The sequence below is a fragment of the Skermanella aerolata KACC 11604 genome, from assembly GCF_000936425.1.
Classification (GTDB): domain Bacteria; phylum Pseudomonadota; class Alphaproteobacteria; order Azospirillales; family Azospirillaceae; genus Skermanella; species Skermanella aerolata.
The window spans coordinates 1-57,671 of the sequence record NZ_AVFK01000026.1 but is presented as its reverse complement, the minus strand read 5'-3'; the positions used below and the strand labels follow the sequence as shown (position 1 = coordinate 57,671).

Genomic DNA, 57,671 nt, shown 5'->3' with positions numbered 1-57,671 from the left:
CCTCCCTCTCCTTGCGATGTCGGCAGTGTACCGGGTTGTATGCTCCATACTCAACATCGATCGTCACGCTATCCAGACAAGGCCGGCGGCGTTCGGAGGATGCTGGAGGCGGGGTAGACCACGCCTTTAGTTTAGGATGCCCATCAAAAGAATGAGTTTGCCTAAAAAGAGCAATAATTTATTCTCTAACGATGTAAAATAGTTCGTTCGAAAAGAACTATTTATCGAGGGTGGGGATAAATTGCCTGTGTCGAAACCTAACCGTGTTCGTGCTTCGTCTCCGGTTCCGTCCAAGGTCGAGTATAGCGAGGTCCGGCGGCGTGACGGCATCGGCACCCGCCTGTACGCCGCCTTCGCCGCGACCGCCGTCCTGACCGTCGCGGCCGGGCTGGCCGCCAACCTTTCGTTCGTTCAGATCGAGCGAAGCTTGGCGGATATGACCGATCATGGCGTTCTGGCCCTGGAAGCTTCTGCCGCATTGGAGGCTGGGGCGCTGCGGTTGACGGCGATCGCTCCGGAACTTCGTTCGGCTGCGGATTCCGCGACCAGGGCCACCGCCGCCGCCAGGGTCGACGTGGAGTTCGCGGCCGTGCGCACCGCACTCGACAAGCTGGAAACCATCGACACCATACCCGTCGCCAACTTCGATCAGGCGGCGCGGGAGATGCGCTCCGGACTGATCGACATCTCACGGAAGATGTCGGAGTTCGACCGGATGGAACTGCTGAGGCTGGCGATCATGGAAAACGTGAAGACCGTCCATCTGAACCTGCTCGACCGCACGGACGAAGCCGTGGCTGAAGGAGCGCGATCTTTGGAGCGCAGCACGGGACAGGTGGTCCGGGACAACGGCGTCGCCATCGACAAACTCGTCAACGGCGAGATCGCGGCGGTCCGGATATCGCTGGAGATGCTGTCCGACGTCAATATGGTGGGCGCTGTTCTGATCGAAGCGGTCAACGCTCAGGATGCCGGGCCGCTTCAGTCGCTCGCCAGGCGGTTCGACACTACCGCGAAACATCTGTCGTCCGGGCTCAGGCAGCTGCCTCAATCGACGGATCTTGAAGGCGCCATCTTCCTGGTGGATGCCTTGCTGGAGTACGGCCGTGGCGAGGACAACGTGTTCGCCACGCGCAGGAAGGAGCTGTCGAACACGGCCCCGGGCGATACCGAGCGCCGCAACGCCGCCAAGCGGCGCCAGGATGTGCTGCGCGACATGGCGGCGATCAGCGACCAGCTCGTGGCGCAGTTATCGCAGATTGCCGACGATGCATCGTTCAACCTGGTGACCGGCAGTTCACGGACGATCCTGCAAGGTGGCAAGCAGGTCGCCGGTCTTGTCGCCAACGAGGTCGCGACGCTCCGGTCGGCACTGGAACTGCGCGGCGAAGCGAACCTGCTGGTCGGGTTGATCGCGGCCGCCGCCAATGAAAGCGCCGTGGAGCGTCTGAAGGAGCAACGCGCCGCCTTCGAGAGCACCGCCGCGCGGATGGAAGCGCCGATGCTGGCGATGCCGGAGGATCTGCGTGGCGCGGCCCGGGAAATCGTCGCGATGGGGACCGGTGCGCAAGGCATCTTCGAGCTGAGAGCGGCGGAGATCGCGACGCTCGGGCGCGCGGCCGACATGGACGCCGCCGCACGGACCAAGGCCGTGGCCCTGGGGGCGGAAGTCGCCCGCATTTCGAACGCCGCCCGTTCCATGATGGACGTGTCGGTAGCGTCGGCGCGCGGCGCCATCGCCGCCTCCACCGCCGTCATGATCGTGCTGGGTCTGCTTGGCATCCTCGCGGTGCTGGCGATCGGCTGGTTCGTGGTGCGCTCCGGCATCGTGATCCGGCTGCGGCGGCTGACCGATGCCATGGCCGGGATCAGCGGCGGCGATCTGACCGTTCCGGTACCGACGGGCGGGCGTGACGAGATCGCCAGCATGGCGACGGCGCTTATCGTGTTCCGCGACAATGCGGTGGCGCTGGACCGGGAGCGCCGGCAGTCGGAAGGGCGGCGGGAACAGGCGGCATCCGAGCGGCGGGCGGCCATGCTCGATCTCGCCGCCCGGCTGGAAAAGCGGGTCGGCGACGTCGTTCATGCGGTGACTGGCTCGTCCGACCTGCTCCAGCGCGAAGCGGCCGACATGGCGGCCCGTACCCAGCAGACCCGCACGGAAGCCATGGCCGTCGCCGAGGCCAGCGAACAGGCGTCGCGGAATGTGGGGCAGGTGGCTGATGCCACCGAGGAACTTGCCGCTTCGACCGGCGAGATCGCCCGGCAGGTCCAGGCTTCCAGCGGTATCGCCGGGCAGGGGGTGGCGGCGGCCGAGCGGACCGACCAGACCGTCCGCAGCATGGCGGAGGCGGCGCACCGGATTGGCGAGGTGATCCAGGTGATCGAGAGCATCGCCGCCCAAACCAACCTGCTCGCCCTCAACGCGACGATCGAGGCCGCCCGCGCGGGAGAGGCCGGACGGGGGTTCGCCATCGTCGCGACCGAGGTCAAGTCGCTCGCCAGCCAGATGGCAAGGGCCACCGACGAGATCGCCCAGCAGATCGTGCAGATGCAGAACGTGGCCAGTTCCACCGTGGCGGAGATCGGGGAGATCACCGGCTTCATCAGGCGCATGAGCGAGGTGTCGTCCGGCATCGCCTCCGCCGTCGAGCAGCAGGACGCTACGACCCGCGACATCAGCGCCAACCTTCAGCAGGCCGGCATCTTCACATCCGGCGTCAACGCCAACCTCGCCGGCGTCAGTTCGGCGATAGACAGCGGCGGCCGGACAGCCCAACAGGTGCTTGAAACCGCCCGCGACCTCAGTCTTCAGGCCCGCCAACTGGCGAACGAGGTCGAGACCTTTTTGGCGGAGGTGCGGGCGGCGTGAAGGAGCGCGGAAGAGTTTGATCGGCGCTCCGGATGTGTTGGGCCACGGCCCAACCTACGAAACAGGAGCCCGTAGGTTGGGCTGTGGCCCAACAAACACGTTCCTCACACATCAACCATTCGGCCCTTGAGATAAAGCCTTAGACGAACAGCATCCGCCCGTCCGCGGGGGCGTCGTTCAGGAAGGTGACGACGCCGCCGGATACCACCGGCACGTCGGAGCGCAAGGCCGAGGCTTCCAGCCCGATCGCCTTCAGCGCCATCTCGCACACCATGACGGTGACGCCCAGGGCGACGCAGGCTTCCAGCAGCTCCTCGAATTCGGCAAGGCCGCTGCGGCCGAAATGGGCGTTGCGCTCCTGCGGCGACGATCCGTCGTCGGCGGGGTCGAGCTCGCGCCAGCCGTCGCCGGCCTTGAGCGCCAGCACGGCGCGGCCGGTGAAGAACAGCGTCGTCTTGCGGTTGGTCGCGGCGGCGGCGCTCGCCATGACCAAAGCGTAGTGGACGCGATCGAACCCTCCGGCGAAGACGACCAGGGACAGGCCGCTTTGGTCGATCATGCCGTCGCCTCGTGGGCGGAGAGGTCCGTGATGGACGGATGGCTGCCGCACAGGGGGCATTCCGGATCGGGTTTCACCTTCACCTTATGGAAGCTGGTGTTCAGCGCGTCGTACATCAGCAGGTTGCCGGACAGGCTTTCGCCGATGCTCAGGACTTCCTTGATGACTTCGATCGCCTGAACGGAGCCGACGGCGCCCGCCAGCGCTCCCAGCACGCCGGCTTCGGCACAGCTTGGAATCAGGCCGCGCGGCGGCGGTTCGCGGAAGATGCAGCGGTAGCAGGGATTGGGGCCGCCCAGATGAGACTTGAAGGTCGATAGCTGGCCGTCGAACCGCAGCATGGCGGCGGAAACCAGCGTCCGCTGACCGAGATGGCAGGCGTCGGCCAGCAGGAAGCGGGTGGCGAAGTTGTCGGTCCCGTCGGCGACGACGTCGTAGCCGGCGATCAGGCCCATGACGTTGCCGGCGGTCAACCGGGTCCGGTGGGTTTCCAGCCTAACTTCCGGGTTGATCGCCTTCAGCCGGGCCTCGGCGCTCGCGACCTTGGGCATGCCGATCGTGCCGGTGTCGTGGACGATCTGGCGCTGAAGGTTGGACAGATCGACCACGTCGTCGTCGATCACCCCGATCGTTCCGATGCCCGCCGCCGCCAGATAAAGCAGCAGCGGCGATCCAAGTCCTCCGGCGCCGACCACCAGCACGCGAGAGTTCAGCAGCTTTTCCTGACCGATGCCGCCAACCTCCGGAAGAATGATGTGGCGGGCGTAGCGTTCGACCTGGGCGTCCGTGAAATCCATCTGTTCTGACCTGAGTGCGCGGGAGGATGCTCCGCGACTGGAGTCCTCCCGCGGTATCCTGAGCTTATTCCAGCCCTTCGAACAAGGCGGTCGACAGATAGCGCTCGGCGAAGGAGGGAATGATCACGACGATCAATTTGCCCTCGTTCTCCGGCCGCTGGCCGACTTCGATCGCCGCCGCCAAGGCCGCACCCGACGAGATGCCGACCGCCAGACCTTCGACCCGTGCCGCCTTGCGGGCTGTTTCGAACGCGCGCTGGTTGGAGATCCGCAGCACCTCGTCGATCAGGTCGGACTTCAGCACGTCCGGCACGAAGCCGGCGCCGATGCCCTGGATCTTATGCGGGCCGGGCAGGCCGCCGGACAGGACGGGGCTGTCTTCCGGCTCCACAGCGATGACCTTGAAGCCGGGCTTGCGGGCCTTGATGACTTCGCCGACGCCGGTCAGCGTGCCGCCGGTGCCGACGCCGCTGATCAGGATATCGGCCTTGCCGTCGGTATCGCGCCAGATTTCCTCGGCGGTCGTCCGGCGATGGATTTCCGGGTTCGCGAGGTTCTTGAACTGCTGGGTGATGAAGGCGTCGGGGGTGGAGGCGACCAGCTCCTCCGCCTTGCGGATGGCGCCCTTCATGCCTTCGGACGCGGGGGTCAGTTCCAGTTCGGCACCCAGCAGCTTCAGCATCTTGCGGCGCTCGACCGACATGCTTTCCGGCATGGTCAGGATCAGCCGGTAGCCCTTGGCGGCGGCCACGAAGGCCAGTGCGATGCCGGTGTTGCCGGAGGTCGGCTCGACCAGGGTGGTCTTGCCCGGCTCGATCTTGCCTTCCAGTTCGGCGGCCTCGATCATGGCGAGGCCGATGCGGTCCTTGACGCTGGAAAGCGGGTTGAAGAACTCCAGTTTGCCGACGATGTCGGCCTTCACTCCGAACTCGGCCGCCAGACGACGCACGCGGACCAGCGGCGTGGCGCCGATGGTGTCCAGGATGCTGTCGTAGATCTTGCCGCGAAATTCGGGCACGCGCTCGGTAGTAGCCATCTTATTCCACCCTTTGGAACTGTGAAAATTTCAAAAGCACAGATAAAATGTAATCTATGCCCTCGACTGAGGGATTTAAATGCTGAAATCGATTTTGCTGTGTGATTCGCTCTCGATTCCGGCTTGGTTGGCGCGCAGGCACAGGTCCTCGACGGTGATCTCATCCAGGCGCGCCATGCAGTCATCCTGCAATTGCATCCAGATCGGCCGCACCACTTTCAAACCGAGAATGGACCCGGTTGGTTCCTCCACCGGATCGGACGCCGTCTCCATCGCGTGGACGACACGGACGATCTCGCCGATATTGATGCGTCGCCGCTCCCGCGCCAGCCGGTAGCCGCCGCGCGGACCGCGTACGCCCGCCAGGACGCCGGCGCGCACCAGTTGCTGGAGCACCTGTTCCAGGTAGCGCTTGGGGATGCCCTGCCGACGCGTGATCTCGCCGCTCTGCACCGGTTCGCTGCCGGCATTGTAGGCGATGTCGAGCACCGCCTCGATTGCGAACATCAGTTTCTTGGAGATGCGCAGCATCAGTTCCGTCCTTGAGAATCCGTGCGCGTTTCAGTGCCGGTCGAGCCGAAACCGCCTTCGCCGCGGATACTCCGCTCAAGGCTTTCGGCCAGGCTCCAGGCAACGCGGGTATAGGGGGCGACCACCATCTGGGCGACGCGCATGCCGCGTTCGACTGTGAAAGGCTGGTCGCCATGATTGATCAGGATGACGCCGACTTCGCCCCGGTAATCCGCGTCGATCGTGCCGGGGCTGTTGAGCACCCCGATGCCGTGGCGGAGCGCCAGACCGGACCGGGGGCGTATCTGGGCCTCGAATCCTGGAGGAAGCGCCAGCGCGACGCCGGTCGGTATCAGGGCTCTGGCGCCCGGCGCCAGCACGACCGGATCGGTGACGGCAGCCGCCAGATCCATGCCGGCGGCGTGATCGGTCGCGTAGCCGGGCAGCGACAGCCCATCGGCATGGGCCAGACGGACGATGGCGACTGTCAAATCGGGACGAGGATCGGTCGGGACTTCGATGCTGGACAAGATACGGGGGTCGCCACAGGTGATGGTTATGCGCTGTAGATAGCGCATATATCACACAATGTAATAGGAGAATGAGGCCGTACTTTGAAAAAAGGTCAGCCCGTTCCGACCAGATGCTCGGCTATCGCCATTGCCAGACGCTGGGCGACCTCCTCCTTCGACAACGGCGGCCAGTCCTCAAGCGTATCTCCACGCAGCAGGTGGACCGTGTTGTTCGTTCCACCAAAGGTCCCGCTGGACGGCGACACGTCGTTGGCGACGATCCAGTCGCAGCCCTTGCGCGCCAGCTTGGCGCGGGCATGGGCGACGACCTTCTCCGTCTCGGCGGCGAAGCCCACCACCAGGGCAGGACGGTTCCGCCCGGCCCGCGACAGGGTGGCGAGGATATCCGGGTTCTCGGCCAGTTCCAGGGCCGGCAGGCTGCCGCCTTCCTTCTTCAGCTTTTGGGACGCCGTGGCCTTGACCCGCCAGTCGGCGACCGCGGCGGCGCAGACGGCCACATCCACCGGCAGGGCGTCCTGACAGGCAGCCAGCATGTCGAGGGCGCTTTCGACCTGGACGATGGAGACGCCGGCGGGCACCGGCTCCTGCGTCGGTCCGCTGACCAAGGTCACCGCAGCGCCCAGCCGCGCCAGGGCGGCCGCGATGGCATGCCCCTGCTTGCCGGAAGAGCGGTTGGCGATGTAGCGGACGGGATCGATCGGCTCATGCGTCGGTCCGCTGGTGACCAGCGCCCGCCAGCCGCGCAGGGGGCCGAGCGCTTCCAGCCTATGGGTCGGCGACTCCGTCTTCTGGAAGAAACCCGCGATAGCGGCCAGGATCTCCATCGGCTCGCTCATCCGGCCGCTGCCGGTCTCGCCGCAGGCCATGTCGCCGACGCCAGGACCGATCCGGACGACGCCACGCTGTTCCAGCGTCGCGATGTTGGCGCGGGTCGCGGCGTGGGACCACATCATGATGTTCATGGCCGGCGCCACCATGACCGGCTTGTCGGTCGCCAGCAGGGCGGTGGTCGCCAGATCGTCGGTGATCCCCGCCGCCATCTTCGCCAGGATATTGGCGCTGGCGGGCGCCACCACGACGAGGTCCGCTTCCCGCGATAGCCGGATATGCCCCATCTCCGCTTCGTCGGTCAGCGACCACAGGTCGGTATAGACCTTCTCCTCCGACAGGGCGGCCACCGACAGCGGCGTCACGAACTTCGACCCGCCCTCCGTCAGGATGCATCGCACCTTGGCCCCGCGCTCCTTCAGCCGCCGGATCAGGTCGAGGCACTTATAGGCCGCGATCCCGCCGGAGATGATCAGCAGGATGCGCTTGCCGTCGAGGATGGGGAAATCGAACTTGGGATCGGACATGAGGATCAGCCGGGTGCCTGCGGGAAGGGTGTGCTCTGGCGCTAGCGCGCATCCTGCCACCGCCGCCCTCACGGGGGAAGTGACGACGGGCACATGCCGGCTTTCGCATTGCGGATTGCTTGCCGAAAGTTAGAGTACCGCAATCGACTCAAGTTTTACAGGCGAGCCATGCCGTACACAGTTTCACCTAATGGGAACCACCGGTCCAGGCGCTATCGGGTCAACCGGCGAAGCTGTGGCATGAAGTTGCTGCGGGTGTGGGTGCCTGATCCGTCGGCTCCCCGCTTTCGGGAAGAAGCCCGCCGTAAGGCAAATATACTTCGAGGTTGTCCTGAGCAGGAAGAAGCTCTCGATTTCATAGAAGAAAACTTTTGAATTTTCGTCATGCCAAGACCTGATCTTGGCATCTCCTTTCAGGAGATGAGGGGATGACATCTGGACTTCAGTTTGAAGTCCTTACGTACGCTTGCGCCAGGAGATGCCAAGATCAAGTCTTGGCATGACGGTAGAGTGGGAGGGGAATGCCAGCTTGACGCGCAGGGACGTCTTACGTTGGCGTCCATGGATCAAGCCCTGGTTTTCAAGTCCGTGTGCCCGACAAATCCAACCGCTCAGCCCACCGCCAGGACCAGCAGGGCCAGCACCGCCATGGTAGCTAGCCACATCGACCACATCATCCGCTGGCGGCGGCGAACGGTGCCGTCGAGGATTTCCCTCACCGTTTCGGAGTGCAGCCTGATGCCGCCTTCGACGATCATATTAGCGGCCGTCTCCGTCGCCTTCACGACCCTGGGCAGGGTACGCAGCGCGTTCATGACGCCTTCCAGCTCGTCCACCACGCGGGCTTCGGGACCGCGGTTTTCCCGCATCCAGTCCTCGATCAGCGGGCGCGCGAGTTCCCACATGTTGATGTCGGGGTTGAGCGCGCGGCCGACGCCTTCCGCCGTCAGCATGCTCTTCTGAAGCAGCAGAAGCTGCGGCTGGGTCTCCATCTCGAACTGTTCGGTCACCGCCAGAAGCTGCGCCAGCAGGCGGCCGATGGAGATCTCGTGCAGCGGCTTGTTCAACAGCGGCTCGCCGATGGCGCGGCAGGCCTGGGTGAAGTTCTCGATGTTTTGATGGGCCGGGACGTAGCCGGCCTGGAAGTGGACTTCCGCCACCCGGCGGTAGTCGCCGTTCAGGAAGCCCAGCAGCATGTCGGCCAGATAGTAGCGGGTGGCGCGGTCCAGCCGGCCCATGATCCCGAAATCGACCGGCGCTATGTTGCCGCTCTCGTTGACGAACAGGTTGCCGGGATGAAGGTCGGCGTGGAAGAAGCCGTCGCGGAAAACCTGGTTGAAGAACGACGATGAGGCCTGCGCCAGCACGTCGTCGGGGTCGAAGCCCGCCGCCCGGATGCGGTCGACCTCGTCCACCTTGATGCCCCGGATACGCTCCAGCGTCAGCACGCGCTGGCTGGTGCGGTCCCAGTCCACCCTGGGCACGTTGAAGGCGTCGTCGCCCCGGAAGTTGTCGGCAAGCTCAGAGGCGGCCGACGCCTCCATCCGCAGGTCCATCTCCATCCGCACGGTGTCGGCGAAGATCTGGACCACCTCGCCCGGACGCAGCCGCTTCAGCCTGGGCTGAACCGTCAGCGCCAGTTCCGACAGCCAGCGGAACAGGTCGAGGTCGCGGCGGAACGCCAGCTCGATCCCCGGACGCAGCACCTTGACCGCGACCTCGCGGGAGCGTGGGTCGTTCGGCTCTCCCCGTCCGTCATGGCCGCGCGCATAGTCGCCGCGCGGGTCGGCGCCGTCCGGGCGCTTGGCGATGATGGCGAAATGGACCTGGGCGATCGAGGCGGCGGCGATCGGCTTCTCGTCGAAGCTCTCGTAAAGCTCGTCGATCGGCCGGCCCAGTTCCGTCTCGATGATGCGGCGCGCCTCTTCGGCGGGGAAGGGGGGCAGCTTGTCCTGCAACTCGGCCAAGTCGGCGGCGATGGCCTCGCCCACCAGATCGGACCGGGTGGACAGGATCTGGCCGAGCTTGATGAAGCTGGGGCCGAGATCGCGGAGTGCGGCGGCCAGCCTCTGGCCGGGCCGCCCTGAAACGTTCTTGGCCGAGATCAGGCGGGCGAAGGACGCGACACCCGGCGCCACGTCCCGAAGTTCATGCGGAAAGAGCGCGTCGTGACGGCCGAGCGTGCGCATGATCACGATCAGGCGGGCAAGGTTGCGGATCGTGCGGATCATCGGGACTTTTGAACCGGTTCAGGAAAAGGGATCAGAGCCGCCAGCCGGAATGGATCGCGGCGACTCCGCCGGTCAGGTTGCGGTAGCGCACCTGACCGAACCCGGCCGCCTCGATTCGTCCGACCAGACTTTCCTGATCGGGGAATTGGCGGATGCTCTCGACCAGGTACTGGTACGCCTCCCGGTCGCCGGCCACCATCTGCCCCAGCCGGGGCAGGACGGTGAAGGAGTATTGATCATAGATGTCGCGCAGGACCGGCAGGACAACCCTGCTGAACTCCAGGCAGAAGAATCGCCCGCCCGGTTTCAGCACGCGGCGGGCTTCGGCCAGCGCCGCGTCGATTCGGGTCACGTTCCGCAGGCCGAAGGCGATGGTGTAGACATCGACCGACCGGCTCTTCAGCGGCACCTTCTCGGCATCGCCGACGATCCACTCGACGCCGTCCAGCACGCCCCGGTCGATGGCGCGGTCGCGCCCGACCAGGATCATCTGCTCGTTGATATCGCAAACGAAGGCATTGGCCCCGCCGCCCGCCGCATCCAGGAAACGGAACGAGATGTCGCCGGTGCCGCCGGCCACGTCGAGCAGCGTCATGCCCGGACGCGGCTTGATCATCTCGATCAGCGTGGATTTCCACAGCCGATGGATGCCGCCCGACATCAGGTCGTTCATCACGTCGTAGTTGGTCGCGACGCTGTCGAACACCTGACGCACCATCGGCGCCTTGGCGTTGGGATCGACCTCGCGGAAACCGAACCAGCGGGCTTCGGGCGCCTCGCCACGCTCGGACGCGGATGCTGTCGGGGGACGCGCGGCGCCGGGGGCGGGCGGAACGGACGGGTCGCGCGTCGGCGCGCTGGGGGATGCTTCATCGGCCATGCCCCGCACCATAGCGGCTGGAGCGTCCCCGTGCCAGTTGCCAGCGCTGCCTTTCCGCACGGATCGCCATGCGGCCCACGATGGCGTCCTTTTTGTCGCGCCCGCTCCAATCCCGCCTATGCGGTCCCGAACGCCGCGTCCTGCTCGCGCCGCAGGCGGACCAGGGCGCTGTCGGCGTCGAGATCGACGTCGGCGACCGTCAGCACCGCGCCCTTGGCGACCGGCCGCAGCACGCGCCGCCCCGCCGCGAGATAATACGGTACCGGCGCATCCGGTCGCAGGGAGGAACCCGGCAGAATCAGCGGATCGAAGGCAGGAACCGCGTGGCGGGCTGCCATCTCCATCACTTCGCCGGGAGCGAGGTCGCGATTCGCCCGCGCCGCCAGATCGACTCGCGGCTTCACGTCGGCGCCGCCGGAAGACTGCCCCTGGCGAACGGCGGACAGGACGGAAACCGGGGCTTCGACACCTAGAAGATGGATCGGATTGTGCAGCAGCAGATAGCGCCCGTCCTTGCTGGCGGGGATACCCTTGGAGGCCAGCAGCAGCCCCGTGGCGCGGTCGGGCGTTTCCACCACGACGAAGACCCCGCCGGCGAAGCTCAGCTCGTCCGGCCGGCGCAGGCAGGCGAAGACGTCGACCACTCCGGTCCGGCCCAGGATGCCGCCGTCTTCGGCGGGCCGGAAGACCGAGGGCAGTTCTACCGTCCGAACTACCGGCGCGTGGAGTTCGGGCCGGTCGGCGCCGAGCCCGCAGTGGTTCGCGACCACGGCCATCTCGCACAGGTCGGGCACCGTCCCGGTCTCCAGCCCGGCGACGAAGCGCTCGGCCAGCACCGCTTGCGGGTCGGCGTCGAACAGCCTGTCGTAGCCGGGCGCCTCGACCGTCCGGCCCCAGCAGGTCACCGTCTCCGCCACCGGGTCGAAGACGTAGTCCGACTCGCTGGCCTTGCCGGCGGCGATCACCGGCAGGCCGAGCATCCCGGCCCGCGCGATCAGCCCGATCAGCAGGGCCGGCTGGTCGCCGTCCACGGGAGTGTGGACCAGCCCTGCCGCCTTCGCGCGGTGCGCCAGCAGCGGGCCGATGGTCACTTCCGCTTCCTTGGTGACGAGCGCCAGATGATAGCCGCTGCCCAAAGCCTGCTCCGCCACTCGGGCGGCCGCTTCCGGCTGGCCGGTCGCTTCTACGACCGCATCCAGCGGCAAGTCGGCGATCAGCGCCAGATCGTCCACGACGGCGACCTGTCCCCGCTCCATCGCCGCGAGGATCGTCGCGCGGCCGGAGCAGAAGGCGATCTCGGCGGCCGGATAGCCGGCGCGCAGCAATGCCGCTTCCGAGCGGGCGGCGTCGCGGTCGCAGACCAGCCGCAGCCGGAGGTCCGGGATGCGCCTGACCTGCGCGGCGAAGGTTGCGCCGAACTCTCCGGCGCCGACCAGGGCGATGGATGCCGGCTTCGTTCCGGCGGGTGAGCGGGGATGCGTCGGGTACATGTTTCCTCCTCCCGTAAGGCTTATCGCCACAGGTTTCCGGCCGGACGAGCCGGCCTGATCGATTGTCGGGTGACTGTTTTTGTTAAGTCAGATCGAGTCGGCGACCCGGAGCCATGTCTCGGCCAGATGGTTGGACAAAGCCCTGGACAGCCTCGGCCCGTCGCGCGCCTCCAGCGCCGCGATCATTTCCTCGTGGTCGGCGACCGCTGCGTCCCAATGCTCCGGCTTCTCGTTGCCGATGAAGCGGATGCGCTTCAGCCTTGCCTGCAACTGGGTGTGGACCATGGACAGCGCCTCGTTGCCGGTGATCCGGATGAAGGCGGAGTGGATTTCCTGGTTCAGCTTGTAATAGGGCAGCCGGTTGCGGACCGCGTAGTAGCCCATCATGGCGTCGTGCAGGCGGCGGACCTCGCGGATGTCGCTGTCGGACGCATTCTCGCAGGCCAGCTTGCCCGCCAAGTCCTCCATGGCCGAGAGGACGACCAGCATGTCCTTGACGTCCTTGTGGGTCAGCTTGCGGACCAGCGCTCCCTTGCCTTGAACCAGATCGACCAGACCTTCGCGCGCCAGAACCTTCAGCGCCTCACGTAGCGGCGTCCTGGAGATGCCGAGCTGCTGCCCGAGCTGCCCTTCGTGGATGCGGGAGCCGGCGGCCAGCGTGCCTTCGATGATCATGTCGCGGACCCTGATCACGACGACGTCGTGCAGGGTAGGCCGGTCGATCCGGATGTCCTCGGCAACCACGGGAGTAACGTCCAAGGCTTCCGCCGCAGTCACATCCGCCTTCATGCCAACGCTCCCCCTCGATTTTGACCGCCACTATGCATGCGATCCCCCAACGCGTCAACGCGCTGAATTGTGAATGCAGCATTCAGGATGCTTGATGCAGGAGACGGATCGTGTTAGCGGTAAATGAGAAGAAGGCGAACTTTTAGGGAGAGAAGCAGTGGCGCCCCAGAGACCGACCATAGCCCTGGCCATGGGCGACCCGGCCGGCATCAGCCCGGAACTGACGGCCAAGTTGCTGTCGTTGGACGATGTCCGGGATGCGGCGCGTCTGATCGTGATCGGCGACCGCCGGGTCTTCGACGAGGGCGCGGCCATTGCCGGCCTGACGCTCGACCTGGCGACGATCGGCCGCGATGCAGCCATTCCGGACGACGACGCGCCGGTCTTCATCGACCTCGGCAACCTCGACCCGGCCGATGTCCAGCGCGGGCAGGCGACAGCCACGGGCGGCGCCTTCGCCACCGAGAACTTCCGGCGCGCCCTGTCGATGGCGGTTGCGGGGGAGGCCGACGCCGTCTGCTTCACGCCCTTCAACAAGAAGGCGATGCGCTACGTCTACGAAGGCTACGACGACGAAATCCGCTTCGTGTCCGATTTCATCGGCTTCTCCGGCGCCGCACGGGAATTCAACGTGCTGGGAAGCCTGTGGAACGCCCGCGTCACCTCGCACATCCCGCTGTCGGAAGTGGCGTCGAGCATTACCGCCGACGGCATCATCGCGGAACTCGACCTGACCGACACCTGCCTGCGCGCCGCCGGTTTCGACCAGCCCCGGATCGCGGTCGCCGGCCTCAACCCGCATGCGGGCGACGGCGGCAATTTCGGCAGCGAGGAGATCGACGTGATCGAGCCCGCCGTCAAGCGGGCCGTCGCCAAGGGGATCAACGCGCAGGGGCCGTTCCCGGCGGATACCGTCTTCCTCAGGGCGAAGAGCGGGGCGTTCGACGCCGTGCTGACCATGTACCACGACCAGGGTCAGATCGCGATGAAGATGATGGGCTTCGACCGGGGCGTCACCATGCTCGGCGGCTTCCCCTTCCCGATCTGCACGCCGGCCCATGGCACGGCGTATGAGATCGCCGGACAGGGCGTCGCCCATATCGGCGCCAGCAGGGAAGCCTTGCTGCTTGCCGCCCGCATGGCGGTCAGCGCCGCCGCCGCAAAGCGGGCCGAGGTGCTGCCGCTCTCACGCGCCGTCTGAATTCAAGCAGCCTTCAAGCCAGATCAAAACGACATCCGAAGGGGAGGAAACAATGAACAGCAAAATGTCGATCGCCGCCGCCGTATGCGCCGTGATTTTCGGCGCCACCGCTGCCCAGGCCGAGTGGAAGCCGACGAAGCCGGTGGAATTCGTCGTGACCTCGGGCGCCGGTGGCGGCACCGATACCTTCGCCCGCACGATCCAGTCGATCATCGCCAAGAACAACCTGATGGAAGCACCCGTTGTCGTCGTCAACAAGGGCGGCGGGTCGGGCGCCGAGGGCTATGTCTACGGGGCGGGCAATGCCGGCAACCCATACAAGCTGATCTTCGGCACCAACAACCAATATCTGCTGCCCTACGTCGCCAAGCTGGGCTACAAGCCCGCCGACATGGTGCCGGTCGCCTCGATGGCGCTCGACGAGTTCCTGATCTGGGTCAACGCCGAAGCTCCCTATAAGGACATCAAGGACTTCGTGGACGCCGCCAAGAAGCCCGAGGGCTTGAAGATGGGCGGCAGCCAGTCCAAGGACACCGACCAGACCCTGGTCAGCATCGTCCAGAACGCGACAGGCGCCAAGTTCACCTACATCCCGTTCAAGAGCGGCGGCGAAGCGGCTGTTCAGCTTGCCGGCGCCCATATCGACGCCAACGTCAACAATCCCAACGAGAACTTCGGCCAGTGGAAGGCCGGCATGGTGCGCCCGCTCTGCGTCTTCAGCGCCAACCGGATGGCTGCCGGTGCCAAGGTCGCGGGCGACATGAGCTGGTCCGACATCCCGACCTGCAAGGAAGGCGGGTTGAATGTCGAGAACTACCAGATGCCCCGCACCGTATGGCTGCCGGCCGGCGTGCCCGATGACGCCGTCAAGTTCTTCGTCGACGTCCTGACCAAGGCGCAGCAGACGCCGGAGTGGAAGTCCTATATCGAGCGCACGTCCCAGACCGATCGCTTCCTGACCGGCGACGAGATGCGCAGCTTCGTCAAGGCGGATGAGGAGAAGGCGGTCCAGGTCTTCAAGAAGGAAGGCTGGGCCGTCCAGTAAGAAGCCGTTTCCCAGAAGGGAGCCGGGGTGCGGGTACCCTGTGCCCGCACCCCGGCTCCCCCTCAACCGCTCTCACGGAGGCCCGTCCATGCGCATGTTTCACGGCATGGTCCTTTCCCGCTTCGCGATGGAGATAGCCACCGGCTGCGTCACGGCCCTGGCCGGCGCCATCATCAGCTACGGCGCCACGGAATTCGGGACCGGGTGGGACGATGCCGGTCCGCAGCCGGGATACTTTCCCTTCTATATCGGCCTGCTGATCGTCCTCGCCAGCCTGGGCGTCGTGGCGCAGGCCTTCACCCAGCATCGGCGGACGGGGCAGGTCTTCCTGACCGGCGAGCAGGCCGGCCGGATCGTCGCCTTCGCCGGTCCGATGGTCGCCTTCGTGGCGCTCTGCGTCCTGCTGGGCCTCTATGTCGCTATGACCGTCTATCTGTTCGCCGTGATGACCATCCAGGGCCGTTTCAAGATTCCCCTGGCGGCGCTGGTCAGCATCGGGACCGCCATCGCCTTCTACGTCGTGATGGAGGTCTGGTTCCAGGTGCCGCTGCTCAAAGGTCCCGTCGAAGCGATGCTCGGCATCTACTGAGCCCGAGTACCGGCCTTGACCGGCCGAACTAAGAAAAACTGGGGGAAAACGCCTTGGAGAACTTCTCGAACCTTATGACGGGGTTCAGCGTCGCGCTGACCACCTATCATATCGCCATCATGGGGGCCGGCGTCCTCCTGGGCATTCTCGTGGGCGTCCTGCCGGGGCTGGGAGCGCCGAACGGCGTCTCGCTGCTGTTGCCGCTGACCTTCACGATGGACCCGATTTCGGCCATCATCCTGCTGACCAGCATGTATTGGGGGGCGCTGTTCGGCGGATCGACCACGTCGATCCTGTTCAACATTCCGGGCGAACCGTCCTCCGTCGCCACGACCTTCGACGGTTACCCGCTGGCGCGGAAGGGACAGGCGACGCATGCGCTGACGCTGGCCTTCCTGTCGGCCGGCATCGGTGCGCTGTTCGGCGTGCTGGTGATCACCGGACTATCTAGCTGGGTCGCCAAGTTCGCCCTGAAATTCAGCTCGCCGGAATACTTCGCGGTCTATTTCCTGACCTTCGCCAGTTTCGTCGGCATGGGCAGCGCGTCGCCGTTCAAGACTGTCGTGTCGATGATGCTGGGCTTCGGCTTCGCCACGGTCGGCATGGATACGATTTCCGGCAGCCTGCGGCTGACCTACGAGATCCCCGACCTGATCAAGGGCATCAGCTTCTTGATCGCCGTCATCGGCCTGTTCGGCATCGGCGAGTTGCTGCTGACGATGGAGGAGGGGCTGCGGTTCGACGGCATCCGGGCGCGGGTCAGCCCGCGCGAGGTGCTGAAGACCATCGCCACGCTGCCGCGCCACTGGGTGACGCTGCTGCGGAGCTGCCTGATCGGCTGCTGGATGGGCATCACGCCGGGGGGGCCCACGGCAGCCTCGTTCATGAGCTACGGCCTCGCCAAGCGGTTCTCTCGCCGGGGCAAGGAGTTCGGCAAGGGCGAACCCGCCGGCATCGTGGCGCCGGAAGCCGCCGACCATTCGGCGGGAACCAGCGCGATGCTGCCGATGCTGGCGCTGGGCATCCCCGGTTCCGCCACCGCCGCCGTCATGATGGGCGGGTTGATGATCTGGGGCCTGACGCCGGGACCCATGCTGTTCATCGAGCGGCCCGACTTCGTCTGGGGCCTGATCGCCAGCATGTATATCGGCAACGTGGTCGCCGTGGTGCTGGTGCTGGCGACGGTGCCGCTGTTCGCCTCCATCCTGCGCATTCCGTTCTCGATCATCGGCCCCGTCATCGTTGTCGTCTGCTTCATCGGCGCCTATACGGTCAACAGCGGGACTTTCGACCTCTGGCTGGTGCTGGCGTTCGGTCTGGTCGGCTACGTCTTCAAGAAGCTCGACTACCCGATAGCGCCGCTGGTGCTGGCGATGGTGCTGGGTGACAAGGCGGAGGACGCGTTCCGCCAGTCGATGATCATGGCCCGTGGCTCGCTGGCGGTGTTCTGGTCGAACGGTCTGGTCGGCACGATCATGACGATCGGCGTGCTCCTGCTGCTCTGGCCGCTGCTGGCCGCCGGTATTTCCCGCGTATCCGGCGGTTTTGGGCGGACGCCGTCCATCCGGTTGAACTGACTTGCCAAATCTGGAGACGATCATGCCCGAAGCGCAGCCGCGCATCGCATTTCTCGGCCTGGGCCTGATGGGCTCGCGTCAGGTCCGCCGCCTGCTGGGTGCAGGCTACGATGTCACCGTCTGGAACCGCACCCGCGCCAAGGCGGAGCCGCTGGCCGCCGACGGCGCCACCGTCGCCGATACGGCTGCCGCCGCCGTGGCCGATGCCGACATCGTCATCACGATGCTGGAGAACGGTCCCGTCGTTTCCGACCTGCTGACCGGCCAGGGCGTCACCGAGGCGATGAGGCCGGGCTCCATCCTGATCGACATGAGTTCGATCAAGCCGGCCGAGGCGCGCGAGCATGCGAGGGTGCTGGCCGAACGTGGCGTTTCCCATCTGGACGCTCCGGTCTCGGGCGGTACCGTCGGGGCTGAGCAGGGGACCCTTGCGATCATGGCCGGCGGCCGGGAGGAGGACTACGTCCAGGTCGTTCCCGTACTTGAAGCGATGGGAAAGCCGACGCTGGTCGGCCCGTCCGGCGCCGGCCAGTACGCCAAGCTGGCAAACCAGGTCATCGTCGGAGTCACGATAGCCGCCGTGGCCGAAGCGCTGCTGCTGGCGGAGCGGGGCGGGGCCGATCCGGCCAGGGTAAGGGAAGCCCTGCGCGGCGGCTTCGCCGAGAGCCGGGTGCTCGACCTGCACGGCTCCCGCATGGTGGAGAAGGCGTTCGAGACGAAGGGTCGTTCCGTCACTCACCTGAAGGACATGGACAACGCGCTGGCCGCCGCTGCCGATACCGGCTTCGAAGCGCCGCTGACCGCCCAGGTGGCCGATATGTTCCGCGACCTGCTGGCGGTGGAAGGCGATCTGGACCACAGCGCCCTCTACAAGGTGCTCGACCGGCGCAGCCCGCCTCGGGGCTGATCCGGCGCATCCCTGTCCTGATTTCCCGCATCATGGGCGGCTTCGTGACTATATGATACGGCGCAGGTCCGACCGGACCGCCTTGTCAACCAGCCGAAGTCCTCATGCCCGAACTGCCTGAAGTCGAAACCGTCTGCCGTGGGCTCGCCATGAAGATGGAGGGGCGGGTGCTGACCAGGGTCGAGCAGCGCCGGCCCAACCTGCGCATCCCGTTCCCCGACCGGATGGTCGAGCGGCTGACCGGTCGCAAGGTCGTCACCATCCGGCGGCGCGCAAAGTACATCCTGATCCACCTGGACGACGATCAGGTGCTGATCGTCCATCTCGGCATGTCGGGCCGGATGACCATCGGCCGGGACCTGGGGCCGCCGGCGACGCATGACCATGTCCTGCTGACCACCGACGACGGGTCCGACATCCGGTTCAACGACGCCCGGCGATTCGGCCTGATGGCGATGACTGGGGCCGACGTCCTCGACAGCCATCCGCTGCTGGCGTCGCTGGGACCGGAGCCGCTGGGCAACGAGTTCGACGCCGAAACGCTGTCCCGCGCGCTGAAGGCCAGGATCACGCCGATCAAGTCGGCCCTGCTCGACCAGACGGTCGTGGCGGGCTTGGGCAACATATATGTGTGCGAGGCTCTGTTCCGGTCCGGGATCAGCCCGACGCGGATCGCGGCCACGGTGGCGGGCAGCGACGCCGAGCGACTCGTGCCCGTGATTCGCGAGGTGCTGACCGAGGCCATCGCCGCCGGCGGCTCCACGCTCCGCGATTATGTCCAGGCGTCGGGCGAGCTGGGCTACTTCCAGCACAGCTTCTCGGTCTACGACCGCGAGGGGCAGGCCTGCCCCGGCTGCACCTGCGACATATCGAGCACCGGGGGGGTGCAGCGGATCGTTCAGGCCAACCGCTCGACTTTCTATTGTCCACGACGGCAGCGCTGATGTACCAGTTCGGCATGCCGCATCATCCGGTCCTCACATCGGCGGTCCTCGCCATCCTTTTGCTCGCCGCAGCGCCGTCCGGTCTGCGTATTCCGGGCATCTTTCCGGCCCAGGCGGCGGAGAGCGCCTTCGTCGAGGGGATCGACGACCTACCCCTGATGCCGGGCCTCGTCGGCGTCGGCGATCAGAGCGTCGTCTTCGACAAGCCCGGCGGCAGGATCGTCCAGGCGGTGGCGACCGGCCGGGTGCGGGCCGCCGCCGTCCGAAGCTTCTATGCCGATACTGCGCCGCAGCTCGGCTGGAAATCGGCCGGCGAGGGGCGCTATACGCGCGACGGCGAGTCGCTGCGGATCGAGCTGACCGACCCCGGAGCGCCGGGCGATGTCCTGACGGTTCGCTTCATCGTCAATCCGCAGTAGTCAGGCCTTATCCAAGCAACCCAATCACCGGTTCTACGGCAAGGCCCGCCCCAAGGCGACGGCCGTGCCCATCCAAGGGGGAGAGAAGCATGCCTTACGAAAATATCCTGGTGGAGACCCACGGACAGGTCGGCCTCATCAAGCTCAACCGGCCCAAGGCGCTGAACGCCCTGTCCGACGCGCTGGTGACCGAACTGGCCGCCGCCGTCGATGCCTTCGAGGCTGACGACGAGATCGGCTGCATCGTCCTGACCGGCAGCGAGCGAGCCTTCGCCGCCGGTGCCGACATCAAGGAGATGGCGAACCACTCTTACATGGACGTCTATCTTTCCGACTTCATCACGAAGAAGTGGGGCAGGGTGGCGACCGCCCGCAAGCCGGTGATCGCCGCCGTGGCGGGGTATGCGCTGGGGGGCGGCTGCGAGCTCGCCATGATGTGCGACTTCATCCTGGCGGCCGATACCGCCAAGTTCGGCCAGCCGGAGATCACGATCGGCACCATTCCCGGCGCCGGCGGCACCCAGCGGCTGACCCGGTTCGTCGGCAAGTCCAAGGCGATGGAAATGGTCCTGACCGGCCGCACTATCGACGCCGCCGAGGCCGAGCGCTGCGGCCTGGTCAGCAGGATCGTTCCCGCCGCCGACCTGATCGAGGAAGCGCTGAAGGTGGCCGCCCGGATCGCCTCGCTCTCCCGCCCGGTCGTGATGATGGCGAAGGAGTCGGTCAACCGCTCCTATGAGACGACGCTGGAGGAAGGCATCCGGTTCGAGCGCCGGCTGTTCCACTCCACCTTCGCGACCGAGGACCAGAAGGAAGGCATGGCCGCCTTCACCGAGAAGCGCGAAGCCAACTTCAGGAATCGCTGATCTATCCGCCGCCGGGGAGAATGCCGGACGGGAGTCGTCCGGCCTCAGGCATCTGGGGCCGGACCGTGTAGAATCTGACTCTGCCGCCTTGACTCTTATCCCCAGCCACCCCTATAAAGCGCGCTCGCATTCGGCACAGGTGTGTCCGCAGAAGGTTTAGTTATGGCTAATCACAAGTCCGCAGAGAAACGTATCCGCCAGACCGAGCGGCGCACAGCCGTCAATGGCGCCCGCGTCAGCCGCATCCGCACCTTCGTCAAGAAGGTCGAAGTCGCCATCGCGACCGGCGACAAAACAGCCGCCGCCGAGGCTTTCAAGCAGGCCCAGCCCGAAATGCAGCGTGGCGTGTCCAAGGGTGTCCTTCACCGGAACACCGTCTCGCGCAAGCTGTCGCGGCTTTCTTCCCGCATCAAGGCGCTCTGAGCCTCCTCGCGGTGAGATCAAGCCGCGCCGAGTACGGCGCGGCTTTTTTATTCCCAAACCGACCAAAGCGGTTGTTCTCTCTTGCGGCCTCTCGCCTCAGGAGCCGCTGACTATTGTGTACTGTTTCAAACCCCCCTGTGGTTGATCTTCGGGTTAGTTCTGAGAACGAAATTTACTTTTTCGATCGTTCCCTTTTCGATCCTGTTGTCAGCCAGAGCATGGCCGATTAACATTTCCCGACGCTGCGATGGTCGAGACACGGAGTTTAAGTAAAAGCTTCGATTTCTGACGGTCGTGGGCAACCGGTGATGAAAGTGGATGACCGACGGAAGAGTGCTTGTAGTCTTCCTCCGAGGTGTCCGGTTACTCGAAAAATGTGAATTGTGAACGGCAGGGACTTAACTTTGCCGGCAGGGAGAGGTCTTGCCCAGTGCATGCATGCCGCACCTGTACATTGCACCTATCGGGGCAATGCATTACAGCGCTGCGGCTAAAATGTTCATGGCTGAATCAGGCCGATCTCCGGCATAGTCTCACTTTCTTTCGAGATGGTTTTCGGGTCGATATCGGCGTCGTGCAGCTTGCGCGTTGCCGATAAGCCGGTCCCATGACGAAGCGCCGCGGGTCGCCCTGACCGGCGGGTGCTTGGCATGGGACAGGCCAAAGTATCGAATATTTACCGGCTGCCGCACCGCGGAGCCGGCAGGACGTTGCAGCAGGAGCTGATGGGCATGTCGGTGGGCGGTTCGTTGGATCAGCAGTGGGCGAGGGTTAGTGGCCGCCTCAAGGAAGAGGTGGGCGAGACCGCGTACCGGAGCTGGTTGAAACCTCTGACGATCGGCGAGTTGAAGGGTGGTGAAGTCAGCATCACCGTGCCTACCCGGTTCATGCGGGACTGGGTCCTGACACATTACGCGGACCGCATCCGTGCGCTGTGGTCGGGCGAGAACCCGCGAGTCCAGTCGGTCGATATCGTGGTGGCTCCCAGCCGGGTCGAAGTCGGCGCCTCGGCCAACGACGATCTCGTCTCGTCCGTGGACCCGATCCCCTCGGACGAGGTGGAGGAGGAGCGACCCGTCGCCGGCACCCAGCTTGGTCTGGACGGGCGCGACGAGCACTTCGCCCATCTCGATCCCCGCTTCACCTTCGAGAACTTCGTCGTCGGCAAGCCGAACGAGCTTGCCCATGCGGCGGCCCGGCGCGTCACCGACGCCGCCACGGTCACCTTCAACCCGCTGTTCCTGTATGGCGGCGTCGGTCTGGGCAAGACCCACCTGATGCACGCGATCGCGTGGCAGATCCGCAAGAAGGACCCCAACCGCCGGGTGCTGTACCTGTCGGCCGAGAAGTTCATGTACCAGTTCATCCGGGCGCTCCGCTTCAAGGACACGATGGCCTTCAAGGAGCAGTTCCGCTCGGTCGACGTGCTGATGATCGACGACGTACAGTTCATCAGCGGCAAGGACAGCACCCAGGAAGAGTTCTTCCACACCTTCAACGCCCTGGTCGATCAGAACCGTCAGGTCGTTATTTCCGCCGATAAGTCTCCGTCCGACCTGGAAGGGATGGAGGAGCGGCTGCGCTCCCGCCTGGGCTGGGGGCTGGTCGCCGACATCCACCCGACGACGTACGAGCTGCGGCTGGGCATCCTCCAGGCCAAGGCCGAGTCGATGAACGTCCAGATCAACGCCAAGGTCCTGGAGTTCCTGGCGCACAAGATCACGTCCAACGTACGCGAGCTTGAAGGCGCCCTGAACCGGATAGTCGCCCACGCTGAACTGGTCGGCCGCGCGATCACGCTGGAGTCGACCCAGGAGGTCCTGCACGACCTGCTCAGGGCCAACGACCGCCGCGTCACGATCGACGAGATCCAGAAGAAGGTGGCGGAGCATTACAACATCCGGCTGGCCGACATGCACTCCGCAAGGCGCGCCCGCGCCGTCGCCCGGCCGCGTCAGGTCGCGATGTACCTCGCCAAGCAGCTCACGGCCCGTTCCCTGCCGGAAATCGGCCGCAAGTTCGGCGGCCGCGACCACACCACCGTCATGCACGCGGTCAAGAAGGTGGAGGAACTGCGTACGTCCGACCAGAGCTTCGCCGAGGACGTCGAACTGCTCCGCCGCATGCTGGAAGGCTGAGGCGCGCTGGCGGCGCGCCTTATTCTCAATTGCCGGCCTGAAATCGCGTCCAGCTGACGGAATCGGTTAGATTTTTTGTCCGCTGTGCTATATTCGCCCCCCGTTTGGCGGGCAGGCCCAAGGCGTGCGCGCGAGCGGGGACGAAGTTTGGAACCGGCTTCAGGCTCCACGAGATCACGCCCAACGAGAATTGCAGCGGACCAGAATGAAAATCACGATCGAACGCGCAGCCCTCCTCCGCTCCCTCGGGCATGTTCAAAGTGTGGTGGAACGCCGGAACACCATTCCCATCCTGTCCAACGTCATGCTCAGGGCCGAAAACGGTGAGTTGGCGCTGACCGCCACCGACATGGACCTGGAGATCGTCGAAACGGTCCCGGCGGAGGTCACCCAGGCCGGTTCGACCACTGCTCCCGCTCACACGCTCTACGACATCGTGCGGAAGCTGCCGGACGGCAGCCAGGTGGAACTCGACAGCTCCGGTGACAACGGTCTGCTGACGCTGCGTTCGGGCCGCTCCAACTTCAAGCTCGGCTGCCTGCCGACCGAGGATTTCCCGCAGATGTCGGGCGGCGAGCTGGCGCATCAGTTCTCCCTGTCGGCCGCCGATCTGCGGATGCTGGTCGACCGCACCCGCTTTGCGATCTCGACCGAGGAAACCCGCTACTACCTGAACGGCATCTATCTGCACGCGACCCGGTCGCGCGCAGGTGAAACCGAAGTGCCGGTGCTGCGCGCCGTCGCAACCGACGGCCACCGTCTGGCAAGGGTGGAAATCCCGCTGCCGGAAGGGGCCGGCAACATTCCCGGCGTGATCGTGCCGCGCAAGACCGTGATGGAGATCCGCAAGCTGATCGACGAGGCCGGCGACCGGATCAGCGTAGCCCTGTCGGAGACCAAGGTCCGGTTCGGCTTCGACACCGTGATGGTGACCTCCAAGCTGATCGACGGCACCTTCCCCGATTACGAGCGCGTGATCCCGACCGGCAACGACAAGGTGCTGGAAGTGGACAGCAAGGTCTTCGCCAGTGCCGTGGACCGCGTCGCCACGATCTCGACGGAGAAGAGCCGGGCGGTCAAGCTCAGCATCGACCGGGGCAATCTGGTGCTCTCGGCGACCAGCCCTGAAGCCGGCAGCGCCACCGAGGAACTGGAAGTCAGTTATGACAGCTCCCCCCTCGAAATCGGGTTCAACTCTCGCTATCTATTGGACATCACTCAGCAGATTGAGGGTGACGGCGCGCGGTTCACGATGGCCGACGCCGCATCGCCCACGATCGTCCGTGACGTGGCCGACCCGTCGGCCCTGTATGTTCTGATGCCGATGCGCGTTTGACGCGCGCTGTTGCCGAAGCGCCGGGAAGGCGCGGCCATGCCGGACGCGTGGCCCCTCCGGTATGGCTCCTGACGGGCCGTATCGCGGGTAAGGCTGGAGTTTTGATGCCGTTGCGCGATGCGCCCACTTCAAATGCCCGGACTGCGAATACCCGGACAGAAGACGATATCCGGCCGGATAAGGGACCAGCGGCGAAGCTGGCGGTAACGCGTCTCACCCTGACGCGCTTCCGCTGCTACGAGGGCGCGCGGCTGAATGCCGATACGCGGCCCGTCGTGCTGACCGGCCCCAACGGCGCCGGCAAGACCAACCTGCTTGAAGCCGTCAGCTTTCTGTCGCCGGGACGCGGCCTGCGCCGCGCCAAGCTGGCCGATGTCGAGCGGATCGGCGGTTCCGATGGAGCGGTAGAGGGCCGGAGGGCCGGTTGGGCGGTCGCCGCCTGTGTCGAAACCCCGTTCGGCCCGGTCGATATCGGCACCGGACGCGACGTGACGGCGGAAGGCCCTTCGGAGCGTCGTCTGGTCCGGATCGACGGCCATCCCGTCCGGGGCCAGATTGCTCTGGCCGAACATGTCGCCCTGACGTGGCTGACACCTCAGATGGACCGGCTGTTCATCGAAGGGTCGGGCGGGCGCCGCCGGTTCCTCGACCGTCTGGTGTTCGGCTTCGACCCGGCCCATGCCGGGCGTCTCAGCCGCTACGAACACGCGCTCCGCGAACGCGGGCGCCTGCTGCGCGACGGGCGGGGCGACGATGCCTGGCTGTCGGCGCTGGAAGACGAGATGGCCACGTCGGGCGTCGCCGTGGCCGCCGCGCGCCGCGACATGGTGACCCGCCTTCAGAATGCCTGCGAGCAGGCGGTAGGGCCGTTCCCACGCGCCGATCTGGCGGTCACCGGCACGGTGGAAGACTGGCTGGACGAACAGCCGGCGCTGGCGGCGGAGGACGATCTGCGCCGCCGTCTGGCCGACTCGCGCCGGTTCGACGGTTCGGGTTCCGGGTCCGGCGAGGGCGGCGGCACCGTCGGTCCCCACCGCAGCGACCTGTCGGTCCGCCACCGGACCAAGAACATGCCGGCGGAGGTCTGCTCGACCGGCGAACAGAAAGCCCTGCTGATCGCCATCATCCTGGCCAATGCCCGCCTGATGGCGGCCGAGCGTGGCCAGCCGCCCCTGATCTTGCTGGACGAGGTGGCGGCCCATCTGGATGCCGAGCGGCGCACGGCGCTGTTCGGCGAAATCCTTGAACTGGGCGCCCAGGCGTGGCTGACCGGCACCGATTCAGCCGTCTTCGCCGAACTGGGCGATGCGGCCAGTTTCTTCCGTGTGGAGGACGCCCATGTCACCCCGGTCTGATACCGCGCGCGACACGAATAAGCCCGCCGTGAGGATTAATCCTCCGGCACGTAACCCGAAACTCTGATAGTATCGACCGATGGCACAGGAAGCTTTCAAGACCCCCGATTCCGCACCCGAAGAGTACGGCGCCCACAGCATCAAGGTGTTGAAGGGCCTGGATGCGGTGCGCAAGCGGCCTGGCATGTATATCGGCGACACCGATGACGGCTCGGGCCTGCACCACATGGTCTACGAGGTGGTGGACAACGCCATCGACGAGTCGCTGGCGGGCTACTGCGACAAGGTCGAGGTCGTGCTGAACGCCGACGGCTCGGTGACGGTGCGCGACAACGGCCGCGGCATCCCCGTGGACATGCATATCGAGGAAGGCGTTTCGGCGGCCGAGGTCATCATGACCCAGCTCCACGCCGGCGGCAAATTCGACCAGAACTCCTACAAGGTGTCCGGCGGCCTCCACGGCGTCGGCGTGTCCGTCGTCAATGCCTTGTCGGAACACCTGTTCCTGCGCGTCTGGCGCGGCGGCCGGATCTGGGAGATGGAATTCGCCCACGGCGACCGCGTCTATGCCCTCAAGGAAGTGGGCGAGGCCCCCGTCGTCAATGGCAAGGTGCTGAGCGGCACCGAAGTCACCTTCCTGCCCTCCAAGGCGACCTTCACCAAGGTCGATTTCGACATCGGCACGCTTGAACACCGCCTGCGCGAACTGGCCTTCTTGAACTCCGGCGTCTATCTCCAGCTCGTCGACTCCCGTGGCGTCGAGCCGAAGGTGGTCGACCTGCACTACGAAGGCGGCCTGGAAGCCTTCGTCCAGTATCTCGACCGCTCCAAAACAGCCCTGCACAAGCCGGCGATTTCGCTGTCGGCGGTGCGGCCGAGCGAGCTTGGCGGCGAGATCACGGTGGAAGCGGCGTTGCAGTGGAACGACAGCTATCACGAGACGATGCTGTGCTTCACCAACAACATCCCCCAGCGCGACGGCGGCACCCACTTGGCCGGCTTCCGTGGCGCCCTGACCCGGACGCTGAACAACTACGCCAACGTGTCGGGCATCGCCAAGAAGGAGAAGGTCACCCTGACCGGCGACGACATGCGAGAGGGTCTTACCTGCGTGCTGTCGGTCAAGGTGCCGGACCCCAAGTTCTCCAGCCAGACCAAGGACAAGCTGGTCTCGTCCGAAGTGCGTCCGGTCGTGGAGAACGCGATCGGCGAGGCGCTCGCCACATGGCTTGAGGAACACCCGCAGGAAGCCAAGCGCATCACCGGCAAGGTGGTGGAAGCGGCCGCCGCGCGCGAAGCCGCGCGCAAGGCGCGCGAGCTGACCCGGCGCAAGGGCGCCCTGGACATCACGTCGCTGCCGGGCAAACTGGCCGACTGTCAGGAACGCGACCCGGCGCTGTCCGAACTGTTCATCGTCGAGGGTGACTCGGCGGGCGGCTCCGCCAAGCAGGGACGGTCGCGCCAATATCAGGCCATCCTGCCGCTGCGCGGCAAGATCCTCAACGTCGAGCGGGCACGCTTCGACAAGATGCTCGGCTCCGCCGAGATCGGCACGCTGATCGCGGCGCTCGGCACCGGCATCGGCCGCGAAGAGTTCGACGTCGCCAAGACGCGCTACCACAAGATCATCATCATGACGGACGCCGATGTGGACGGTTCCCACATCCGGACGCTGCTGCTGACCTTCTTCTACCGCCAGATGCCGCAGGTGATCGAGAACGGCTATCTCTACATCGCCCAGCCGCCGCTGTACCGGATCAAGCGCGGCAACGCGCGCGAGCGGTACCTGAAAGACGACAAGGCGCTCGAGGACTACCTGACCGACGAGGGCATCGACGATGTCTCCTTCAGCCCGTCGTCCGACGGCGTGCTGGTGATCGGCGACCAGCTCAAGGCACTGGTCGGGCAGGCCCGCGTTGCGCGCGGCCCCATGGAAACCCTGACCCGCAAGGCCGGCAGCCTGCGCGTGGTCGAGCAGTCCGCCATCGCCGGCGCCTTCGACATCGCCTTTCTGAACGACCCGGAACGCGCAAGCGCCAAGGCCGCCGAGATCGCCACCCGCCTCAACACGCTGAGCGACAGCGACGGCATGCTGGGCGGAGGTTGGACCGGCGAAGCAACGACCGACGCCCTTATCATCGCCCGCACCCGCCGGGGCGTGACCCATCGCCACGTGCTGGACCGCGACGTGCTGAAAAGCGTCGAAGCCCGTACGCTCAACAACATGGCCGCATCGCTGAAAGCCAACTACGACGGCATCGGACGCCTGACCCACAAGGACAAGGACCTCCGCCCGATCACCGGTCCGCTGGCCCTGCTCGACGCGATCATGGAACTCGGCCGCCACGGCGTCACGATCCAGCGCTACAAGGGCCTGGGCGAGATGAACCCGGAACAGCTCTGGGAAACCACGCTCGACCCGACCAAGCGCTCGCTCCTGCAAGTGAAGGTCAACCACGCCGACGAGGCGGAGGAAGTGTTCAGCACGCTCATGGGCGATGTCGTTGAGCCGAGACGGGAGTTCATCCAGGACAACGCGCTGAAGGTGGCGAACCTCGACGTTTGATAGTTGTGGGACTTTCGGCGGCCACTGGTCGAGTACGCCGATTAAGGAACAGGAAACTGTCGGATAGCTGGCAGATACCGGCTATCCACTATCCGATTTCAGCGCGCGTCGTCGAATACTGGACGGGGTCAGCGTCCCCAAAGGGCCACCGACTCCGTCCACAACTCGTTTCCGCCTACCCGATGGACTTCCTATAGTCCTTCAGCGCCTGACGTGACTTCGGTCCCCAGATCCCGTCGATCTGCCCGTCGTAGAGGCCCAGGTCCTTGAGCAGGCGCTGCATGGTCCGGGCATGGGCGGGATTGCTAAAGTCGAGCGTTTGATCGTCGTCCGGCTCGCTCATGACCCTCGTGACCGGCTCGCTGATGGCCCTGGCGACCGGCGCACTCACGGTCCTGGCGGCCGAGGCGCTTCGGCTGGGCAACAGCGAGACCGGCATCCCGGCGTCGATGCGGCCGAGCTGACCGGCTCCCATGTCGGTCTCCGGCATCATGTGCCCGCCGAAGAACAGCGTCGCCCTGTCGAACAGGGCCAGAAGCCGGGCCGGCTTCTCGTCGGGGGCGCAGAAACGGTATTCGGTCCGCAGAAGCGCGAAGTTGGGGGGCAGCATCCGGCTATAGTCGTCGATGACCTGCCATGCCAGGACGCAGGTGACGTAGCCGTCGGTCGCCGTCGCGTAGCTGTAGAGACCGTAGCGGTTCTGGCGAAGGTCGGATTCGATCTTGGTCTTCAGCGTCGGGAACTCCGCCTGGAGGCGGGAGTTCATCAGCTTCTCGTCGTAGCGCGGTGTTGCGAAGGGCTCGCTCAAGGTCGTCAGGCTTGCCAGCATCGATGTCGGACGACGCCGCACCTCCATCCGGATGCCGTTTTCGCCTGGCAGGACGGTCGGATTCTCCAGCGTGATTTCATAGGTTTCCGTCAATCTGCCGAACGTCTGGCGGCGGGCGGACAGGATGACGGCCGAAGCATCGCGCGCGAAGACGACCGGCGCCTGTTCGGGAGAGATCCGCTGCCAGGCCTGCGTGGTGGGGACCATCGCTTCGGGATCGTACCAGCGCGTGCAGCCGGCGGTCGATGAGAGCAGGCCCAGGAGCATCGCCGCCTTGACGGCCCAGAGCTTGCGGAAGGGGGCGGGACAGGAGCCGGTCATTTAGTCTAAACCCCCTCTGGAGATACGCATTCCCTCTCGCGACTCCGGTGTGCTGAGCAGTTTGTCGAGCCGCTCGAAGACTTCGAGCGCTTCGCCGGTCCTGTTGACGTGGTAGAGGCTGTAACCGCGCAGTATCTCCAGGTCCCGCCTGGGCGGCAGGTATTGGTTGCGGGCGTCGATCAGCCGCAACGCTTCCCAGTGATGTTCCGCCTGATATTCGCGGACGGCCTGTTGCGACAGGGCGTCGGCGTGAAGCTCTGCGACCTTGGCGCGGCTCAGGTTGCTAGTCGCCAGCTCGCGCATCGCTTCTTCCACCATGCCGCTTTGCAGGCGCGACTGGATGATGCCGAGCTGGGCGCTCTCCAGTTCCTTTTCCCCGGTGGCCGTCGTCGGGACGGCCAGCGCCCTGGCTTCCTCGAAAGCCAGTTGAGCTTCGGTCTCCCGCTTGAGCGACAGCAGGCACCAGCCGCGCATCTGCGCCATTGCGCTTGTCCATCCCGGACGGCCCCTGACGGGATTGAGGTGGGCGAGGCAGTCGGAGGAGGCGCCGCGAGCCTGCGCCGCGACGGCGGCGTCCATTGCCCTCGGCATCTCCGGGGCATTGATCGTCGCCGGATCGGGCGGTGTAAGTGCCCGGGCACTTTGTACCGTTGCGCTTTGCACCGTCGTCCGCGACTTCACGGCGGTTTGCCGGGTCTTCGAGGCCGAAGGCTTGGAGACGGCAAGAGCCTTCTTGATCTTATCCGACGTCGCCAGCCAGGGCTTGGCGACTTCCTCGGCCCGCTGCCGGTCCTTCAATGCCAGATACGTATAGACCAGACCCTCGGCGGAGTTCTCGTCCGGGTTCAGGGCATTGGCATAGATGAACCACTTCTCGGCGTCCCGGTGATTGTTTTCGTTGTGGTAGAACCAGCCGAGCGTCAGGGCGCCGTCGCTGTCCTTCGATGCCCTGGTTTCCTCTTCGAACGCCTTGACCCGCTCGGGGCTTAGCTTCGCCCCCTTCGACTCCGCGAGCCGGCGGGAGAAGCTGCCCCGTTCCAGTCTTGCCCGGACCTGATCGAGGGCGGTCTTGCCCGACGGCGAGGAGCGCGCGGACTCCAGCCGGAAAAGCTCGTCGACCTGGGCGTCGTCCACATAGGCGGACGCTTTCAGGATCGTGTCCTGCCGCTCCTTCTCGTTGGCGCAGGTCTCGATGATCGTGCGGTAGAGCTTGAAGGTGTCGGCGCCGTGACCCAGCTCGCCCTGCGCCTGGGCGACCTGCCACATGATGTCGATGTTGCCGCAGGACATCAGGTCGCCATTGCGCCCGGCAAGCTCGACGATCCGGGACCAATTCTTCGAAGCCCCGGCAAGCTGGAGGTCTTTCCGGGCTTCCTGGACGGCCAGATGCTTTTCCAGTTCGGGCGGCGTGCTCCAGGTCGGGTTCCTGCGCTTGATCTCCGCCAGTCCGGCGCGGGCACCGGCAATGTCGCCCCTGGCGGCAAGTTCCCAGATCGGCGCCTCGTCCACGCCGGCACTAGCCGGCTTGGGGTTCATCAGGTCCTTGGGAGGCTGCCAGTTGGGATCGAGCGCCTGCAACCGCCTGATCTCCGCTTCGACGCGGTCGAGATCCCGTTTGGACGCGTAGAAGCGCAGGGCCGTTTCATCCGGACCGCTCCCGGACCCCTGGGGCTGGTCGAGCGTCACGGTCGGAGCGGCGAGCGGCGAGACGTGACTATCGGACTTCTGGGCATGTGCCGCTTCCGGCGCCAGCAATGCTACCGAAGCGCCGAGAGAGACCGTCAGACAAATCAAAGCACCTTTGACCATGGTCACAGTCCATTTTCCTGTGCGGCAACTTTCGAAAGCAGCCGCAGCGATGCCGAATAATAATCTTCAGACGAATTGTTTTCGGTTGGAGGTGCCCGGTAGGCGGACTTCATGGCGCGGGAGACGAGGCCGTAGACCGCCATCGCTCCGGGGGAAGCCCCCATCGCCGACGGCTCTCCCGTGGTGAGGTCGACGGTCGCCGCCAGGCCGGGGCGTTCCTTCTGTGCCTGGACCAGCGACACGTAGGGATCCAGATACCAAGGGTCCTTGTAGCCGGCCCAGGTCAGGTAGAGCGGCACCCGGATCGCATCGAAGCCGAATCTCGGCGGAAAGCCTTCGGCCATGCCGACCTTCATGCCGGGATCGACGAGGACCCAGTCCGCCGGAAGCTGCCACCGGCTGAACCGGCTATGGGCGAGCAGGGCGAGGCCGCCGGAGACCAGATCGCTCCAGTCCCGGTGCTGTTCCCAGTCCTGGAACGCCAGCAGGGCGGGGAAGACCCAGTAGGACAGGTTGGCGACCAGGCCGTTCGGCCGCTCGAAGCCGACATGGCCGGGCAGCAGGATGCTGTGATCCTCGACCCGCCGGATCATGTTGCTGCGGACCGCCGTGGCCATGGCGGTCGCCGCGGTCAGGAAGGACCGGTCGTTCCAGCGCTTGCCGGCCCGCAGTAGAGCCCAGGCGATCAGGATGTCGCCGTCCGTGGCGTTGTTCTGGTCGGTGACCTTGCCGACAGCCTTGTCGGTCCCCTCCGGCACCCATTTCCAGGCGACCAGACCGTCTTGCCTGACCATCAGGTTGGCATGGGTCCACTGCCAGATTCGGTTGAAGTCGGCTCTGGCGCCGGCCGCCGCGGCGAGCAGCATGCCATATCCCTGTCCCTCGGAATGGGAGATCCCGCCATTCCCGGTATCGACGACGCGGCCTTCGAGCGTCACGAAGGTCTGGCGGAACCACTGCCAGTCCTCCGGCGGCAGGGGGAAAGGTCCGGCCGGGTTGCCGCCGCCCGCGTGAGCCACTTGGGAAAAAGGCAGGTTCGCCATGGTCGCCGCGGCCCCCGCGCTGAGCACGCCTGCCTTCAGGAATGCGCGGCGGTCAATCATGGTTGTCGCCCCGGCCGAGACCCAGGAAGGAGCGCGTCACCAGCCCGAACGATGCAACCAGCAGAAGCAGGCCGGCGGTCCAGTACCAGACATATTCCGACATCAGGTTGCCGGCGATCAGCCGGAGGTTCGCCAATCTCAGGTCGCTGTCGAACCGGTGATAGGTGGAAGACGGCTCGATGCTTCTGGTGCCTGCCGGGTCCGCTCCCCAGACGGTTGCCGATCCCGCCAGCCGGTCCCAGTACGGACGCCGGACGAGCCGTTCGACCCCGGCCGCAAGCTGCTCGTCGTTGGCGGCGGTCAGGATCGTCCAGGTCCGGGATGGCGTTACCGGCGATTCCACCTGCATGAGCAGTCCGGTCGGGATCGAAAGCTCGCTGGCGAACAGGTCCGTTTCCTCCCGCCGCGCCTGGCCGAACACCGCTGGGAAATGCTGGCGCACCGATGCCACGACATCCTCCGCCGCGGCGGATACGGTGTTGATGACGCTCTGGTCCTCTCCCGACTTGATGATCTTGTGCCAGCGATCGCGGGCCTCGCTGTCGGCCGCCATGGTATCGGGGCCGGGGCGGCTGACGCTGCGCAGTGCCTCGATCTGCGCCAGCACCTCGTCGGCTTCGCCTTGCTCCGGCTGCTCTTCGGCGGGGACGAACGACGGATCGGTGCCGATGCCCCAGGCGGCGGTCAGGTCGGATTGCCGGACCGGAAGGTCCAGCCCGGCCAGACGCGACAGCGACCGGTGGTTGCCGATGATCAGGGCGTCTCCGGCCGGTACGGTGGAGCCGTGGAACGAGAAGCGGGGATGGACCGGCGTCCCCGCCGCCTGGGCCATCCGGGCCGCAAGCGCCCAGGCGGCCGCTACCTCCTCGTTGGACTTGCTCATGAGGACGAGGTCGAACCCATCGGCCGTCCCGTCCGTATACGGGCTGCCCGTCCTCGCGAAGGTTCCCAGGTCGGGGAACTGGGCAAGGCGGGCATATTCCGGCAGCATCAGCGTACTGTCGGAGAACAGGCTGAACCGGGGCGCCGTCGATTGTTCCGGCAGGCACGGAGCGCCTTCGGCCGGCGGCAGGTCGCCGGCCAGCAGGATTTCGTTGCGGCCCGGACGGAACAGCGACATTGGCAGGTGAAGGTCCCGGCGCTCGATGAGCTCGCCCATGCGGCTCAGCGGCAAGGCGGCGGCCGGCTGCCCGTTGACGAAGACCGACAGGGCCGATCCGGCTCCGATTCCGGGTGCCGACGCGGCGTTGATCCGGAGGATCGCTTTCCGGCTGTCGAGGTTGAAGAAGTCCCGCGCCAGCGTGACCGACAAGGGCTGCGTGAAGCGGTAGCCGCTGAACTCGCGGGTCTTGTAGCCGAGGTCCGCAAGGGGGACCGGGCGTCCCTTCGGGAAGGTCGCGAGATCCGGCAGCGAAACGACGTCTTCGGCGGCAAGGATCGTGTCGGCCGTCGCCGGCAGCGGCGTGTTGGGATTGGCGAAGGCCCTGGCCGCACTCGTCACCTCGTCCGGTGTCCGGCCGGACACGACCAGAACGACGCCTCCGGAAGTTCCCAGTGGGAACAGGCCGAGATAGGGACCGGCTATCGCGCTCTCGATGCGGCTGCCGACGATGGCGCTCAACTGGTCGGCGGTCCCGATCAGGACGTTGCGGCTGTCGCCCAGGACCCCTTTGTCGAGACCGGGGAAGAGGCTGTCGCCGTCGGGCGCACGCAGCGGAGCGGGCTCCGGTCTGGGAACGATCGTCTGGTCGCCGAGGCGAAGCGCTATGCCCTGGGCCACGTCCGCACCCCAGGCGACATGGTCCGCTCCGGTGTCCGCCCGGGCGCTCAGGATCGTCAGCCCCCGGCCCGACTGGGACGGCATGGCCAGGGACGCCGCCGCGTCGCTGAGGATCGGCAGATCGGACGCCGGCTTGCCCAGGATCTCCACCGAAGAGCGGTCCGGCAGCAGCCGCATCCAGAGTTCGAAGGTGCCGGCTACGCTGCAACTCACGCGGTGGCGCGCGGAGTAGTTGACGGTCAGCTCGTTGAGGCCGGGCTTCAGATATCCCGCCGGCATGCCGATGCTTGCCGAAACGGGCTTCTCGAACCCGGTCAGCGGCAGGTTGCCCAGTTCAAGCCCGTTCAGGGCGATCTTGAACTGGGACAGGCCCGGCAGGATATGGACCGCGTTCTCGTATGCGAGTTTCAGGGTTGCCGGTCTTCCGCGGACGGTGGCCGGCATGTGGAACGGGATCGATAGGGTTTCCTCTTCGCCGGTCACGCCGAACGTCTGGTCGGAAGCCGCCAACAGGGAAAGCGGCGTGACCTCGACCGCCTGCCGGGCAGCGGGCGGCAGGGGGGAGGCGGGCTGCTGGGCATGAGCGGGCAGGGTGGCAACGGGAAGGGCGGCGGTCAGCCAGAGGGCGCTTGTGGCCGCGATACGCGTCGGAAGCCGGCTGTTCCGGGAGGTTGGGGCGGTCATTGGGCGGGCACCGTATCGGAAGTCTTCTTCTGGGAGGCAGTCCGCAGAATGCCGCTTTTGCACATTTTCCAGGCGGCCGGGACGCCGTGGCCCAGCGCTAGGCCGACCAGGAACCAGAAGCTGCGGAAGATGGATCTTTCCGCCGGCACCCGGTTGTGCCAGCGCTTGGCCCAGATACGGCTGTTGCCGTAGACGAGCTGGACGGCGGCCGTCGCCTCGGTCTGGCTGACCGGGTTGAATTCGCATCCGACCGAGAAGACGCCGCCCGAGACCGACATGCGCCGGACCCGCAGGGTGATCTGCCGCTCGGTGCCTTCTTCCTCGCCCGGCGCCAGCAGGGTCACGATCATCGATTCCGACATCTGCGACCGGGCATGCATCGGAAGCTCGATGTTCAGGCCGTTGGCCGAGCCGTTCACGACCTGCGCCGGAAAGTCTCCACCATCCAGTTTCAGGTGCGCCGGGACCTGGAGGTTGATCCGCGGGAACTTGCGGATCTGGCGCTGTTCGTAGACCGCACCCAGTCCGGCCAGGGCCAGCAGAAGGCTGACGCTGTTCCAGAAGGCGACGATGCCGATGATCTCGCGGCTCTCGGGCAATGCCACGAAGCGCCACGCGGCGGCCACCATGCCGGCGGTGAGCAGCAGCACCATCCAGACGAACGGTCCCGCCAGCGGCGAGGCCCGGTCCGACGTCGTCGTCTCGCCCTTGGCCGTCACCTTGAACTGCGGCGCCCGGGGGTTTATGAGCACGGACAGCACCGCCCGCGACAGGTGGAGCGACAGCACGTATTCGTAGAGTTCGGAGATGAACGGCCAGCGTACCTTGCCGTTGAGGATGTTCGGCAGCATGACGCTGGCGACGATGTGGGGCAGGATATAGGCGAAGAATTCCGGTACGTTGGTCCGGACAATCTGCAAGCCGAAGAACAGGTAGCAAAGCGGTCCCAGGACGAAGATCGGGCGGATGAAGACGAAGAACCAGTACAGGCTGTTGCTCAGGTAACAGAGCCGCTGGGCCAGCGACAGACCGCTGCGCCACAGGACGTTCTTCAGCAGGAGGATCTGGATCATGCCCTGCGCCCAGCGCGAGCGCTGTCCGATGAAGCTGACGAAGCTTTCGGGCTGAAGGCCGGCGATCAGCGGCTGATCGAGATAGGCGCTGCGATAGCCCTGGGCATGAAGGTCCATCGCCGTTTCGCAGTCTTCGGTGATGCTGTTGCCGCTGATGCCGCCGACTTCGTCAAGGGCGCTTCGGCGCAACAGGGCCGCCGAACCGCAGAAGAAAGCGGCGTTCCAGCGATCGAGGCCGGGCTGGATGTTCCGATAGAACAGTTCGTTCTCGCTCGGCATCCGCGGGAAGGTCTTCAGATTGTATTCGACCGGATCGGGGTTCAGGAAGAAGTGCGGCGTCTGCACAAGGGCCATGCCGGGGTCCTTGACGAAGAACCCGACGGTCTTTCGAAGGAAATCGGACGATGGCACGTGGTCGGCATCGAGGATCGCGACGAGGTCGCCCTTGATCTTGGCGAAAGAGGCGTTGATGTTGCCCGCCTTGGCGTGCTCGTTCCTGTCCCGCGTCAAGTAGATGGCGCCGGTCGTCCGGCAGAGTTCCTTCAGCTTCTCCGCGCGGCGCCGTGCCGAATCCGCCTTCAGCGCGTCGGCCTGGTTGCACTTCTGCCGGGTGCCGCCGTCGTCCAGCAGGTAAACCTTGAAGCGCGACTTTGGATAGTCGAGCGAGACCGCCGCCGTCAGGGTGATCAGCAGCAGATTAGGCTCTTCGTCGTAGGTCGGGATCAGGACGTCGACCGACGGCAGGTCGGGGTCCGCGTCGTCGATCGGGATCGACTTCCGGTGAAGGGGGTTGCTGATGACGAAGATGCTCAGCAGGAACATCATGAACGAGAAGATCTCGGCGACGTAAAGCACCAGCCCGGGTATGAAATTGAGCAGGTCGTCGGGCGCCGGCAGCGTGCTGGTCGTCCGCCAGATGATGTATCGGATCGTCACGAACGCCGCGAAGGATATCCCGAGGATGCGGCCCGTCCTGTGAGCCTTCAGGGCCGACACGAGGAACAGCGCGCCGACGAACGACCATGCGACAAGCAGCTGCGCTTCCAGGCTGACCGGCAAAGTCGCCGAACAGCCGATCGCCGTGAGCAGCACTACCCAGAGAATGCGTGCAAAAAATCGATAAGCCATGAAAGGTACCGGCGCTTCGCGGACCCCCGATAGGTCACGTCATACCGAGCCGTTATTGCACTGCATGATAAATAATTGCTTAATCTTCAAAGTAACCAAGAGGTAAGTCATGTAGTATATCGTATAAAATACAATATAATATAAAGACTGGGCCGATGAATGGGGTAGCGTTTACTTCAATAAGATATAGTTCGCCTATCGATGGTAATAGGCTCAGAACGCGACCATGACCGAATCGCTATGTTCGTTGCGTGACTATCGTCGATCCGTCGCTGGCGTCATTGCATCGGGCTATTGCTACTGGCAGGGTATGCTACGGGATCGGCCATATCGGAGGCTGGCGCGACCCTGTAGTCTCGAGCGGATCGACGTCCTGGCCTGCGTCCTGACCAAGGTCCGATATGCCCATCGGACTGTTCGTTTCTCGTATTCGTCAAAAGCTCCGGGGGTCCGCCATGCTCTCGCCTCTATCCGACCGCAGGTACCGCCATCTGTTCGCGGCGCAGGTCATCGCCCTTGTCGGGACCGGCCTTCTGACGGTCGCCCTCGGTCTGCTGGCCTATGATCTGGCCGGTGCGAAGGCAGGGGCCGTTCTCGGAACGGCGCTGGCGATCAAGATGGTGGCCTATGTCGGCGTGGCCCCCGTCGTCGGAGCGTTCGCGGACAAATTGCCCAGGCGCACCTTCCTCGTTGCCATGGACCTCGTGCGCGCCGTCATCGCCCTGTCGCTGCCGTTCGTCACCGAGATCTGGCAGGTCTACGTCCTGATCTTCGCCCTCCAGTCCGCCTCCGCCGCGTTCACGCCGACGTTCCAGGCGACCATTCCCGACATCCTGCCGGACGAGGCGGAGTACACCAGGGCGCTGTCGCTGGCGCGGCTTGCCTACGATCTGGAAAGCCTGGCCAGCCCGGCGCTGGCGGCGGCCCTGCTGGCCGTCATCGGCTACCATGACCTGTTCGCCGGAACGGTGGTGGGGTTCCTCGGTTCCGCCCTGCTGGTCGGTTCCGTGGCGCTGCCCGCTCCGGCACTGCCGGCGGAGCGTGAGGGCGGGGTCTACCACAGGATCACGAAAGGCTCGCGGATCTACCTGAAGACGCCGCGCCTTCAAGGGCTGCTAGCGCTCAACGGCGCGGTCGCCGCGGCCGGCGCGATGGTCATCGTCAATACGGTCGTGATCGTCCGGGCCGTGCTGGGCGGAACGGACGCCGACGTCGCGGTCGTGCTGGCGTCTTATGGGGCGGGCTCGATGGCGGTCGCGTTCCTGCTGCCGCGCCTGCTGGAGCGGGTGTCCGACCGGGCCGTCATGCTGGCGGGCGCCTGGGTACTGGCGGCGGGGACGCTCGTGATGGCGGTGATCCTGTCCAGCGGCGTGCTGCCGGCGCGCGTGACGGCGGGGCTGCCGCTCCTTCTGCCGGTCTGGGCGGCGCTGGGGGCCGCCAATTCGGCCGTGCTGACGCCCAGCGGCAGGCTGCTTCGGCGATCCGCCCATGCGGAGGACCGGCCAGCCCTGTTCGCGGCGCAGTTCGCCCTCAGCCATGCCTGCTGGCTGGCGGCCTATCCGCTGGCCGGCTGGATCGGGGCGATGGCCGGCGTGGGGACGGCGTTCACGGTGATGGGCGTCATGGCCGTCGCCGCGACGGCGCTTGCGGTGCGGCTCTGGCCCGCCGGCGATACGGAAGAGGTCGAGCACGTCCACTCGGCCTTGGGCCACGAACATCCCCATGTCCATGACGAGCACCACCAGCACGCCCATGAGGGCTGGGAAGGGCCGGAACCGCACGCCCATCCTCACCGGCACGCGCCGATCCGCCACAAGCACGCGCTGGTGATCGACCGGCATCATGTGGAATGGCCGCGGCACGGCTGATCAGCCATGCTTGAAGCCGGGTTGCTCCCGGCGCCCGAGTCCTGTTATACGGGTGCCTGTAATATGGACGTATGTAACGATCTTTGAGCCTGGGAGGACTGCATGACATCAGGGCGCCTGCTTTTCAGTCCCGGCTCGGTCGTGTGGCTGGGCTCCACCGTCTGGTAGGTCGCGCGATCGAGTGATCCGCGTCATATCTCCCCGGCATCGTCCGGGGCATCGTCACCCCCGTAATCGGATACCGCGCGCCGTCCCACAGGGACCGGTCCGGCGCGATCCGTATTGGAGCAGGCGCAAAGCTGCGCCGATCAGGTTCATGACTGTTGTCGATTCAACGCTGCGTCCGCGGCGGGCGGATGCGATCCGCACCGTTCTTTCCTTTACGTTCCGCCATTGGGGCCGTCAGCCCGTGCTCGTGGCATGGGTCGCCTTCGCCATGGTCACGGCTACCTTGGCCGACGTCTTCATGCCGTTCTTCGCAGGCAGGCTGGTCGACGCGCTGACCCTCCTGTCCGCCGACCGCGAAGCCGCGAAACACGCGGCACTGACCGCCTTCGGGGCGATGGTGGCTCTGGGGGCCGGCATGGTGGTCCTGCGCCATCTCGGCTGGAGCGGCATCATTCCGCTGACGCTGCGGATGATGGGCGATGTCTCCCAGGACGCCTTCCACCGCGTCCAGCGCTTCTCGACCGACTGGCACGCCAACAGCTTCGCCGGCGCCGTCGTCCGCAAGATCACGCGCGGCATGGGTGCGCTCGACACGCTGAACGACACGCTTTTGCTGGCCCTGCTGCCCTCCGTCACCGTGCTGCTCGGGACGATGGTGCTGCTGGGACTGCACTGGCCCGTGCTGGGTCTGGTCGTGGCGGGCGGTACGGCGGCCTATATCGCGCTGACGCTGTACCTCTCCACGGAATACGTGGCTCCGGCGGCCAAGCTGTCGAACGCCCTGGACACCAGGCTCGGCGGCATGCTGGCCGATGCGATCGGCTGCAACCCCGTCGTCAAGGCCTTCGGCGCCGAAACGCGGGAGGACGAGCGGCTGTCCCGCACGGTGACCAAGTGGCGGAACCGCACCCGGCGGACCTGGACCCGGCATACGCTGAGCGGGACGACGCAGAACGCCGTCCTGCTGGTGATGCGGACCGCGGTCGTCGGCACCTCGCTGATGCTGTGGTGGCACGGACGGGCGTCGCCCGGCGACGTCACCTATGTGCTCTCGACATATTTCGTCGTCCACGGCTACCTGCGCGACATCGGCATGCACATCAACCATCTCCAGCGCTCGGTCAACGAGATGGAGGAACTGGTCGCAATCCACGACGAGTCGCTGGGGATCGAGGACCGTCCCGATGCGACGCCGATCCGCATCGATGCCGGCGAGATCCGCTTCGACGGCGTCGCCTTCCGCTACGGCTCCCATACCGTGCCGCTGTACCAGGACCTGTCGGTGACCATCGCCGCCGGCGAGCGGGTCGGCTTGGTGGGGCCTTCCGGATCGGGCAAGACCACCTTCGTCAAGCTGATCCAGCGTCTTTACGACGTCACCGGCGGCCGGGTCCTGATCGACGGTCAGGATGTAAGGAACGCCACCCAGGCGTCGCTCCGTTCCCGGATCGCCATCGTGCCGCAGGAACCCATCCTGTTCCACCGCTCGCTGGCGGAAAACATCGCCTATGCCCGTCCCGGCGCATCTCCGGCGGAGATCGAGCACGCGGCCCGGCTGGCCAATGCCCACGACTTCATCTCGAAGTTGCCGAAGGGCTACGCGACTATGGTCGGCGAGCGCGGCGTCAAGCTGTCGGGCGGTGAGCGCCAGCGGGTGGCGCTGGCTCGCGCCTTCCTGGCCGATGCACCGATCCTGATCCTGGACGAAGCGACCTCCAGCCTGGATTCGGAGTCGGAGGCGCTGATCCAGCAGGCGATGGAGCGCCTGATGCAAGGGCGTACCGCGCTGATCATCGCGCACCGGCTGTCCACGGTACGGACCCTCGACCGCATCCTGGTGTTCAACCATGGGCGCATCGCGGAGGAAGGAACGCATGCGGCGCTGCTTCACCGGCCCAACGGCATTTACCGGCGGCTGTTCGAGCGGCAGTCGGAGCCGGTTCAGGATCAACGGGGCCGGGATCAACGGGACCGGGATCAAAGATCGGCCGGATAAACCCATGATGTCATGGTTCCGCCATAGGATGCGTTAACCATCTTCCGCTATGCATGAAGGGTCGAACCACCCTCGAGACTCAGGAATAACAAGGCAATTCGCGTATGTGGCAACGTCAGCCAGTGTCGCTCCGGCGGCTTCTCTCCTTAACTCTCTGTCTCCTCTGGATCTCGCTGGCTCCCGCCTTCGCGCAGTCCGGTTCCGATGACGGTCTCAATGCCGCCAACGCCGATCTGGACCGGATACAGGCCAGCATCGAAACGATGGCTCAGGACGACGCCGCGCTGGGCAACCTTCGCGCCGATACCCTGCGCATCCAGGACGCGACCGAGCTGATAGCCCAGGAGCTGACGCCGCAACTGACGGCGTTGGACGCCCGCCTGAACGAGCTGGGACCGGGGCCGGCTCCCGATGCGCAGCCTGAAAGCCCCGAGGTCCAGCAGGAGCGGGCCGACCTGTCGCGCCAGCGCGGCGACATCGACGCCCGGATCAAGCGCGCCCGCCTCCTGTCCGTCGCCGCCGCCCAGGCCGGCGATCAGATCACCGCCAAGCGCCGGGCACTGTTCGACGAGAAGCTCTGGCAACGGACCAAGTCGGTCCTGGCGCCAAGCTTCTGGGGCGATCTGAACCGGAACCTGCCGCGCGACGCATCGCGTCTCCATGATTTTGCGAGCGAGAACTTCTCGTCCCTGGTCGGGGTGGCCAACCCACGCAACATCGCGATTCTGGGCGGCGCGCTGGCGCTGGCGCTGGTCCTGATGGTTCCGGCTCGCCGGTGGCTGGAGGCGTCGGCCCGTCGGATTGCGATCGGCCAGATGCCGGCCAACCGGCTCAGGCGGTCGGCGCTGGCGATGTGGTTCCTGGTGACCACCATCCTGGCACCCTCGCTCGCCGCCATCATTCTCTATACCGCGCTGATATCGGTGGGCTCGCTGACCGACGGCGCCGAGCAGCTGGCCTGGATCGCGGCCACCACCGTCTTCGTCGTCTCGTACATCACCGGCCTCGGCCGGGCGATCCTGATGGACAAGGGATCGTGGCGGCTCGCCCCGATTTCCGACGAAACCGTCGGCCGCATCCGTCACTTTCCCTTCCTGATCGGCGTCGTCGCCGGATCGGGCACGCTGCTGGAGCAGTTGAACACCCTGATCGGCGCCAGCCTGCCGGCGACGATAGCGGGAAGCTGCCTGATTGCCCTGGTCACCGGCCTGGCCATCGGCAGCATGATGTGGACGCTGACCCGGATCCGCCGAAAGGCATTGCGGGCCAAGGAAGGCGAGGCGCCGCCCCAGACCCTGTTCTGGGGCCTGGTCTCGGTGGCGGTCTGGCTGATGCTGGCGGCGACGGTCTTCTTTTCGCTCAGCGGCTACGTGGCGCTGGGCGTCTTCATCGTCCGCCAGATAACCTGGCTGGCGATCATCGGCGGCACCGTCTACCTGCTGATGCAGTTCGCCGACGACTTCTTCACCAGCGTCTTCAGCGGCGAAGGGGCGATCGGCCGGTTCGTCTACACCATGATCGGCCTCAGCCCCGCCGCCGTCGATCAGGTCGGACTGCTGCTGTCGGGTCTCAGCCGGATCGTCATCCTGTTCCTGGCCGTCGCCGCGACGCTGGCACCGTTCGGCGCCGGAACCAGCGGGCTGCCCGGCCGGCTCAACACCGCGACGGCCGGCTTCACGATCGGCGAGGTCACGATATCGCCCGGCGCCATCCTGGGCGCCGTCGCGATCTTCATCCTGGGCATCACCATCGTCCGGGCCGTCCATGGCTGGCTGACCGACAAATACCTGCCGAAGACGTCGCTGGACGCGGCGGTGCGGACATCCGTCAGTACGACGTTCCGCTATATCGGGTTGATCGTCTCGACCGGAGCGGCCCTCAGCTATGCCGGGCTCAACCTTGGCAATGTCGCGCTGATCGCCAGCGCCCTGTCGGTCGGTATCGGTTTCGGCCTTCAGGCGATCGTGCAGAACTTCATCTCCGGCTTGATCCTGCTGGCCGAGCGGCCGATCAAGATCGGCGATTGGGTGACCGTCGGTGATGCCGAGGGCGACGTCAGGCACATCAACGTGCGCGCCACCCAGATCGAGCTGACGGACCGCTCGACCCTGATCGTCCCGAACTCCGAACTGATCACCAAGTCGGTCCGCAACAAGACGCTGACCAATTCGATAGCACGGCTCCAGATGAAGTTCAGCGTCCCCGCCGACAACGATCCCATCGCCGTCCGCGACCTGTTGCTGTCGTCGATGCGATCCCATCAGAACGTCCTTGCCGATCCGGCGCCCAATGTCTTCATCGACGGGGTAAGCGACGGCAGCGTGGCCTTCAACGCCATCGCCTTCGTGTCCAGCCCACGCAGCGTCTATTCGACCCGCAGCGCCCTGTGGTTCGATATCCTTCAGCGGTTCCGGGCGATGGGCGTACGTCTGAGCTGAACCGCCGCCGCATCGTTTCCCCGGCGGTACGTGGGTTTTCCCCGATTCCGCGTCCCGCCGGCATGCTCCTGTGACAAGTTTCAAATCTGATATATATGTCGAAAGGACTAGGCAAATAGTTTCAGATAATTAATAAAATACCATACAAATTATAGCCTCTTGCTGATGGCGGAGGTTCTGGTGCGCAACAACGGCCCGGTTATTAATCAAGAGGTCGAACTGGACGAAGGCGATCTTCTGGTCTCGCGAACCAACGCGGGTGGAACGATTACATTCGTCAACAAAAAGTTCGTCGAAATCAGCGAATTTTCCGAGCAGGAGCTGGTCGGCGCTCCCCACAACATCGTCCGCCACCCCGACATGCCGGTGGAGGCGTTCGCCGATCTCTGGGCCACGATCAATGACGGCAAGCCGTGGGAAGGGCTGGTCAAGAACCGGACGAAGTCCGGCAAATACTATTGGGTGCGGGCCAACGTCACGCCCCTGATCGAGGACGGCGAGATATCCGGCTTCATCTCGATCCGGTCGAAACCGGCCCGCGCGCAGGTGGAAGCCGCCGATCAAGCCTATGCCCGCATCGCCGCAGGCTCGGACCGGACGCTGAGCGTCCGGGAAGGCGCTCTCGTGCGCCGGGGCTGGCGGCAGACCGCCGGCAATGCGCTGGCAAGCGTCAGCGGCCGGCTGGCCGCCACCTTCACGATGCTCATCCTCGCCATCCTGCTGGTCGGCTGGCTCGGTTTCAGCGGCATGCACAACAGCAACGACAGCCTCCGGACGGTTTTCGAGGACCGCGTCGTTCCCCAGGCCCAGCTTGCCGAGATCGGCGCCGGTCTGCGAGCCAACCTGCACCGCATATCCATGATGGCGCTCCATCTGAAGGATGGCGATCGGGGCGGGATCGCGACGCTCACCGACGAAGTGGGCAAGGGCAGCCGGCAGACCGATGCACTTTGGGCGCAATACATGGCCACCTACCTCACCGAAGAGGAAAAGCTCCTCGCCGCCGCCTTCCAGGAGCGGCGCGCCCTGTTCCTGCGCGATGGACTCGAGCCGGCGCTCGCTCTGGTCGCGGGGGGAGACGGCACCCGCCTGACGGAACACCACGACGCCAGGCTGTTGCCGCTGTTCGAGGAGATGATCGACGCCAACAGGAAGCTGGAGGAACTCCAGATCCGGGTCGCGGCCGAGGAATATGCCCGGGCCGGCAAGGAGCTGGGCAGCCGCCTGGGACAGGCTGCGATTGCCCTGGTCCTGTCGATCATAGCGGCGGTCGGGGCCGGCTGGCTGCTGCTGCGCACTGTGCGGACGCCGTTGCGCCGGTTCGAACAGCATTTCAACGCCATCGCCCGGGACGACCGTGCGCATGTGGTCGAAATCCCGGCCGTGCCGGAATTCCGCCGTCTGGCCGCCCAGTTGCGGGCGCTCCAGGTGAAGCTGGCCTACAACGCCCAGGAACGGCTGGAGGTCGAGGCGCGCCAGAAGGCGCACACACGCATGACCCTGCTCGAGACCTGCAAGACGATCGAGAGCGACCTGGACGTGACCTGGGTCGAGGTCGAGGAAGGCAACGACCGCGTCACCGGCGGGGTCGGCCAGTTGCTCGACGCGCTTTCGGTCGTCCGGGAAAGTACGGCCGTCGTTACCACTGCCGCGGATCAGGCGAGCGCCAACGCCGCCAGCGTCGCCGCCGCGACGGAGGAGCTGAGTTCGGCCGGCAACGAGATCGCGCATCAGGCCGCCCGGTCCAGCGGCATCGCGCGCGACGCGGTGTCGAGCGCCCGCGAGGCGGCGAACGCCATCGGCCGCATGGAGGAAGCCACGGCGGAAATCGGCGACGTCCTGAAGCTGATCGCCGATATCGCCAGCCAGACCAACCTGCTCGCCCTCAACGCCACGATCGAGGCCGCTCGCGCGGGAGAGGCCGGCAAGGGCTTCGCTGTCGTCGCGAACGAGGTGAAATCGCTGTCCAACCAGACGCGCAACGCCACGGACGAGATCACCAGACAGATCGTCGGCTTGCAGGATGCGGTGAGCGGCAGCGTCGCGTCGATCCGGTCGGTGATCGACGTGATCGGCCAGATCGACAATGCCGCGGCTTCCACCGCGGCGGCGGTGGAGGAGCAGTCGGCCGCCAATGGCGAGATCGGACGCAGCGCCGTACAGTCGGCGGACGGCGCCACGCAGGTGTCGTCCAGCGTCCTGATGATCCGGAACCAGTCGGACGACATCAGCCGGGTGGCCCAGGATGTCAGCGACCGCGTCGCCACGACCCATCGGGCGATCCAGGACCTGAAGCGGCGTCTCGTGATCGCCTTGCGGCAATCCGTCGCCGGAGACCGCCGGTCTTCCGACCGCCTGCCCTGCGAACTTCCCATCACCCTGACGATCTCGGGCAGCCCGCTGCCGGCCACCATGCTCGACCTGTCGCTTGACGGCATGCTGCTTTCCCAAAGCGGCCTGCCGGCGATGCAGGAAGACAGCGCCGTCTCCGTCACCCTGGCGGGCGTCGGGGAACTGCCGTGCCGGGTTGCCGGCACCAGCAGCTTGGGGTTGCACCTGTCCTTCAAGCATTTCGACGGGGACCTGACCGACCGGCTCGCCGGCTTCTACCAGGACATGCATGCCGCCGAGGAAGGCTTCATCCGGCTGGCGCAGGACACCGCCGCGAGGATCTCGGAGGCGCTCGACGCCTCGTTGAAGCGCGGCGATATCGGGGAGGAGGATTTCTTCTCGACGAAGCTGACGATGATCGAGGGGACCGGGCCGCAGCAGTTCATGGCGCCGTTCACGACCTTGCTCGACCGCATCCTGCCGCCGATCCAGGAACCCGTCCTTGCGGTCGATCCGCGCATCCAGTTCTGCGTCGCCATCAACGTGACCGGCTACCTGCCGACCCACAATGCCAGATACTCCGAGCCGCAGCGTCCGGGCGACGTGGTCTGGAACGCCCAGCACAGCAGGAACCGCCGGGTCTTTGCCGACCGTTCCGGCCTTGCGGCGGCCCGCAGCACCCGCGACTTCCTTATCCAGGCCTATAACCGCGACATGGGCGACGGCCGCCTGATCCGCCTGAAGGAGGTGGACGCGCCGCTCATGGTGAATGGGAAGCACTGGGGCGCCGTCCGCATCGCCTATACGTCGTGAACGAAGGCCGGAGAGCCGTCAGTCGGCGGCGGCAACCGGCGCGACGCTCGCGGGCAGCAGCTTTCCCCTGACGAGCAGGGCGATCGTCCCGAGCAGGATCGCCCCGATAATGACGTTGGCGGCGGCGAACAGGGGAAGGGCCATGCTGGCGACCGGTCCGGCATAGCCCTTCTCGATGAATCGCAGCGCCGCCAGCGGCAGGGCCGAAACCGCGAAGGTATAGGCCCAGTAGCCGGCGGTGAAGGACTGTACCCGCAGCCACGGGACCAGCCGGATCATGATCGCCGCCTGGAACAGCGCGTAGCCGAAAAGCATCTGCGCCATGACGTCCGGCGGTCCGGCGGTCACGCTGAGATAAGCGACGCAGCCGACGGCCGGCGGCGCCAGATGGATGCCGAGCGTGGTCCTGAGGGCGGGCGCCAGCTCCGGCAGCATCATGAGGCGGTGGACGATCAGGCTTTCGAGCACGATCCACGAAATGAAGCCGCCGCCGAAGAACAGGATGCCCCAATCCGCATGTCCGAAGGCCGAAAGCGCTATGGCGCTGACGAAGCCGCCGCCGACCGTCGGCATGTAGAGCACCGGCGTCGTCGTTTCCGGCGTACGCCCTCCCTGCCAGATGCCGCCCATGCCGTAGGCGCTGAACACGACCTGTCCGGCCACGCCGGCCATGCAGAGAACCCAGGCAGCATACGGCAGCATCGGCGCCAGCACGATCGCCACGATCATCGACGAGACCGGCAGCAGCGCCAGAAAGAAGCCCTGGACCGGATGACGCGCCTCCGCGACGGCGTCATCACGCGCCCAGAACCACTTGCCGGCATACAGGACCAGCAGGGTCGCCCAGATCAGCGCGGTAAGCACCGCCAGGACATCGCCGACGACAGCAGGAGCCTGCCAGATCCTACCGGCGGTGCGCCACCCGTTCGACAGCCCGCCCAGTCCCAGGATCATCCCGAACAGCGTGACCGGAACCGTTGGGAGAGGAAAGGACAACACTTCACCCGGCTTGAGGAGAAACAGGAAGCGCATGGGTGTAGACGCGCCGCATCGGGAGCGTCAAGGAATGCCACGCTCCAATTATCTCAAAACGATCAGTATTTTCCAATGGGGCGGACCCATCGAATGTCCGCCCCGCACACCATCGTTGCCGCCGGGGCTTAGTTCTTGCCGGCGCGGATCTTTTCCAGTTCCGCCATCATCTCCTTGGCGCCGGCTTCGCCGAACTCCTGGATGAACTTGGCGGAGACCGGCTTGGTGATCTCGCGCAGCTTGGCGGTTTCCTCATCCGACAGGGTGGTCACCTGGATGCCCTTGGACTTGATGTCCTCCAGGGCAGTGGCGTCGAAGGCGCGGATGGTCTTGCGCTCGAAGGCGGTCGCCTCGTTGGCCGCTTCGGTCAGGATCTTCTGCTCGTCGGGGCTCAGCTTGTCCCAGAACTTCTTGCTGATCAGGAAGGCCCAGACGCTGTAGATGTGGTTGGAGATGACCGTGTGCTTCTGCACCTCGTAGAACTTGGAGGCGATCAGGGTCGCCAGCGGGTTCTCCTGGCCGTCGACCGTTCCCGTCTCCAGGGCGGTATAGACCTCGGGGAAGGGCATCGGCAGGGCGTTGGCGCCCAGCGCCTTGAAGGTGTCGATGAACAGCGGGTTCTGGATGACGCGCAGCTTCAGGCCGCTGATGTCCTCCGCCTTGGCGATCGGGTGCCGGTTGTTGCTGATCTGGCGGAAGCCGTTCTCCCAGAAGCCCAGGCCGACCAGACCCTTCTCCGGCAGCTTCGCCATCAGCTTCTGGCCCCAGGGGCCGTCCAGCAGCGCGTCGGCTTCCTCCGAGGAGTTCAGCGCGAAAGGCAGGTTGATCAGGCCGAACTCCTTCAGGCCGGCGATGCCGACCAGCGTCGAGGTGTCCGGGATCGTCATTTCCTGCGTGCCGCCCTGGAGCGACGAGACCATGCTGACGTCGTTGCCCAGCAGGCCGCCGGCGAACAGCTTGACCTTGATCTTGCCGTCGCTCTTCTGCGACACCAATTCGCCGAACTTGGCGACCGCCTGACCCTGCGGGTGATCGGCGGTCAAGCCGATGCCGACCTTGATGTTGCGTTCCTTGATGTCGGCCGCACCGGCCGGCGCCGCGGCCATCAGACCCGCGAGCAATACGCCGGCGTAAAATTTAGCCCGTTTCATCGGGTGTCTCCCCCAGAATTACCAGTTGTGCAAAAGCCACGTGCGGTTGCGTCGTGTTTTAAGCGAAGCCTCCGGTATGTTCAATTAGTCCGATGGTGCATTGTTCCTGCCCCTGCTTATTTCCTCCGGCTGTTGAGGACGGGCGAGCCAAAGGTTACCTTTGTCACACATCGAGAAATGCCGCAGCCGAGGAAACCGCCGTGACCACTGACATCAACGATCGGGTACTGCTCGACATCGAGAACGGCGTCGCGACGCTGACGCTCAACCGGCCGAACGCCCTCAACGCCCTCGATCCGGCCTTGGCCGAAGCGCTTTCCGCCGGCTTGTCGCGTTGCGAGGAGGACGATACGATTCGCGCCGTAGTGCTGCGCGGCGCCGGCGAGAACTTCATGGCCGGCGGCGACATCAAGATGTTCGCCGGTCTCCTGAACGAGCCGGACGGTCCCCGGCGCGGCTATTTCGAGCGCCTGATCCATCAGGTCCACGCTTCCATCCTGATCATGCGGCGCATGCCCAAGCCCGTTGTCGCCAGCGTGCGCGGGGCGGCGGCCGGGTTCGGCGTCAGCCTCGTGCTCGCCTGCGACCTGGCGCTGGCCGCCGACGACGCGGTCTTCACGCTGGCCTATTGCCACATCGGCGTCAGCCCCGACGGCGGCTCCACCTTCCATCTGCCGCGCGCCGTCGGCATGAAGAAGGCGATGGAAATAGCATTGCTGGGCGACCGCTTCAGCGCCACCGACGCCGAGAGCGCCGGGATCATCAACCGCGCCGTCACCTCCGCCAACCTGGAGGAGGAGACGCTGAAGCTGGCCAGCCGGCTTGCCGCCGGACCGACCCTGGCCTATGGCCGGACCAAGCAGTTGCTGAACGCGGCGCTCGACAGCAGCTTGGAAACCCAGCTTCAGGCGGAGGCCGAGCGGTTCGCCGCCAGCGCCCTCACCAAGGACTTCGCCGAGGGCGTCACCGCCTTCGTGGGCAAGCGGAAGCCTGTGTTCACTGGCCAATAACCAATAAAAATCAATCAATAAGGTCATATCCAGGGAAGGTTTCACCATGGCCGATCTGTCCGGCAAGACCCTGTTCATCACTGGCGCCAGCCGTGGCATCGGCAAGGCCATAGCGCTGCGGGCGGCTCGCGACGGCGCCAACATCGTCATCGCCGCCAAGACGACGGAGGCGCATCCGAAGCTTCCCGGCACGATCCACAGCGCCGCCGAGGAGATCGAGGCGGCGGGCGGCAAGGCGCTGGCGCTTCAGGTCGATATCCGGGACGAGGCCCAAATCGCCGACGGCGTCGCCCGCGCGGTCGAACATTTCGGCGGCATCGACATCCTGGTCAACAATGCCAGCGCCATCAGCCTGACCGGCACGCTGGACACGCCGATGAAGCGGTTCGACCTGATGATGGGCGTCAACGCGCGTGGCACCTTCGCCACCAGCCAAGCCTGCATACCGCACCTGAAGCGGGCGTCGAACCCGCATATCCTGATGCTGTCGCCACCGCTCTCGATGCAGCGGAAGTGGTTCGCCCCGCACACCGCCTATACCATGGCCAAGTACGGCATGAGCATGTGCGTGCTGGGCATGAGCGGCGAGTTCAAAGGCGACGGCATCGCGGTCAACGCCCTGTGGCCGCGCACCCTGATCGCTACAGCCGCCCTCGCGATGATCCCCGGCGTCGATCCGGGCATGGGCCGCAAGCCGGAGATCGTGGCCGACGCGGCCCATGCCATCCTGACCCGCGACAGCCGCACCTGCACCGGCAACTTCTTCATCGACGACGAAGTTCTGGCGCAGGAAGGCGTAACCGACCTGAAATCCTACTCGGTCGATCCAGATAAGGCCCTGCTGCCGGACCTGTTCCTGGACTGACGGTTTTCCACGGATCGACGGTCCGGCGAAGGGAGGAAAAAAACACCAATGAAGACGCCCATGACCAAGCAGCCAATGACCAAGCAACCCATGACCAAGCGGAAGACCTTCATCGCGGCCTGTGCCCTCGGCCTTGGCCTCCTGACGGGAGGAGGCGCCACGGCTCATGCCGCCGATGTCGCGATCGGCTATATCGGCCGCCAGGAACCGCCGCGCGAGCCGCTGTCCTTCGTGGAGCCCATCCTTGAGGACGAGGGACTTCAGGGCGCCCAGCTCGCCCTCAAGGACAACGAGACGACCGGCCGTCTGCTCGGGCAGAACTTCACCCTGGACGAAGTCATCGTCGAGGAAGACGGCGATCCCGCCGCAGCCGCGCGGGAGCTGCTGGGGCGCGGCGTCAAGCTGATCGTCTCCGACCTGCCGGCCGATGCCCTGATCGCCATCGCCGACTTGGCCGAAGCGAGCGACGCCCTGATCCTCAACGCCCGTGCGCGGGACGACGGATTGCGCCGCGACAGGTGCCGGGCCAACGTGCTTCACACGATGCCCAGCCGCGCGATGCTGGCAGACGCGCTCGGACAGTACCTCGTCTTCAAGCGCTGGACGCGCTGGTTCCTGGTGGAAGGACCGGGCGAGGGCGACAAGAAGTACGCCGATGCGATCCGCAGGACCGCCAAGCGCTACAACGCCAAGATCGTCGAGGACAAGCCCTGGACCTTCGAGACCGGCAACCGCCGCACCGACAGCGGCGCCGTCAACGAGCGCGACGCCATCCAGGGCTTCACCCAGGTCGGCGATTACGACATCCTGATCGTCGCCGACGAGGAGGACCAGTTCGGCGAATACCTGACCGACCGCACCGCTCGTCCGCGTCCAGTCGCCGGCACGCAGGGCCTGACCCCGACCGCGTGGTCGCGGGTGACGGAGAACTGGGGCGGCACCCAGCTCCAGCGCCGGTTCGAGCGGCAGGCCGACCGGAGCATGACCGAGCGCGACTACAGCGTCTGGCTGGCGGTCCGCACCATCGGGGAAGCCGCGACCCGCACCAGTTCCGCCGATCCCAAGACCATCGAGGGCTTCATCCGCAGCCCCGATTTCGCGCTCGGCGGCTTCAAGGGTCAGCCGCTCAGCTTCCGCCCCTGGGACGGCCAGATGCGGCAGCCGGTGCTGATCGCCAACCCGCGCATGCTGGTCTCGGTCTCCCCGCAGGAAGGTTTCCTGCATCCGGTGACGGAGCTGGACAGCTTAGGTGACGACAAGCCGGAAACGCAGTGCAAGTTCTGAGCACCGGGGCCCGGGTGCAGAAGTCCGGTGGCAAAGCGGTCGGCGCGCGTTGCGCCGGCCGACGTCAGACCAGCATGCCCAGGACGACCCTGTTGCTGTTCTGGGTGATCGCCAGACCCTGCCGCGCCATCTCCTGCTTGACCTTGTAGGCCTGGAAACGGGCGCTTTCCTTGGTCATGTCGGCGTCGATGATCGACCCAAGCCCACCCTCGCTGGCGGCCGCGATGTCGGTGTTGTAGTTGATGAAGTTGTCAACGCTGCGCAGGTCCTTGAACAGCCCGTTCATGACGCGGCTGAGCGAGTCCTCGAACTGCGAAAGCTTGTACGCGCTGCTGCCGCTGTCGTCGATCATCGCCGCCGCCCGCGCCGCGTCGGGCACCGGGATGGTCTGCAACTCGCTGGGGACGCCCTGGCTGTTCGTCACGGGGGTATCGCCTGTGTTCAGGAACACCTTCGCCCATGACTGGGCAAGGTCTTCCTTGTTGCGGGCTCCCGCCGTCGCATTGGGATCGGTGAAGCCCGGCAGCGTCAAGCTGCCGCCCGTGGTGTCGTAGTCGCCGATGGCGGTCTGCCGGCCTTCGACGTTCGCCACGACCTTATGCGGCGCCGTGTAGATGCTGTTGTAATAGTCGCCGTCCGAAACCAGCGACGTGCCGTCCTTCATGATGGCGTTGTAATGATCCAGGATCTCACCGGCATATCGCTTGTAGCGGACCTCATAATTGGTCCGCTCCTGACCGACCAGCGACGTGTCCGCGAGCTTGGTCAGCGTCCTGCGGACTTCAGCGGTCAGTCCTGACATCACCGAGACCGCCTCGGTCGTGCGGTAGATCGAATCCTTGGTGGCGTTCAGCCGTTCGTTGACCGCGTTGATCGCCTTCACGTTGGTATCGATGCGCAGCGACGTCGCATAGGAAGCGCCGTCGTCATAGGCGGTGGATATGGTCTTCCCGGAGGCGAGTCGCGATTCGACCGACTTGGTGAATTCCGCTGCCATGCCCAGCGACCGCAAGGCAGTCATCTGCACGGCATTGGTATGGATCGACATCGACATGACGAAGCCTCCGAACTTCCGGACCGATCGCGAAACCCTGGAAAGGGAAGCGGTGGCCGGGAGTTGTCCTGGGACCGGCAGCTTATGCCGATCGGCAGATATCACCTGTAGGCAAAATCTGCCTGGGCCATTTTTGCCCACAAGATTTAAGGCTTCATGAACGGGCCGGAAAAGGTCTCGGCCCGCCAAGCGCTTACCGCCTTACAGCGGCTCTCCCCTGATCATCCGGGGCAGATCGCCGACCATCCCCATGGCGTGCCGCATGAAGAACTTCTTGAGCGGCGGCATCCGGTTGACCGCCGCCATTCCAAGGTCGCGCGCCAGCTTCAGCGGGCCGAAATCGTTGGAGAACAGGCGGGTGAGCAGGTCGGTGACCGTGATCAGCGTCAGGTTGTCGAACCGGCGCCAGCGCTCGTACCGGGCCAGCGGTTCGGGACCGCCGACGTCCAGCCCCAGCCTGTGAGCATCGACGATGACTTCCGCCAGCGCCGCGACGTCGCGCAGCCCCATGTTGAGGCCCTGGCCTGCTATGGGGTGCATCGCGTGGGCGGATTCGCCGACAAGCGCCAGCCGCTGCGCCACGTAGCGTTCGGCATGCAGCACCGACAGCGGCCATGCCGACCGCTTGGTCACGACCCGGATCGGACCCAGCCAGGAACCGACCCGCTTCTGAAGCTCCACCGTGAAGGCCGCGTCCGACAGGCCCATGTACATCGGGACGCGCGACTTGTTCTCGCTCCACACGATGGAGGAGCGGTTGTCGGTCAGCGGCAGGATCGCGAAGGGACCGCCCGGCAGGAACTTCTCGACCGCGACTCCGCCATGGGGCTGGTCGTGGGCGATGTTGCAGATCATGGCGCTCTGGTCGTACTTCCAGGTCACGACCCCGATGCCGGCCTGCTTCCGGCAGAAGGAGTTCTTGCCGTCGGCCCCGATCACCAGCCTCGCCCTGACCACCCGCCCGTCGGACAAGGTAACGCGTGCGCCCTTGGCGTCGCGGTCGATCCGGGTGACCTGGGCCGGAACGATATGGCGCAGCCCCGGCAACTCGGCGACGCGGGCGAAGAGTGCGCGGCGGATCACGATGTTGTCGGCGATCCAGCCGAACGGGCCGATCCCGACATCCTGGTGATCGTAATGGAGGAACAGGGGCGACTCCTGATCGACCACGCGGATGTCCAGGATTGGCTCGGCGTCCTCCGCCATGTGCGGCCAGACCCCGGCGCCTTCCAGCACCCGTTTCGAGCAGAAGGCCAGTGCCGTCGTCCGGCCGTCGAAGTCCTGCTCCATCTGGGTCGGCGGCGTGTCGCGGTCCAGGCAGATCACGGGAACGCCGGCGCTCGCGAGCGCAGCCGCCAGGGTGAGGCCGGCCAACCCGCCGCCCACGATAACCACATCGGTCGTCATCTCGAGCGAGTCGGTGGTTGCTTCGGCCACAACGGGCCGCACGGTGTCTGATGTCGTCATGATTAGCAAAATCGGCCGCCGGTCTCCGGATGTCCAGCGTGTCTTTAGGACGCATCGGGAGGTGAGGCTCCATAGGGTGTGATTAAATAAAATGCATATAATGTCTATAAATTAGGCGGCTTGGCCGAAAGGGCTATGCATCGCGAAGCGGTCATGCGACGTTTCCGGTGAATCGACGCCCCGGCACGCTTCTTGAAGACCGGGTCGTCCCAGTATGGTCGCAAGTGGCTCGACCAGACGTATCAGGTCAAGGGCTTCGTCCGGCGATGAGAACAAGGGGAAAGCGTTCATGAAACTCGTAGTGGCCATCATCAAACCGTTCAAGCTCGACGAAGTGCGCGAGGCCCTTACGACGCTCGGCATCCAGGGGCTGACCGTCAGCGAAGTCAAAGGGTTCGGCCGGCAGAAGGGGCAGACCGAGATCTATCGTGGTGCTGAATATTCGGTCAGCTTCCTGCCGAAGGTGAAGGTCGAAGTCGCCGTGAGCGAGGAACTGGCCGAACAGGTGGTCGAAGCGATCCAGAAGGCAGCCAACACCGGCCGGATCGGCGATGGCAAGATCTTCGTACTGGAAATCTCCCAGGCCGTGCGTATCCGCACCGGCGAAACCAACGGCGAAGCGCTTTAAGCGCGGGCCGCGAGGCGCTGTAAGCGCTAGCGACGACGTCTCCGTCTCTTGCGCATGAGGGCGTGGCCCGGCGGAATGGCAGTTCCGCCGGGTTTTCCATGCCTGGACCCGCCAAATGCCGAACCCGCCGCATATCCCCGGCATCATGGTTGACGCGCCGTTAACTATTTAATGCGACAAGCCTGCGGGCGGATCGGCTCGAAGCGGTTGGCTCGAAGCAGTTGGCTTATACCAGTTAGCTTGTACCGGCCTCCCGCCGCCGCTACACTCCGTTTCCGTTTTGTACGAAACTCCGGGGCCGTCCGGCATGCTGTCTTCCCCGCTCGTAAACGACCGGCTCAGCCGGTTGAGCGACTATCCCTTCACCCGGCTGGCGACGCTGCTGTCCGAGATCACGCCGCGCGCCAATGTCGAACCCGTCATCATGTCGGTGGGGGAGCCCCAGCACGCGCCTCCGGCCCTGATAGACGAGATTCTGCGCACCAAATCCCATCTTTGGGGCAAGTACCCGCCGGTGGCGGGAACGCCTGAATTCCGGGCATCGGCCGGTGGCTGGCTGAACCGCCGCTACGGCCTTCCCGCCGGTATGATCGATGCCGAAAAGACCATCCTGCCGGTGGCGGGCACCCGGGAAGCGCTGTTTCTGACGGCCCTGCTGGCCGTGCCCGAGTCGAAGGCCGGACAGCGTCCCGCCGTGCTGCTGCCCAACCCTTTCTACGCCGCTTACGAGGGCGCCGCCGTCATGGCGGGCGGCGAGGCGGTCTTCCTGACCACTACGCGCGAGACGGGGTTCCTGCCCGACCTGGACACGCTGTCGCCCGAGCTGCTGGAGCGTACGGCGCTGTTCTATCTGTGTACCCCGTCCAACCCGCAGGGAGCCGTCGCTGGCCGGTCCTACCTGGAGCGTGCGATCGGGCTCGCCCGCCGCCACGGCTTCGTTCTGGCGGTGGACGAGTGCTATGCGGAGATCTACGACCGCGAACCACCGACCGGCGTGCTTGAGGTCGCGGCGGCGACGGGCGGCGACCTGTCCAACCTGCTGGTCTTCCATTCCCTGTCCAAGCGTTCGAATGCCGCGGGATTGCGCTCCGGCTTCGTGGCCGGGGACCCCGATCTGATCGCGCTGTTCTCGCGGCTGCGCAGCTATTCCATCGCCGGGACACCCTTGCCGGCCTTGGCGGCCGCGGCGGCGCTGTGGGACGACGACGAGCATGTGGTCGAGAACCGCGCCCTTTACCGTGCCAAGTTCGATGCGGCGCAATCGGCGCTGGAGGGCCGCTTCGGCTTCTACCGCCCGGCCGGCGGCTTCTTCCTGTGGCTCGACGTCGGCGACGGCGAGGACGCCACGGTCCGGCTGTGGCGCGACGGGGGCATCAAGGTCCTTCCCGGCGCCTACCTGACCCGACCCGATGCCGACGGCGTCAACCGCGGCTCATCCTTTATTCGCATAGCACTGGTTCACGATGCCGCCACTATCGCGGAAGCCTGTACCCGCATCTCCAAGATCCTCTAAGTCAGATCCCAAACCCGTTCCCAGGCCCAAGCCAGACCCGAAGACCGATACAAAGCCTGCCAAGACCAAGCAGACCACGACCAAGCAGACCCAGACCAAGCAGACCCAGACCAAGCAGACTGCACCCGATACCGCACGTTCCCGCGCCACACGACAGAAGAGCAAGGCTTCCATGGCGACCCGTACAGCCGCATCGAATACCACCAGCGGTTCTTCCGGGCGGACTGCCGCCCAGCCCGGCGGCCGGCCCGCCGGACGCGCGGCGCCCAGGGCCGCCAAGGCCCCCCTGCTGCCGCCGGCATTGCGGGACTTCATCAAGCTGCGGGCGGTCGAGGTCACCGGCCTGATCCTGGCAAGTATCGGGCTGCTGCTGATTCTGGTCCTGCTGACCTACGAGCGCGGCGATCCCTCCTGGAACACCGCCGTCAATCCGGAAGCCAATCCCAAGATCGCGAATATACTGGGATTGCCGGGCGCCTATGTCGCCGATCTGCTGATGCAGTGGGTCGGCGTCGCCTCCTATCTGCTGGGCGGCATCGTGATGGCCTGGGGCCTGCGCATCATGAGCCACAGGGGCTTGAGCCGGCTGCCGCTCCGCGTGTTCCTGGCGATGGTCGGCGTTCTGCTGGCCTCGATCTTCTTCGCCGAGGTCCCGGCATTCCCTGGCTGGCAGCTCACCCACGGCCATCTCGGCGGAACGGCGGGCGCCATCCTGCTGGCGGCGCTGTCCAAGCTGACCGGCGGCCTGCTCGATATCCTGGACCGCTCGTTGCTGGCGATGATCGCCGGCGGCATTTCGGCGGTCTCTGTGGTCGGCGCGCTGGACCTGTCGCTGCGCGACTGGCGCGACGGCGCCCGCGGCGTCGGCTGGGCGGTAGGGGCCGCGGGGCGCGGTGCCCGCGAAGCCG

The 57,671-nt window shown here is 65.7% G+C and carries 44 protein-coding genes; 25 read left to right on the top strand and 19 right to left on the bottom strand.

Annotated elements, in window-relative coordinates:
* Positions 1-247 precede the first annotated feature (247 nt).
* The gene (locus N826_RS40510) at positions 248-2,872 is read left to right on the top strand and encodes a methyl-accepting chemotaxis protein (RefSeq protein ID WP_052832043.1); all 2,625 of its coding nucleotides are present in this window, start codon (positions 248-250) and stop codon (positions 2,870-2,872) included.
* 139 nt (positions 2,873-3,011) lie between these two features.
* On the opposite strand, the gene N826_RS25600 is transcribed toward N826_RS40510, so the two are convergent.
* The 6 genes from N826_RS25600 to coaBC form a co-directional block, all read right to left on the bottom strand.
* A complete protein-coding gene (locus N826_RS25600) occupies positions 3,012-3,431 on the bottom strand; it encodes a DsrE family protein (RefSeq protein ID WP_044433393.1) in 420 nt (139 codons plus the stop codon).
* Entirely contained in the window at positions 3,428-4,228 is an 801-nt protein-coding gene (locus N826_RS25595) for a HesA/MoeB/ThiF family protein (RefSeq protein ID WP_044433391.1), read from the bottom strand. The genes N826_RS25600 and N826_RS25595 overlap by 4 nt, the downstream gene beginning before the upstream one ends.
* A 64-nt stretch (positions 4,229-4,292) precedes the next feature.
* The gene (gene cysK / locus N826_RS25590; protein ID WP_084721185.1) at positions 4,293-5,264 is read right to left on the bottom strand and encodes a cysteine synthase A; all 972 of its coding nucleotides are present in this window, start codon (positions 5,262-5,264) and stop codon (positions 4,293-4,295) included.
* 75 nt (positions 5,265-5,339) lie between these two features.
* The gene (locus tag N826_RS25585) at positions 5,340-5,795 is read right to left on the bottom strand and encodes an RrF2 family transcriptional regulator (protein WP_044433389.1); all 456 of its coding nucleotides are present in this window, start codon (positions 5,793-5,795) and stop codon (positions 5,340-5,342) included.
* Positions 5,795-6,304 carry a dUTP diphosphatase gene (gene dut, locus N826_RS25580; RefSeq protein ID WP_425600605.1) on the bottom strand — a complete coding sequence of 170 codons (510 nt, stop codon included), beginning with the start codon at positions 6,302-6,304 and terminating at the stop codon, positions 5,795-5,797. Before dut ends, N826_RS25585 begins: the two co-directional genes overlap by 1 nt.
* Positions 6,305-6,399: 95 nt before the next feature.
* Positions 6,400-7,662 carry a bifunctional phosphopantothenoylcysteine decarboxylase/phosphopantothenate--cysteine ligase CoaBC gene (coaBC, locus tag N826_RS25575; RefSeq protein WP_044433387.1) on the bottom strand — a complete coding sequence of 421 codons (1,263 nt, stop codon included), beginning with the start codon at positions 7,660-7,662 and terminating at the stop codon, positions 6,400-6,402.
* 93 nt (positions 7,663-7,755) lie between these two features.
* Between coaBC and N826_RS46005 the strand changes: the two genes are divergently transcribed.
* Positions 7,756-8,037, top strand: a complete 282-nt coding sequence (locus N826_RS46005; protein WP_211099384.1) for an antitoxin MazE-like protein — start codon at positions 7,756-7,758, stop codon at positions 8,035-8,037.
* Between the two features lie 236 nt (positions 8,038-8,273).
* Here N826_RS46005 and ubiB read toward each other — a convergent pair whose 3' ends face one another.
* The 4 genes from ubiB to N826_RS25555 all read right to left on the bottom strand — a co-directional run bounded on the left by ubiB (position 8,274) and on the right by N826_RS25555 (position 13,052).
* On the bottom strand, positions 8,274-9,893 hold the full coding sequence (gene ubiB / locus N826_RS25570; protein ID WP_044433385.1) for a 2-polyprenylphenol 6-hydroxylase: 1,620 nt from the start codon (positions 9,891-9,893) through the stop codon (positions 8,274-8,276).
* Between the two features lie 31 nt (positions 9,894-9,924).
* The gene (gene ubiE, locus N826_RS25565; RefSeq protein WP_244619506.1) at positions 9,925-10,773 is read right to left on the bottom strand and encodes a bifunctional demethylmenaquinone methyltransferase/2-methoxy-6-polyprenyl-1,4-benzoquinol methylase UbiE; all 849 of its coding nucleotides are present in this window, start codon (positions 10,771-10,773) and stop codon (positions 9,925-9,927) included.
* A gap of 116 nt (positions 10,774-10,889) precedes the next feature.
* Entirely contained in the window at positions 10,890-12,263 is a 1,374-nt protein-coding gene (locus N826_RS25560; RefSeq protein ID WP_044433382.1) for a hypothetical protein, read from the bottom strand.
* Positions 12,264-12,350: 87 nt separating this feature from the next.
* Complete coding sequence (locus tag N826_RS25555; protein WP_044433381.1) at positions 12,351-13,052, bottom strand: GntR family transcriptional regulator; 702 nt, start codon at positions 13,050-13,052, stop codon at positions 12,351-12,353.
* Positions 13,053-13,209: 157 nt separating this feature from the next.
* Here N826_RS25555 and N826_RS25550 point away from each other — a divergent pair, with 157 nt between their 5' ends.
* The 13 genes from N826_RS25550 to gyrB all read left to right on the top strand — a co-directional run bounded on the left by N826_RS25550 (position 13,210) and on the right by gyrB (position 28,418).
* Positions 13,210-14,253 (top strand): 4-hydroxythreonine-4-phosphate dehydrogenase PdxA, encoded by a 1,044-nt coding sequence (locus tag N826_RS25550; RefSeq protein WP_244619507.1) that lies wholly within the window; start codon positions 13,210-13,212, stop codon positions 14,251-14,253.
* 52 nt (positions 14,254-14,305) lie between these two features.
* Positions 14,306-15,298: a Bug family tripartite tricarboxylate transporter substrate binding protein gene (locus N826_RS25545; RefSeq protein ID WP_044433379.1), complete on the top strand. Its 993-nt coding sequence runs from the start codon at positions 14,306-14,308 to the stop codon at positions 15,296-15,298.
* 88 nt (positions 15,299-15,386) lie between these two features.
* The gene (locus N826_RS25540; RefSeq protein WP_044433377.1) at positions 15,387-15,887 is read left to right on the top strand and encodes a tripartite tricarboxylate transporter TctB family protein; all 501 of its coding nucleotides are present in this window, start codon (positions 15,387-15,389) and stop codon (positions 15,885-15,887) included.
* Between the two features lie 53 nt (positions 15,888-15,940).
* Complete coding sequence (locus N826_RS25535) at positions 15,941-17,464, top strand: tripartite tricarboxylate transporter permease (protein WP_044433375.1); 1,524 nt, start codon at positions 15,941-15,943, stop codon at positions 17,462-17,464.
* 22 nt (positions 17,465-17,486) lie between these two features.
* Positions 17,487-18,371 (top strand): NAD(P)-dependent oxidoreductase, encoded by an 885-nt coding sequence (locus N826_RS25530; RefSeq protein ID WP_044433482.1) that lies wholly within the window; start codon positions 17,487-17,489, stop codon positions 18,369-18,371.
* A 104-nt stretch (positions 18,372-18,475) separates the two neighbouring features.
* Positions 18,476-19,315 carry a bifunctional DNA-formamidopyrimidine glycosylase/DNA-(apurinic or apyrimidinic site) lyase gene (gene mutM, locus N826_RS25525; protein ID WP_044433373.1) on the top strand — a complete coding sequence of 280 codons (840 nt, stop codon included), beginning with the start codon at positions 18,476-18,478 and terminating at the stop codon, positions 19,313-19,315.
* Positions 19,294-19,734 (top strand): hypothetical protein, encoded by a 441-nt coding sequence (locus N826_RS25520; RefSeq protein WP_147040405.1) that lies wholly within the window; start codon positions 19,294-19,296, stop codon positions 19,732-19,734. The genes mutM and N826_RS25520 overlap by 22 nt, the downstream gene beginning before the upstream one ends.
* A gap of 89 nt (positions 19,735-19,823) precedes the next feature.
* Positions 19,824-20,600 carry an enoyl-CoA hydratase gene (locus N826_RS25515; protein WP_044433372.1) on the top strand — a complete coding sequence of 259 codons (777 nt, stop codon included), beginning with the start codon at positions 19,824-19,826 and terminating at the stop codon, positions 20,598-20,600.
* Between the two features lie 162 nt (positions 20,601-20,762).
* Positions 20,763-21,023, top strand: a complete 261-nt coding sequence (gene rpsT, locus N826_RS25510) for a 30S ribosomal protein S20 (RefSeq protein ID WP_044433369.1) — start codon at positions 20,763-20,765, stop codon at positions 21,021-21,023.
* A 731-nt stretch (positions 21,024-21,754) separates the two neighbouring features.
* Entirely contained in the window at positions 21,755-23,161 is a 1,407-nt protein-coding gene (gene dnaA, locus N826_RS25505; RefSeq protein WP_044433479.1) for a chromosomal replication initiator protein DnaA, read from the top strand.
* A 205-nt stretch (positions 23,162-23,366) separates the two neighbouring features.
* Complete coding sequence (gene dnaN / locus N826_RS25500) at positions 23,367-24,497, top strand: DNA polymerase III subunit beta (RefSeq protein ID WP_044433367.1); 1,131 nt, start codon at positions 23,367-23,369, stop codon at positions 24,495-24,497.
* Between the two features lie 104 nt (positions 24,498-24,601).
* Positions 24,602-25,852: a DNA replication/repair protein RecF gene (gene recF / locus N826_RS25495; protein WP_084721183.1), complete on the top strand. Its 1,251-nt coding sequence runs from the start codon at positions 24,602-24,604 to the stop codon at positions 25,850-25,852.
* Between the two features lie 79 nt (positions 25,853-25,931).
* Entirely contained in the window at positions 25,932-28,418 is a 2,487-nt protein-coding gene (gene gyrB, locus N826_RS25490; RefSeq protein WP_044433365.1) for a DNA topoisomerase (ATP-hydrolyzing) subunit B, read from the top strand.
* Positions 28,419-28,593: 175 nt separating this feature from the next.
* On the opposite strand, the gene bcsN is transcribed toward gyrB, so the two are convergent.
* The 5 genes from bcsN to bcsA are packed head-to-tail and all read right to left on the bottom strand — an operon-like array spanning position 28,594 to position 37,145.
* Complete coding sequence (gene bcsN / locus N826_RS25485; protein WP_044433364.1) at positions 28,594-29,568, bottom strand: cellulose biosynthesis protein BcsN; 975 nt, start codon at positions 29,566-29,568, stop codon at positions 28,594-28,596.
* Positions 29,569-31,383 (bottom strand): hypothetical protein, encoded by a 1,815-nt coding sequence (locus tag N826_RS25480; protein ID WP_147040408.1) that lies wholly within the window; start codon positions 31,381-31,383, stop codon positions 29,569-29,571.
* On the bottom strand, positions 31,380-32,480 hold the full coding sequence (locus N826_RS25475) for a family 8 glycosyl hydrolase (RefSeq protein ID WP_052832039.1): 1,101 nt from the start codon (positions 32,478-32,480) through the stop codon (positions 31,380-31,382). Before N826_RS25475 ends, N826_RS25480 begins: the two co-directional genes overlap by 4 nt.
* A complete protein-coding gene (locus N826_RS25470) occupies positions 32,473-34,944 on the bottom strand; it encodes a cellulose biosynthesis cyclic di-GMP-binding regulatory protein BcsB (protein ID WP_044433360.1) in 2,472 nt (823 codons plus the stop codon). Before N826_RS25470 ends, N826_RS25475 begins: the two co-directional genes overlap by 8 nt.
* Entirely contained in the window at positions 34,941-37,145 is a 2,205-nt protein-coding gene (gene bcsA / locus N826_RS25465; protein WP_084721182.1) for a UDP-forming cellulose synthase catalytic subunit, read from the bottom strand. The genes N826_RS25470 and bcsA overlap by 4 nt, the downstream gene beginning before the upstream one ends.
* Positions 37,146-37,600: 455 nt before the next feature.
* Here bcsA and N826_RS25460 point away from each other — a divergent pair, with 455 nt between their 5' ends.
* From N826_RS25460 to N826_RS25445, 4 genes are all read left to right on the top strand, one after another.
* Positions 37,601-39,013, top strand: a complete 1,413-nt coding sequence (locus N826_RS25460; protein ID WP_044433359.1) for an MFS transporter — start codon at positions 37,601-37,603, stop codon at positions 39,011-39,013.
* Positions 39,014-39,329: 316 nt separating this feature from the next.
* Positions 39,330-41,177 (top strand): ABC transporter ATP-binding protein, encoded by a 1,848-nt coding sequence (locus N826_RS25455; RefSeq protein ID WP_044433357.1) that lies wholly within the window; start codon positions 39,330-39,332, stop codon positions 41,175-41,177.
* 104 nt (positions 41,178-41,281) lie between these two features.
* Entirely contained in the window at positions 41,282-43,615 is a 2,334-nt protein-coding gene (locus tag N826_RS25450; RefSeq protein WP_052832036.1) for a DUF3772 domain-containing protein, read from the top strand.
* Between the two features lie 180 nt (positions 43,616-43,795).
* Positions 43,796-46,759: a methyl-accepting chemotaxis protein gene (locus N826_RS25445; RefSeq protein ID WP_044433471.1), complete on the top strand. Its 2,964-nt coding sequence runs from the start codon at positions 43,796-43,798 to the stop codon at positions 46,757-46,759.
* A gap of 18 nt (positions 46,760-46,777) precedes the next feature.
* Here N826_RS25445 and tehA read toward each other — a convergent pair whose 3' ends face one another.
* Both tehA and N826_RS25435 read right to left on the bottom strand, forming a co-directional pair.
* Positions 46,778-47,755: a dicarboxylate transporter/tellurite-resistance protein TehA gene (gene tehA / locus N826_RS25440; RefSeq protein ID WP_211099383.1), complete on the bottom strand. Its 978-nt coding sequence runs from the start codon at positions 47,753-47,755 to the stop codon at positions 46,778-46,780.
* Positions 47,756-47,919: 164 nt separating this feature from the next.
* Positions 47,920-48,942: a TRAP transporter substrate-binding protein gene (locus N826_RS25435; protein WP_044433355.1), complete on the bottom strand. Its 1,023-nt coding sequence runs from the start codon at positions 48,940-48,942 to the stop codon at positions 47,920-47,922.
* 200 nt (positions 48,943-49,142) lie between these two features.
* On the opposite strand from N826_RS25435, the gene N826_RS25430 reads away from it, so the two are divergent.
* Genes N826_RS25430 through N826_RS25420 form a run of 3 tightly spaced genes read left to right on the top strand, consistent with a single transcriptional unit; the run spans position 49,143 to position 52,101 of the window.
* A complete protein-coding gene (locus N826_RS25430) occupies positions 49,143-49,952 on the top strand; it encodes an enoyl-CoA hydratase/isomerase family protein (protein WP_244619508.1) in 810 nt (269 codons plus the stop codon).
* Positions 49,953-49,998: 46 nt separating this feature from the next.
* Positions 49,999-50,817 carry an SDR family oxidoreductase gene (locus tag N826_RS25425; protein WP_044433353.1) on the top strand — a complete coding sequence of 273 codons (819 nt, stop codon included), beginning with the start codon at positions 49,999-50,001 and terminating at the stop codon, positions 50,815-50,817.
* A 60-nt stretch (positions 50,818-50,877) separates the two neighbouring features.
* Positions 50,878-52,101: an ABC transporter substrate-binding protein gene (locus N826_RS25420; RefSeq protein WP_244619509.1), complete on the top strand. Its 1,224-nt coding sequence runs from the start codon at positions 50,878-50,880 to the stop codon at positions 52,099-52,101.
* A 64-nt stretch (positions 52,102-52,165) separates the two neighbouring features.
* Here the strand turns inward: N826_RS25420 and N826_RS25415 are convergent, their stop codons facing one another.
* Both N826_RS25415 and N826_RS25410 read right to left on the bottom strand, forming a co-directional pair.
* Positions 52,166-53,155 carry a flagellin N-terminal helical domain-containing protein gene (locus N826_RS25415; RefSeq protein ID WP_044433351.1) on the bottom strand — a complete coding sequence of 330 codons (990 nt, stop codon included), beginning with the start codon at positions 53,153-53,155 and terminating at the stop codon, positions 52,166-52,168.
* Between the two features lie 201 nt (positions 53,156-53,356).
* Positions 53,357-54,622 (bottom strand): UbiH/UbiF/VisC/COQ6 family ubiquinone biosynthesis hydroxylase, encoded by a 1,266-nt coding sequence (locus N826_RS25410; RefSeq protein ID WP_044433349.1) that lies wholly within the window; start codon positions 54,620-54,622, stop codon positions 53,357-53,359.
* 289 nt (positions 54,623-54,911) lie between these two features.
* On the opposite strand from N826_RS25410, the gene N826_RS25405 reads away from it, so the two are divergent.
* From N826_RS25405 to N826_RS25395, 3 genes are all read left to right on the top strand, one after another.
* Positions 54,912-55,250 (top strand): P-II family nitrogen regulator, encoded by a 339-nt coding sequence (locus N826_RS25405; RefSeq protein WP_044433347.1) that lies wholly within the window; start codon positions 54,912-54,914, stop codon positions 55,248-55,250.
* 307 nt (positions 55,251-55,557) lie between these two features.
* Positions 55,558-56,763 (top strand): aminotransferase class I/II-fold pyridoxal phosphate-dependent enzyme, encoded by a 1,206-nt coding sequence (locus N826_RS25400; protein WP_044433345.1) that lies wholly within the window; start codon positions 55,558-55,560, stop codon positions 56,761-56,763.
* 172 nt (positions 56,764-56,935) lie between these two features.
* A partial coding sequence (locus N826_RS25395; protein ID WP_044433343.1) for a DNA translocase FtsK 4TM domain-containing protein occupies positions 56,936-57,671 on the top strand: 736 nt, incomplete at its 3' end.

Bases quoted from the DNA above. Each gene is read 5' to 3' on its own strand.
- N826_RS25600 (WP_044433393.1), bottom strand. From the start codon at position 3,431: ATGATCGACCAAAGCGGCCTGTCCCTGGTCGTCTTCGCCGGAGGGTTC.
- N826_RS25595 (WP_044433391.1), bottom strand. From the start codon at position 4,228: ATGGATTTCACGGACGCCCAGGTCGAACGCTACGCCCGCCACATCATT.
- cysK (WP_084721185.1), bottom strand. From the start codon at position 5,264: ATGGCTACTACCGAGCGCGTGCCCGAATTTCGCGGCAAGATCTACGAC.
- N826_RS25585 (WP_044433389.1), bottom strand. From the start codon at position 5,795: ATGCTGCGCATCTCCAAGAAACTGATGTTCGCAATCGAGGCGGTGCTC.
- coaBC (WP_044433387.1), bottom strand. From the start codon at position 7,662: ATGTCCGATCCCAAGTTCGATTTCCCCATCCTCGACGGCAAGCGCATC.
- N826_RS46005 (WP_211099384.1), top strand. From the start codon at position 7,756: ATGCCGGCTTTCGCATTGCGGATTGCTTGCCGAAAGTTAGAGTACCGC.
- ubiB (WP_044433385.1), bottom strand. From the start codon at position 9,893: ATGATCCGCACGATCCGCAACCTTGCCCGCCTGATCGTGATCATGCGC.
- ubiE (WP_244619506.1), bottom strand. From the start codon at position 10,773: ATGGCCGATGAAGCATCCCCCAGCGCGCCGACGCGCGACCCGTCCGTT.
- N826_RS25560 (WP_044433382.1), bottom strand. From the start codon at position 12,263: ATGTACCCGACGCATCCCCGCTCACCCGCCGGAACGAAGCCGGCATCC.
- N826_RS25555 (WP_044433381.1), bottom strand. From the start codon at position 13,052: ATGAAGGCGGATGTGACTGCGGCGGAAGCCTTGGACGTTACTCCCGTG.
- N826_RS25545 (WP_044433379.1), top strand. From the start codon at position 14,306: ATGAACAGCAAAATGTCGATCGCCGCCGCCGTATGCGCCGTGATTTTC.
- N826_RS25540 (WP_044433377.1), top strand. From the start codon at position 15,387: ATGCGCATGTTTCACGGCATGGTCCTTTCCCGCTTCGCGATGGAGATA.
- N826_RS25530 (WP_044433482.1), top strand. From the start codon at position 17,487: ATGCCCGAAGCGCAGCCGCGCATCGCATTTCTCGGCCTGGGCCTGATG.
- mutM (WP_044433373.1), top strand. From the start codon at position 18,476: ATGCCCGAACTGCCTGAAGTCGAAACCGTCTGCCGTGGGCTCGCCATG.
- N826_RS25515 (WP_044433372.1), top strand. From the start codon at position 19,824: ATGCCTTACGAAAATATCCTGGTGGAGACCCACGGACAGGTCGGCCTC.
- rpsT (WP_044433369.1), top strand. From the start codon at position 20,763: ATGGCTAATCACAAGTCCGCAGAGAAACGTATCCGCCAGACCGAGCGG.
- dnaA (WP_044433479.1), top strand. From the start codon at position 21,755: ATGTCGGTGGGCGGTTCGTTGGATCAGCAGTGGGCGAGGGTTAGTGGC.
- dnaN (WP_044433367.1), top strand. From the start codon at position 23,367: ATGAAAATCACGATCGAACGCGCAGCCCTCCTCCGCTCCCTCGGGCAT.
- recF (WP_084721183.1), top strand. From the start codon at position 24,602: ATGCCGTTGCGCGATGCGCCCACTTCAAATGCCCGGACTGCGAATACC.
- gyrB (WP_044433365.1), top strand. From the start codon at position 25,932: ATGGCACAGGAAGCTTTCAAGACCCCCGATTCCGCACCCGAAGAGTAC.
- bcsN (WP_044433364.1), bottom strand. From the start codon at position 29,568: ATGACCGGCTCCTGTCCCGCCCCCTTCCGCAAGCTCTGGGCCGTCAAG.
- N826_RS25475 (WP_052832039.1), bottom strand. From the start codon at position 32,480: ATGATTGACCGCCGCGCATTCCTGAAGGCAGGCGTGCTCAGCGCGGGG.
- N826_RS25470 (WP_044433360.1), bottom strand. From the start codon at position 34,944: ATGACCGCCCCAACCTCCCGGAACAGCCGGCTTCCGACGCGTATCGCG.
- bcsA (WP_084721182.1), bottom strand. From the start codon at position 37,145: ATGGCTTATCGATTTTTTGCACGCATTCTCTGGGTAGTGCTGCTCACG.
- N826_RS25460 (WP_044433359.1), top strand. From the start codon at position 37,601: ATGCTCTCGCCTCTATCCGACCGCAGGTACCGCCATCTGTTCGCGGCG.
- N826_RS25455 (WP_044433357.1), top strand. From the start codon at position 39,330: ATGACTGTTGTCGATTCAACGCTGCGTCCGCGGCGGGCGGATGCGATC.
- N826_RS25450 (WP_052832036.1), top strand. From the start codon at position 41,282: ATGTGGCAACGTCAGCCAGTGTCGCTCCGGCGGCTTCTCTCCTTAACT.
- N826_RS25435 (WP_044433355.1), bottom strand. From the start codon at position 48,942: ATGAAACGGGCTAAATTTTACGCCGGCGTATTGCTCGCGGGTCTGATG.
- N826_RS25425 (WP_044433353.1), top strand. From the start codon at position 49,999: ATGGCCGATCTGTCCGGCAAGACCCTGTTCATCACTGGCGCCAGCCGT.
- N826_RS25420 (WP_244619509.1), top strand. From the start codon at position 50,878: ATGACCAAGCAGCCAATGACCAAGCAACCCATGACCAAGCGGAAGACC.
- N826_RS25415 (WP_044433351.1), bottom strand. From the start codon at position 53,155: ATGTCGATGTCGATCCATACCAATGCCGTGCAGATGACTGCCTTGCGG.
- N826_RS25410 (WP_044433349.1), bottom strand. From the start codon at position 54,622: ATGACGACATCAGACACCGTGCGGCCCGTTGTGGCCGAAGCAACCACC.
- N826_RS25405 (WP_044433347.1), top strand. From the start codon at position 54,912: ATGAAACTCGTAGTGGCCATCATCAAACCGTTCAAGCTCGACGAAGTG.
- N826_RS25400 (WP_044433345.1), top strand. From the start codon at position 55,558: ATGCTGTCTTCCCCGCTCGTAAACGACCGGCTCAGCCGGTTGAGCGAC.